The organism is Micromonospora sp. CB01531 (genome assembly GCF_001905095.1).
Classification (GTDB): Bacteria; Actinomycetota; Actinomycetes; order Mycobacteriales; family Micromonosporaceae; genus Micromonospora.
In genome coordinates this window covers 34,377-91,422 of sequence record NZ_LWLS01000035.1, presented here as the reverse complement: position 1 = coordinate 91,422, position 57,046 = coordinate 34,377, and the positions used below count along the sequence as shown (strand labels likewise).

General features: G+C 74.7%; 48 protein-coding genes. 19 read left to right on the top strand and 29 right to left on the bottom strand.

Features of this window, described 5'->3' with window-relative positions:
- The first annotated feature begins 38 nt into the window (after positions 1–38).
- The gene (locus A6A27_RS06865; protein ID WP_073833693.1) at positions 39–413 is read left to right on the top strand and encodes a VOC family protein; all 375 of its coding nucleotides are present in this window, start codon (positions 39–41) and stop codon (positions 411–413) included.
- Between the two features lie 127 nt (positions 414–540).
- On the opposite strand, the gene A6A27_RS06860 is transcribed toward A6A27_RS06865, so the two are convergent.
- Positions 541–1,017 (bottom strand): hypothetical protein, encoded by a 477-nt coding sequence (locus A6A27_RS06860; protein WP_073833692.1) that lies wholly within the window; start codon positions 1,015–1,017, stop codon positions 541–543.
- Between the two features lie 182 nt (positions 1,018–1,199).
- Here A6A27_RS06860 and A6A27_RS06855 point away from each other — a divergent pair, with 182 nt between their 5' ends.
- Positions 1,200–2,084 carry a Vgb family protein gene (locus A6A27_RS06855; protein ID WP_073833691.1) on the top strand — a complete coding sequence of 295 codons (885 nt, stop codon included), beginning with the start codon at positions 1,200–1,202 and terminating at the stop codon, positions 2,082–2,084.
- 14 nt (positions 2,085–2,098) lie between these two features.
- On the opposite strand, the gene A6A27_RS06850 is transcribed toward A6A27_RS06855, so the two are convergent.
- Positions 2,099–3,031 carry a S66 peptidase family protein gene (locus A6A27_RS06850; RefSeq protein WP_073833690.1) on the bottom strand — a complete coding sequence of 311 codons (933 nt, stop codon included), beginning with the start codon at positions 3,029–3,031 and terminating at the stop codon, positions 2,099–2,101.
- Between the two features lie 71 nt (positions 3,032–3,102).
- Between A6A27_RS06850 and A6A27_RS06845 the strand changes: the two genes are divergently transcribed.
- Both A6A27_RS06845 and A6A27_RS06840 read left to right on the top strand, forming a co-directional pair.
- Positions 3,103–3,870, top strand: coding sequence for a type 1 glutamine amidotransferase (locus tag A6A27_RS06845; RefSeq protein ID WP_073833689.1), 768 nt, complete (start codon positions 3,103–3,105; stop codon positions 3,868–3,870).
- A gap of 1 nt (position 3,871) precedes the next feature.
- Positions 3,872–6,904: a bifunctional [glutamine synthetase] adenylyltransferase/[glutamine synthetase]-adenylyl-L-tyrosine phosphorylase gene (locus A6A27_RS06840; RefSeq protein ID WP_073833688.1), complete on the top strand. Its 3,033-nt coding sequence runs from the start codon at positions 3,872–3,874 to the stop codon at positions 6,902–6,904.
- 356 nt (positions 6,905–7,260) lie between these two features.
- Here A6A27_RS06840 and A6A27_RS06835 read toward each other — a convergent pair whose 3' ends face one another.
- Complete coding sequence (locus A6A27_RS06835; protein ID WP_073833687.1) at positions 7,261–8,841, bottom strand: hypothetical protein; 1,581 nt, start codon at positions 8,839–8,841, stop codon at positions 7,261–7,263.
- Between the two features lie 45 nt (positions 8,842–8,886).
- Here A6A27_RS06835 and mptB (A6A27_RS06830) point away from each other — a divergent pair, with 45 nt between their 5' ends.
- The gene (gene mptB / locus A6A27_RS06830) at positions 8,887–10,290 is read left to right on the top strand and encodes a polyprenol phosphomannose-dependent alpha 1,6 mannosyltransferase MptB (protein ID WP_198940218.1); all 1,404 of its coding nucleotides are present in this window, start codon (positions 8,887–8,889) and stop codon (positions 10,288–10,290) included.
- 12 nt (positions 10,291–10,302) lie between these two features.
- Positions 10,303–11,802 carry a polyprenol phosphomannose-dependent alpha 1,6 mannosyltransferase MptB gene (gene mptB / locus A6A27_RS06825; RefSeq protein WP_073833767.1) on the top strand — a complete coding sequence of 500 codons (1,500 nt, stop codon included), beginning with the start codon at positions 10,303–10,305 and terminating at the stop codon, positions 11,800–11,802.
- Between the two features lie 72 nt (positions 11,803–11,874).
- On the opposite strand, the gene glnA is transcribed toward mptB (A6A27_RS06825), so the two are convergent.
- Positions 11,875–13,299: a type I glutamate--ammonia ligase gene (gene glnA / locus A6A27_RS06820; protein WP_073833685.1), complete on the bottom strand. Its 1,425-nt coding sequence runs from the start codon at positions 13,297–13,299 to the stop codon at positions 11,875–11,877.
- A gap of 301 nt (positions 13,300–13,600) precedes the next feature.
- Between glnA and A6A27_RS06815 the strand changes: the two genes are divergently transcribed.
- Positions 13,601–13,999 carry an RDD family protein gene (locus A6A27_RS06815; protein WP_073833684.1) on the top strand — a complete coding sequence of 133 codons (399 nt, stop codon included), beginning with the start codon at positions 13,601–13,603 and terminating at the stop codon, positions 13,997–13,999.
- A 68-nt stretch (positions 14,000–14,067) separates the two neighbouring features.
- Here A6A27_RS06815 and A6A27_RS06810 read toward each other — a convergent pair whose 3' ends face one another.
- Positions 14,068–14,757, bottom strand: a complete 690-nt coding sequence (locus A6A27_RS06810) for a DUF4191 domain-containing protein (protein WP_073833683.1) — start codon at positions 14,755–14,757, stop codon at positions 14,068–14,070.
- 211 nt (positions 14,758–14,968) lie between these two features.
- On the opposite strand from A6A27_RS06810, the gene A6A27_RS44870 reads away from it, so the two are divergent.
- Together A6A27_RS44870 and A6A27_RS06805 are read left to right on the top strand one after the other, a co-directional pair.
- Positions 14,969–15,139: a hypothetical protein gene (locus A6A27_RS44870; protein ID WP_187413366.1), complete on the top strand. Its 171-nt coding sequence runs from the start codon at positions 14,969–14,971 to the stop codon at positions 15,137–15,139.
- Positions 15,136–18,228 (top strand): ATP-binding protein, encoded by a 3,093-nt coding sequence (locus tag A6A27_RS06805; RefSeq protein WP_241825107.1) that lies wholly within the window; start codon positions 15,136–15,138, stop codon positions 18,226–18,228. Before A6A27_RS44870 ends, A6A27_RS06805 begins: the two co-directional genes overlap by 4 nt.
- Positions 18,229–18,238: 10 nt before the next feature.
- Here A6A27_RS06805 and A6A27_RS06800 read toward each other — a convergent pair whose 3' ends face one another.
- Complete coding sequence (locus A6A27_RS06800) at positions 18,239–20,017, bottom strand: hypothetical protein (RefSeq protein WP_073833682.1); 1,779 nt, start codon at positions 20,015–20,017, stop codon at positions 18,239–18,241.
- Between the two features lie 106 nt (positions 20,018–20,123).
- Positions 20,124–21,170: a lipoyl synthase gene (gene lipA, locus A6A27_RS06795; RefSeq protein ID WP_198940215.1), complete on the bottom strand. Its 1,047-nt coding sequence runs from the start codon at positions 21,168–21,170 to the stop codon at positions 20,124–20,126.
- 404 nt (positions 21,171–21,574) lie between these two features.
- Here lipA and aspS point away from each other — a divergent pair, with 404 nt between their 5' ends.
- Together aspS and A6A27_RS06785 are read left to right on the top strand one after the other, a co-directional pair.
- Positions 21,575–22,861: an aspartate--tRNA(Asn) ligase gene (gene aspS, locus A6A27_RS06790; protein ID WP_073833680.1), complete on the top strand. Its 1,287-nt coding sequence runs from the start codon at positions 21,575–21,577 to the stop codon at positions 22,859–22,861.
- A gap of 110 nt (positions 22,862–22,971) precedes the next feature.
- Positions 22,972–23,988, top strand: a complete 1,017-nt coding sequence (locus tag A6A27_RS06785; protein ID WP_073833679.1) for an FUSC family protein — start codon at positions 22,972–22,974, stop codon at positions 23,986–23,988.
- On the opposite strand, the gene nadE is transcribed toward A6A27_RS06785, so the two are convergent.
- The 4 genes from nadE to A6A27_RS06765 all read right to left on the bottom strand — a co-directional run bounded on the left by nadE (position 23,969) and on the right by A6A27_RS06765 (position 27,885).
- Positions 23,969–24,847 (bottom strand): ammonia-dependent NAD(+) synthetase, encoded by an 879-nt coding sequence (gene nadE / locus A6A27_RS06780; RefSeq protein WP_073833678.1) that lies wholly within the window; start codon positions 24,845–24,847, stop codon positions 23,969–23,971. The genes A6A27_RS06785 and nadE overlap by 20 nt on opposite strands.
- A 44-nt stretch (positions 24,848–24,891) precedes the next feature.
- Positions 24,892–25,284 (bottom strand): VOC family protein, encoded by a 393-nt coding sequence (locus A6A27_RS06775; protein WP_073833677.1) that lies wholly within the window; start codon positions 25,282–25,284, stop codon positions 24,892–24,894.
- A gap of 88 nt (positions 25,285–25,372) precedes the next feature.
- Positions 25,373–26,014, bottom strand: a complete 642-nt coding sequence (gene lipB / locus A6A27_RS06770) for a lipoyl(octanoyl) transferase LipB (protein WP_073833676.1) — start codon at positions 26,012–26,014, stop codon at positions 25,373–25,375.
- 53 nt (positions 26,015–26,067) lie between these two features.
- Positions 26,068–27,885: a DUF2079 domain-containing protein gene (locus A6A27_RS06765; RefSeq protein WP_073833675.1), complete on the bottom strand. Its 1,818-nt coding sequence runs from the start codon at positions 27,883–27,885 to the stop codon at positions 26,068–26,070.
- A gap of 195 nt (positions 27,886–28,080) precedes the next feature.
- On the opposite strand from A6A27_RS06765, the gene A6A27_RS06760 reads away from it, so the two are divergent.
- Positions 28,081–29,283 (top strand): extracellular catalytic domain type 1 short-chain-length polyhydroxyalkanoate depolymerase, encoded by a 1,203-nt coding sequence (locus A6A27_RS06760; RefSeq protein ID WP_073833674.1) that lies wholly within the window; start codon positions 28,081–28,083, stop codon positions 29,281–29,283.
- 24 nt (positions 29,284–29,307) lie between these two features.
- On the opposite strand, the gene A6A27_RS06755 is transcribed toward A6A27_RS06760, so the two are convergent.
- From A6A27_RS06755 to A6A27_RS06735, 5 genes are all read right to left on the bottom strand, one after another.
- Positions 29,308–30,207 carry a TIGR01777 family oxidoreductase gene (locus A6A27_RS06755; protein WP_073833765.1) on the bottom strand — a complete coding sequence of 300 codons (900 nt, stop codon included), beginning with the start codon at positions 30,205–30,207 and terminating at the stop codon, positions 29,308–29,310.
- 77 nt (positions 30,208–30,284) lie between these two features.
- Positions 30,285–31,286, bottom strand: a complete 1,002-nt coding sequence (locus A6A27_RS06750; RefSeq protein WP_073833673.1) for an aldo/keto reductase — start codon at positions 31,284–31,286, stop codon at positions 30,285–30,287.
- 97 nt (positions 31,287–31,383) lie between these two features.
- The gene (locus tag A6A27_RS06745) at positions 31,384–31,659 is read right to left on the bottom strand and encodes a hypothetical protein (protein WP_241825106.1); all 276 of its coding nucleotides are present in this window, start codon (positions 31,657–31,659) and stop codon (positions 31,384–31,386) included.
- Positions 31,656–31,916 carry a hypothetical protein gene (locus A6A27_RS06740; RefSeq protein WP_143193923.1) on the bottom strand — a complete coding sequence of 87 codons (261 nt, stop codon included), beginning with the start codon at positions 31,914–31,916 and terminating at the stop codon, positions 31,656–31,658. Before A6A27_RS06740 ends, A6A27_RS06745 begins: the two co-directional genes overlap by 4 nt.
- A gap of 2 nt (positions 31,917–31,918) precedes the next feature.
- Positions 31,919–32,206: a hypothetical protein gene (locus tag A6A27_RS06735; RefSeq protein WP_241825105.1), complete on the bottom strand. Its 288-nt coding sequence runs from the start codon at positions 32,204–32,206 to the stop codon at positions 31,919–31,921.
- A gap of 331 nt (positions 32,207–32,537) precedes the next feature.
- Between A6A27_RS06735 and A6A27_RS06730 the strand changes: the two genes are divergently transcribed.
- Positions 32,538–32,777 carry a winged helix-turn-helix domain-containing protein gene (locus tag A6A27_RS06730; RefSeq protein ID WP_073833762.1) on the top strand — a complete coding sequence of 80 codons (240 nt, stop codon included), beginning with the start codon at positions 32,538–32,540 and terminating at the stop codon, positions 32,775–32,777.
- Positions 32,778–32,790: 13 nt separating this feature from the next.
- Complete coding sequence (locus A6A27_RS06725; protein ID WP_073833671.1) at positions 32,791–33,246, top strand: YfbM family protein; 456 nt, start codon at positions 32,791–32,793, stop codon at positions 33,244–33,246.
- Here the strand turns inward: A6A27_RS06725 and A6A27_RS06720 are convergent.
- Complete coding sequence (locus tag A6A27_RS06720; RefSeq protein ID WP_073833670.1) at positions 33,236–34,021, bottom strand: aminoglycoside adenylyltransferase domain-containing protein; 786 nt, start codon at positions 34,019–34,021, stop codon at positions 33,236–33,238. The two genes, A6A27_RS06725 and A6A27_RS06720, sit on opposite strands and share 11 nt — an antisense overlap.
- Before the next feature lie 191 nt (positions 34,022–34,212).
- Between A6A27_RS06720 and A6A27_RS06715 the strand changes: the two genes are divergently transcribed.
- Positions 34,213–35,004, top strand: a complete 792-nt coding sequence (locus A6A27_RS06715) for an SGNH/GDSL hydrolase family protein (RefSeq protein ID WP_073833669.1) — start codon at positions 34,213–34,215, stop codon at positions 35,002–35,004.
- Positions 35,005–35,119: 115 nt separating this feature from the next.
- Here A6A27_RS06715 and A6A27_RS06710 read toward each other — a convergent pair whose 3' ends face one another.
- From A6A27_RS06710 to lpdA, 5 genes are all read right to left on the bottom strand, one after another.
- The gene (locus A6A27_RS06710) at positions 35,120–36,040 is read right to left on the bottom strand and encodes an LLM class flavin-dependent oxidoreductase (protein ID WP_073833668.1); all 921 of its coding nucleotides are present in this window, start codon (positions 36,038–36,040) and stop codon (positions 35,120–35,122) included.
- 169 nt (positions 36,041–36,209) lie between these two features.
- Complete coding sequence (locus A6A27_RS06705) at positions 36,210–36,704, bottom strand: hemerythrin domain-containing protein (protein ID WP_073833667.1); 495 nt, start codon at positions 36,702–36,704, stop codon at positions 36,210–36,212.
- 109 nt (positions 36,705–36,813) lie between these two features.
- Positions 36,814–38,145 (bottom strand): low temperature requirement protein A, encoded by a 1,332-nt coding sequence (locus A6A27_RS06700; RefSeq protein ID WP_073833666.1) that lies wholly within the window; start codon positions 38,143–38,145, stop codon positions 36,814–36,816.
- A gap of 94 nt (positions 38,146–38,239) precedes the next feature.
- Entirely contained in the window at positions 38,240–40,063 is a 1,824-nt protein-coding gene (gene sucB, locus A6A27_RS06695) for a 2-oxoglutarate dehydrogenase, E2 component, dihydrolipoamide succinyltransferase (protein WP_073833665.1), read from the bottom strand.
- Between the two features lie 67 nt (positions 40,064–40,130).
- Positions 40,131–41,522, bottom strand: a complete 1,392-nt coding sequence (gene lpdA, locus A6A27_RS06690; protein WP_073833664.1) for a dihydrolipoyl dehydrogenase — start codon at positions 41,520–41,522, stop codon at positions 40,131–40,133.
- A 177-nt stretch (positions 41,523–41,699) separates the two neighbouring features.
- Between lpdA and A6A27_RS06685 the strand changes: the two genes are divergently transcribed.
- Positions 41,700–42,029 carry a hypothetical protein gene (locus A6A27_RS06685; protein ID WP_073833761.1) on the top strand — a complete coding sequence of 110 codons (330 nt, stop codon included), beginning with the start codon at positions 41,700–41,702 and terminating at the stop codon, positions 42,027–42,029.
- Between the two features lie 71 nt (positions 42,030–42,100).
- Here the strand turns inward: A6A27_RS06685 and A6A27_RS06680 are convergent, their stop codons facing one another.
- Positions 42,101–43,669, bottom strand: a complete 1,569-nt coding sequence (locus tag A6A27_RS06680) for a leucyl aminopeptidase (protein ID WP_073833663.1) — start codon at positions 43,667–43,669, stop codon at positions 42,101–42,103.
- A gap of 162 nt (positions 43,670–43,831) precedes the next feature.
- On the opposite strand from A6A27_RS06680, the gene gcvT reads away from it, so the two are divergent.
- Positions 43,832–44,962 (top strand): glycine cleavage system aminomethyltransferase GcvT, encoded by a 1,131-nt coding sequence (gcvT, locus tag A6A27_RS06675; protein WP_073833662.1) that lies wholly within the window; start codon positions 43,832–43,834, stop codon positions 44,960–44,962.
- 82 nt (positions 44,963–45,044) lie between these two features.
- On the opposite strand, the gene A6A27_RS06670 is transcribed toward gcvT, so the two are convergent.
- The 4 genes from A6A27_RS06670 to A6A27_RS47380 form a co-directional block, all read right to left on the bottom strand.
- A complete protein-coding gene (locus tag A6A27_RS06670) occupies positions 45,045–46,337 on the bottom strand; it encodes a DUF2314 domain-containing protein (RefSeq protein WP_073833661.1) in 1,293 nt (430 codons plus the stop codon).
- A gap of 62 nt (positions 46,338–46,399) precedes the next feature.
- Positions 46,400–47,173, bottom strand: coding sequence for an adenosylcobinamide-GDP ribazoletransferase (locus A6A27_RS06665; protein WP_073833660.1), 774 nt, complete (start codon positions 47,171–47,173; stop codon positions 46,400–46,402).
- On the bottom strand, positions 47,163–49,097 hold the full coding sequence (locus A6A27_RS06660) for a bifunctional adenosylcobinamide kinase/adenosylcobinamide-phosphate guanylyltransferase (RefSeq protein ID WP_073833659.1): 1,935 nt from the start codon (positions 49,095–49,097) through the stop codon (positions 47,163–47,165). The genes A6A27_RS06665 and A6A27_RS06660 overlap by 11 nt, the downstream gene beginning before the upstream one ends.
- An 84-nt stretch (positions 49,098–49,181) precedes the next feature.
- Entirely contained in the window at positions 49,182–51,320 is a 2,139-nt protein-coding gene (locus tag A6A27_RS47380; RefSeq protein WP_198940214.1) for a serine/threonine-protein kinase, read from the bottom strand.
- A gap of 135 nt (positions 51,321–51,455) precedes the next feature.
- Between A6A27_RS47380 and A6A27_RS06650 the strand changes: the two genes are divergently transcribed.
- Together A6A27_RS06650 and A6A27_RS06645 are read left to right on the top strand one after the other, a co-directional pair.
- The gene (locus tag A6A27_RS06650) at positions 51,456–51,656 is read left to right on the top strand and encodes a hypothetical protein (protein WP_073833657.1); all 201 of its coding nucleotides are present in this window, start codon (positions 51,456–51,458) and stop codon (positions 51,654–51,656) included.
- Positions 51,656–52,450: a site-2 protease family protein gene (locus A6A27_RS06645; protein ID WP_073833656.1), complete on the top strand. Its 795-nt coding sequence runs from the start codon at positions 51,656–51,658 to the stop codon at positions 52,448–52,450. Before A6A27_RS06650 ends, A6A27_RS06645 begins: the two co-directional genes overlap by 1 nt.
- Positions 52,451–52,553: 103 nt before the next feature.
- Here A6A27_RS06645 and A6A27_RS06640 read toward each other — a convergent pair whose 3' ends face one another.
- Both A6A27_RS06640 and A6A27_RS06635 read right to left on the bottom strand, forming a co-directional pair.
- A complete protein-coding gene (locus A6A27_RS06640; protein ID WP_073833655.1) occupies positions 52,554–53,552 on the bottom strand; it encodes an aldo/keto reductase family protein in 999 nt (332 codons plus the stop codon).
- A gap of 88 nt (positions 53,553–53,640) precedes the next feature.
- Positions 53,641–55,938 carry a WG repeat-containing protein gene (locus A6A27_RS06635; protein WP_083672479.1) on the bottom strand — a complete coding sequence of 766 codons (2,298 nt, stop codon included), beginning with the start codon at positions 55,936–55,938 and terminating at the stop codon, positions 53,641–53,643.
- Positions 55,939–57,046 lie beyond the last annotated feature (1,108 nt).

The following is a 57,046-nucleotide window of genomic DNA, read 5'->3' as shown; positions in this document are numbered from 1 at the left end:
ACACCGGCCGACCGGCCGGCACGACGACGGGAGGCAGCATGTCCAGCACGCCCATCACCTGGTTCGAGATCGGTTCCGACCGCCCCGACGAGGTCCAGCGCTTCTATGCGGATTTGTTCGGCTGGAGCTTCGAGGAGCAGGGGGCGCCGGACGCGTCGTACCGGGTGACGACAGCCGGTGGGGAGCAGGGGATCGGTGGCGCGATCCGGGCCACCGGCGGCGACTCGCCGAACTACGCGATCTTCTACGCCGAGGTGGCGGACGTGGCGGAGACCTGCCGCCGGGCCGAGGCGGCCGGCGGGAAGGTGGTGGTGCCGCTGCGCACCGCGCCGAGCGGGCTGACCCTCGCGCACCTGCTCGACCCGTCCGGGAACCACCTCGGCGTCTTCACCCCGCCGCCCGCCACGGCGTGACCTCCGGGCCGGCGGCGCAGGTAGCGCCGCCGGCGCCTTGACGAGATGCGGCGTGGCCCCGCCGTGGATTTGATCCGGCCGGGAGGGAGAATCGGCCGACGAGGGGACGGCGGGGCCACCCGGTCACTTAGCGGCCGTGCCCCCAGCCGCCGCGGTGGCCGCCGCCGCCCGGGCCCGGGAAGACACCGGCCTCGACCGCCTTCAGCACCGCGTCGGCCTGCTCCTGGGTGAGCTTGCCGTCCTTGACGGCCTGGTCCAGCCGCTCCTTCAGCTGCGCCTGCCGCTCCTGCTGCCACGCCTGCCGGTCCTCGGTCGACGGCCGCTCCGGGCGGTCGCCCTGGTGCTGCTCGCGGATCTTCTCCAGCGCCGCGGTGACCTTGTCGGTCGACACGCCCAGCTCCTTGGCGAGGGCGTCGGCGAACTCGGCCTGCCGGTCGGCCCGCTGCTGCTTGCGGTCGGTGCCCTGATCGGCGTTGGCGCTGGCGCTCGGGCTCGGGCTCTTGTCGTCGGCGAGTGCCACCGTGGGGGCGGCGATCCCGACGCCGAGCACCCCGGCGGCGGCCAGGCCGGCCAGTACGTGCTTCCTCGACATCTTGCGGATCATGCGGTTCTCCAGTTCCGGTGGTGGTGCGTTGACGTGACCGACAGTGACGGGTGGAGCTGGGGAGAACCCGTGGCGAACCTGTCAACGCGCTGGAAATCCGGTTTCGAAGTGCGGGCAAACCGGTTGCGACGGGCACGGTAAGGCCGGAAGGGTAGGTCCGCCCGCGACGAGAGGTGACCCGCATGACTAGCCCCGCAATCCGCGAGATCGCCCGCACCGGGCCGGGCTCCGGGCCGTACGCCATCACGACCGGCCCCGACGGCGCGCTCTGGCTGACGCTGGCCGGGACGGGCGGGGTGGCTCGGCTCGGGCGGGACGGCTCGGTCTGTACCTACCGGACCGACCCGGCGGAGAGCCGGCCGTTGATCATCACCACCGGGCCCGACGGCGCTCTCTGGTACACCCGCTCCGGCGATCATCGGCTCGGCCGGATCACCGTCGAGGGCGACGTCAGCTCCGTGGCGCTACCGCCGGGGACCGGCCCCTGCGGCCTCGCCGTCGGCCCCGATGACGCCCTCTGGTACGCGGGCATGGGCAACGACACGATCGGCCGGGTCACCGTCGACGGGACGGTGACGACGTTTCCGCTGCCGGTGACCGGCGGCTTTCCGTCGATGCTGGCCACCGGCCCCGACGACGCCCTCTGGTTCACCCTCAACCAGGCGAACGCGATCGGCCGGATCGGCCTCGACGACGACGTGACCCTGCACGGGCTGCCCACCGAGGCGGCGGGGCCGGTGGGCATCACTCTCGGCGGCGACGGGGCGCTCTGGTTCGTCGAGATCGCCGCCGGTCAGCTCGGCCGGATCACCCCCGACGGCCGGGTCGAGGAACACCCGCTGCCGGACCGGGCCGCCCGGCCCCACGCGATTGTCGCCGACCCGGCCGGCGGCTGCTGGTTCACCGAGTGGGGCGCGAACCGGATCGGCCACGTCGACGCCGCCGGCCGGATCACCGGCCACCACCTACCTACCCCGGGATCGGAACCTCACGGCCTCACGGTCACCCGAGACGGCACGGTCTGGGTCGCGCTGGAGATCGGCGCGGTAGCCCACTTGACCCCCTGACCGGGTGGGGGTGGTCAGCGGACGGCGGGGGAGGTGGTGAGGGTGCCGGCGGTGGCGTCGAGGACGGCGGGGGTGCCGACGGGGACGGTGAGCTGGCCGACGCCGTGACCGATCGGGAGACCGCCGAGGACGGGCACGCCGAGGTCGCCCAGGCGTTCGGCGAGCACGTCGACGATCGTGGTGTCCCAGCCGTCCGCGCACTCGGTGAACTGGCCGACCGCGACGCCGGCGACCCCGGCCAGGGCGCCGCAGCGGCGCAGGTGGGTGAGCATCCGGTCGACCTTGTACGGCGGCTCCTGCACCTCCTCGATCAGCAGCACCGCCCCGGTCAGGTCCGGCATGTCCGGGGTGCCGATCGACGCGGTGATCAGGCAGAGGTTGCCGCCGAGCAGCCGGCCCTCCGCCCGGCCGGGCACCCGGACCGGGTACGTCTCCTCCTCCCGCACCGCCTCGACGGTCACCGGCCCGGTGGTCATCAGCGCGGCGTGCAGCGACTCCGCCGAGCGGAGCGGAGTGCGGTCGTCCAGCCACGCCGCCCCCGGGCCGTGCACGCCGGCCAGCCGGGCGCCCCGCCAGAGCGCGAACTGCAGCGCGGTGATGTCGGAGAAGCCGGCCACCACCTTCGGGTCCCGGCGTACCGCGGCCATGTCGATCAGGTCGACCACCCGCTGCGCGCCGTAGCCGCCCCGGGTGCAGATCACCCCGCGCACCTCCGGGTCGGCGAAGGCGGTGTTCAGGTCGGCGGCCCGCAGCTCGTCGCCGCCGGCCAGGTAGCCCTGCCGGGCGTACGCGTTGGGTGCCAGCACCGGGCGCAGCCCCCAGCCGGTCAGCAGTTCGATGCCGCGGGCCACCCGTTCCGGGCGGGTCGGGCCCGAGGGCGACACCAGCATCACGGTGTCGCCGGCACGCAGGACCGGTGGGCGCAGGCAGTGTTCGTCGGTGGGCACGACGGCAGCCTAGTGAGCGCCCCGCCGAGCCGCGCCGGCCCTGGTCGGTAGCACCGGCTAGCCTCGACGTCGTGGCGACCGCGCTGGTGATCGAGAACGACCCGACCGACGACCTCCGCCGACTGGGGGAGTGGCTCCTTGAGGGGGGCCTCGACCTGCGGGTGCTGCGCCCGCACGCGGGCGACGAGCTCCCCGCCGACCTCGACGGATACGCCGCGCTGGTGGTGCTCGGAGGGGAGCAGCAGGCGTACCCGCTGCCCGACGGCAGCCCCGGCGCGCCCTGGTTCCCGGCGCTCGAGGGGCTGCTGCGCAAGGCGGTCCGGCAGCGCGTACCCACCCTCGGTGTCTGCCTCGGCGCGCAACTGCTGGCCGCCGCGCACGCCGGGCAGGTCGAGCGGAGCCCGTCCGGGCCGGAGGTCGGGCCGGCCGTAGTCGGCAAGCGGGACGCCGCCGACACCGACCCGCTCTTCCGGTACGTGCCGCTGATGCCGGACGTGTTCCAGTGGCACTCCGACGAGATCACCGAGCTGCCGCACGGGGCCACCCTGCTCGCCGCCTCCACCCGCTACCCGCACCAGGCGTTCCGGCTCGGTGACCGGGCCTGGGGGCTGCAGTTCCACATCGAGTGCGACACCGCGATGATCGCCGACTGGGCCCGCGACTCGACGCTCCTCGCCGAGCTGGGCTACGACCCGGAGCTGGTGGTGGCCGCCTGCGACCGGGTGATGGCCGACGTCGAGGAGGTCTGGCAGCCGTTCGCCATCCGGTTCGCCGCCCTCGCCCTCGGCGAGTTGGACGACAGCGCGTCGCGCCGCAGCCTGCCGCTGCTCGGGCACTGACATGACCCGACCGACCAGGGGGCGCCTCGCCCGGTACGGCTTCGCCGAGGGCGACGGCCGGGCGCGGGCGGCCGACCTGCTCGGTCCGGACGGCCTGGGACTATGGCGGCCGGACACCCAGGAGCCCACCGACGAGCGGGCCGCCGAGCTGCTGGCCGGCCTCTCCCGGGCGGCCGACCCGGACCTCGCCCTGCGCCAGCTGCACCGCCTCGTCGAGGCGGAGTGGCGGGCGAGCGGAAAGCCGGCCGTGCTCGACGCCCTGTACGCCGACCCGGGGCTGCGCCGTCGGCTGACCGCCGTGCTGGGGGCCTCGTCGGCGCTCGGCGACCACCTGGTGGCCAATCCGGAGCAGTGGACCGTGCTGGCCACCGAGCCGGACGGGCTCGCACCCACCGCCGAGGGGCGGCTCGACCTGGCCACCGCCGCCCGGCTGACCGCCGCCACCGGCCCGGTGCCGGTGCTGCGGCAGGCGTACCGGCTGGCGCTGCTGCGGATCGCGGCGGCCGACCTGACCGGCGGACGCGGCCTGGAGCAGACCATGGCGGCGCTCTCCGCGCTCGCCGACGCCACCCTCGCGGCTGCCTACCAGATCGCCGTGGACGAGCTGCCGGGCGGGACGCCCCGGCCCCGGCTGGCCGTGGTGGCGATGGGCAAGGCCGGCGGCGACGAGCTGAACTACGTCTCGGATGTGGACGTCATCTTCGTGGCGGCCGAGGACGACGACCTGACCGCCGCGACCCAGGTCGCCACCCGGCTGATCCAGGTCTGCGGGCTGGTCGCCTGGCCGGTTGACGCCGCGCTGCGCCCAGAGGGCAACCGGGGCCCGCTGGTGCGTACCCTCGCCAGCCACCTGGCCTACTACCGGCGCTGGGCCCGGACCTGGGAGTTCCAGGCACTGCTCAAGGCCCGGCCGGCGGCCGGCGACCTGGCGCTCGCCGGGGAGTGGATCGACCAGCTCGCGCCGCTGGTGTGGACCGCGGCGGAACGCCCCGAGGCGGTCGAGGACGTCCGCGCGATGCGCCGCCGGATCATCGAGAACGTCCCGCCGAAGGAGTTGGAACGCGAGATCAAGCGGGGGCCGGGCGGCCTGCGCGACATCGAGTTCGCGGTCCAGCTGCTCCAGCTCGTGCACGGCCGGGGCGACGAGTCGCTGCGGGCGCCGGGCACCATCCCGGCGTTGCGCGCCCTGGTCGCCGGCGGCTACGTCGGCCGGGCCGACGGGGAGGCGCTGCTGCGCGGCTACCGCTTCCTGCGCGGCGTCGAGCACCGGCTCCAGCTCCAGCACCTGCGCCGCACCCACACCGTGCCTACCGAGCCCGCCGCGCTGCGCTGGCTGGCCGCTGCGCTCGGCTACCAGGCCACGCCGGGCCGCAGCGCCGTCGAGGAGTTCCGCGCCGAGTGGGTCACCCACGCCACCGAGGTGCGCCGGCTGCACGCGAAGCTGCTGTACCGACCGCTGCTGGAGTCGGTGGCCCGGGTGCCGGCCGACGGGCTGCGGCTGACCCCGGAGGCGGCCCGGCACCGACTGGAGATCCTCGGGTTCGCCGACCCGGCCGGGGCGCTGCGCCACCTCCAGGCCCTCACCGGCGGGGTGAGCCGCACCGCTGCCATCCAGCGCACCCTGCTGCCGGTGCTGCTCAGCGAGTTCGCCGACGCGCCGGAGCCCGACCGGGGGCTGCTGAACTACCGGCAGGTCTCCGACAAGCTCGGCAGCACGCCCTGGTACCTGCGGCTGCTGCGCGACGAGGGGCCGGTGGCCCGCCGCCTGGCCCGGGTCCTCGCGCTGTCCCGGTACGCCGCCGACCTGCTGGCCCGCGAGCCGGAGGCGCTGCGGCTGCTGGCCGAGGACAGCGAGCTGACGCCACGGCCCCGGGAGGTGCTATGCGAGGGCTTCGCCGCGGCGGCGGGGCGGCACGACGACCCGGTCGAGGCCGTCCGGGCGGTCCGTGCGCTGCGCCGCCGGGAGCTGCTCCGGCTCGCCTGCGCCGACGTGCTCAGCCGGGCCGGCGCGCTCACCCCACGCCCGCCGCGTGCCGCCGAGCCCGGGGTACGCCCCGACCCGGCATCCACCCTGGCTGACGTCTGCACGGTCGGCACCGCGCTCGCCGACGTCACCGACGCCACCCTGGCCGCCGCGCTGCGGGCCGCCCGGGCCGGCCAGCCGGCGCCGCCCGGGCTGCGTTTCGCCGTGGTCGGCATGGGCCGGCTCGGCGGGTACGAGTCGAACTACCTCTCCGACGCCGACGTCCTCTTCGTCTACGACCCGCCGCCCGGCGTGGACGAGGGCGCGGCCAGGGCCGCCGCCCACGCCATCGCCGAGGAGCTGCGCCGGCTGCTCTCCGCGCCGGCTCCCGACCCGCCGCTCGGGGTCGACGCCGACCTGCGCCCCGAGGGCCGGCAGGGACCGCTGGTCCGCAGCCTCGCCGCGTACGCCCAGTACTACGCCCGCTGGTCGAAGGTGTGGGAGGCGCAGGCGCTGCTGCGGGCCCGGTTCGTCTGCGGCGACGCCGACCTCGGCGCCGAGTTCGAGGCGATGATCGACCCGGTGCGGTACCCGGCCGACGGGCTGACCCGCGAGCAGGTGGTGGAGATCTGCCGGATCAAGGCCCGGGTGGAGACCGAGCGGCTGCCCAGGGGCGCCGACCCGGCCACCCACACCAAGCTGGGCCGGGGCGGGCTCGCCGACGTCGAGTGGGCGGTACAGCTGCTTCAGCTCCGGCACGCCGGCCAGCTGCCCGCGCTGCGCGGCACCCGTACCCTCGATGCCCTGGCCGCCGCCCGGGCCGCGGGGCTGGTCGACCCGGACGACGCGGCGGAGCTGGTCGCCGGCTGGACGCTCGCGGCGCAGGTCCGCAACGCGCTGATGCTGGTTCGCGGCCGGGCCGGGGACCAGCTCCCGCGGCACGGGCTGGAGCTGGCCGGGGTCGTGCGCCTGCTCGGCCGGGACGACCCCGGCGAGTTCCTCGACGAGTACCTGCGCGTCGGCCGCCGCTCGCGGGCCGCCATGCAGCGGGTGCTGGACGCCCCGGCCTGACGGCTCCGGTCGGCAGCCCGGCGATGGGCTGGACCGGCCGGGAGGGCTGCCCTTGGCACGCCTCGGGCTGGGCGGGCGCTGAGCCGTCAGCGACATCAGCACCAAAGGAGTCCCGACTTCGTGCTTCTTCGCGGCGGCCACCCGGTCCGGCAGCCCGCTCTGCGGCCGGTGCCGGTGCCGTCGGCTGGGGGCCGGGGTCGACCGACCTTCTGCGCGCCTACGAACCTGATGACGTGAATGAATCGCCCAGCCGGGCACAGACGCGTACGCCGATGCCGCCGGAAGCCACGTTCGAGGCGGACCCGGAGACCGATGCCGGGGCAGTGCGACACGGTCGCGGGCCAGGTCGGCCGGGGTCAGCCGCCGAGGGTGTAGGTGCCGGCGCGCGGCACCGTCACCGCCGTCCACTCGCCGTCGGCGGTGAGCGTGGCGCCTCCGCTGACGGTCAGCCAGCGGTCGTGCCGGACCCGGACCGGCACCCGGCCGGGGCCCGGGACGCGGAAGGTGACCGTGGCGGCGTCCTGCCGGACCAGCTCGCCGGGGGCGCCCACCAGCGGGGTGGGGTCGGCCACGGCGTACAGGCGCCAGTGCGCGGCCGACCAGACCTCGGTGAGGTACGGCAGGCCGGCCTCGACCAGCTCGGCCTCCGGGCGGCCCACCCAGGACAGTTCGGCGTCGGCGACGGCGACGTACTGCACCGCGTTGTCGGCCAGCCAGGCCTGGTAGCTCGCCGGGGTGAGCGGGACGCCGGTGCCGGCGGCGCCGGGGACGGTGGTGAAGAAGAGCGGGTTCCGGGCGATGTCGGCCTGGCGCAGCCAGCCCCGGGCCAGCGGCACCTCGCCGAGGTGGGCCGCCTCCCAGTAGTTGCGGGTCGGCGGCACCTCCACCCGGCCGGTCAGCCCGCGCCGCGCCAGCTCCGCCCGCAGCGGCGCGAAGTACGCCGGATCGGCGGTGGGGTCGTCCGCGCGCAGGTCGGCGGCGACCACCGGCGGCTGCCACCAGCACCCGGCGGCGAGGAGCGCGGCCAACGCCACCCCACCGGCCACCCGCCGCCGAGCCACCCACCCCGGCAGGCGGTCGGCCAGCCACCGGGGGAGCCCGGCGGTGGCCGCCAGCACGGGCAGCGCGAACATCACCACCAGCCGGGTGGCGTTCAACCCGACCGGGGTGTGCAGCAGCGCCGCGGCCAGCACCCCGACCGCCGACAGCAGGGCGCCCACCCGGACCGGCCGGTACGCCACCAGCGCGGCCACCAGCAGGCTGGTCAACACCGCGTGCACGGTGTCGCTGCGACTGATGTTCATCCAGCCGCCCTCGCCGAAGAGCAGCCCGGTCACCGCCAGCGGCACGGCGGCCGGGACGGCCAGCAGCAGGCCGTCGGCGTACCGGCGGGTGAGCAGCAGCGCGACGCCGGCCAGGCCGACGAAGAGCCCGGCGACCGGGCTGGCCGCCGAGGCGAGCAGGGCCGCCAGGCCGGCCAGCACGCCGCGCGCCCACCGGGGGTGCCGGGCGGCCGGCCGGGTGAGGGCGAGCAGCGCGGCCAGGCCGAAGGCGACCCCGAGGGCGTACGTCACCCGGCCGGAGACCAGGTTGCCGGCGATAGTGAGCATTCCGACCAGGCTGCCCAGCAGGGGCCGGGGCACCCCGGTCCGGACCAGCAGCGCGGCGAACGCGGTCGCCGAGGCGAGCAGCGCGAGCGCGCCGGTGGGGCGGACCCCGAGCAGGGCCATCAGTGGCGGTGAGACCAGGCTGTAGCCCCACGGGTGGACGCCGCCGTACCAGCGCAGGTCGACCAGCGCCGGCCCGTGGGCGGCGAAGAAGCCGGCGCGGGCCACCTGGGCCGACAGGTCCGACCCCAGCGGGGGAAGGGCGACATACAGCACGCCCAGGACGAGCGCGGACGCCGCGGACACCGCCACCACCCGACCGCCCCGCATGCCCACCTCCTGATCGCGACCCACCGTACTGGCAGCATGTCCGATGTGCCTCACCACCTCTCGCGCTGGATCGGGCTGGTCGGCTCCGTGCTGCTCGCCGTGGCCGCCTTCCTCGGCGGCGCGCTGCCGTACGGCGACCTGCGCCCCACCCCCGTCAGCATCTGGCAGGGCCCGCACGGGCCGTTGATCATCAGCACCTGGTTGGCCGGCACGGCGCTGCTGGGCTGGGCCTGGTGGTCGCTGCGCGATCGGGTGCCGTCGACCCGCTGGGTGCTCGTCACGATCGGGCTCTGGCTGCTGCCGATGCTGGTCACGCCGCCGCTCGGCAGCCGGGACGCGTACGCGTACGCCTGCCAGGGCGCCAGCTATTCCGCCGGGATCAACCCGTACGAACAGGGCGTCTCCGCCCTGCCCTGCCCGTGGCTGGACACCATCTCGTACATCTGGCGGGACACCCCGGCCCCGTACGGACCGCTGTTCGTGATGATCTCTGGGGCGGTGGTGACCGCCGCCGGCTCGCTGGCCGCTAGCGTCGCGCTGTTCCGGGTGCTCGCCGTGGCGGGGGTGGCGCTGGCCGCCGTGTCCCTGCCGGTGCTGGCCCGCCGCTGCGGGGTGCCGCCGCAGCGGGCGCTCTGGCTGGCGCTGGCCGGCCCGCTGGTGCCCGTGCATCTGATCTCCGGCGCGCACAACGACGCGATTATGGTGGGCCTGCTCGCCGCCGGGCTGGCGGTGGTGGCCGCCCGGCCGGGCCGCCCGCTGCCGCTGCTGGCCGGTGGGGTGCTGCTGGGGCTGGCCGGCGCGATCAAGGTCACCGCGCTGGTCGTGGTGCCGTTCGCGGCGCTGGCCGCGATCGTCGGGCCGTACGGGCTCCGCGCGCTGGTCCGCCAGGGCGGGTGGGTGGCCGGCGGGGCGCTGGCCGCGGTGGTCGGGCCGACCCTGGCCGCGGGTCTGGGCCTCGGCTTCATCAGCGGTTTGGAGCAGGGCGGGCTGGTGGTCGCCTGGACCTCTCCGCCGACCGCGGTGGGGCAGACCATCGGCTACCTGGCGGTGCCGTTCGGCGCGCACATCGACGCGCTGCCGGTCACCCGGGGCCTGGCCGTGGTGGTGCTCGGTGCGGTGTTGGTCTGGCTCTGGTTCCGCGCGTTCCGCCGCCATGATCCGTTCTGGCACGCCGCCCTGGCGCTGGTCGCGACCGTGGCGCTCTCCCCGCTGTTCCACCCCTGGTACTGGACCTGGCCGCTGGCCGTGCTCGCCGCGACCGCCCGCCGGACCACCTGGTTCGTGATTGTCGCCCTGGTGTCGTCTTTCCTGGTGCTGGCCGACGGCACCGGTTTACCTCGGTACACCAAGATGCCGGGTGCCCCCCTGATGACGCTGTTCGTGATCGTGGTGGCCGTCCGGTTGGTACGGTCGGCTCGGGCGGAACGGCAGCCGGTTCCCGCAGACTGAGGAGTAGTGCCGGTGAGCGAGCCCGGCTCGGTGCCCGGCGGGCCGGTCCGCCCGGTCGCCGCCGGGCTCGCCCGGTACGCCGGGCTCGCCGGCGCGGTGCTGCTGACCGTCGCCGCCTGGCTGGGCGGGGCGCTGCCCGACGCCCCGCTGCGCACCACCCTCTCCGGTCTCTGGCACGCCAGCTATGGGCCGTCGACCCTCGGCTGCTGGCTGGTCGGCACGGCGCTGCTGGTGGGCGCCTGGTGGTCGCTGCGCTGGGGCGCCCCGTCGACCCGGTGGGCGTACGTGACCGCCGGCCTGTGGGTGCTGCCGCTGCTGGCCGCGCCGCCGATGGGCAGCCGGGACGTCTACTCGTACGTCTGCCAGGGCTGGTCGTGGACGCACGGCGCCGATCCGTACCGGATCGGGGTGGCAGCGGCCGGGTGCCCCTGGACCGACACCGTGACGCCGATCTGGCGGGCCACCCCGGCGCCGTACGGGCCGTTCTTCGTCCTGCTGGCCGGCCTCGTGGTGCTGCTCGCGGGCGGCCTGGTCGGGGCGATCGTGCTGCTGCGGGTGATCGCGGTGGCCGGGGTGCTGCTGGCCGCGCTCTGCCTGCCCGGCCTGGCCCGCGCGGCCGGCGTGCCGACCCGGCGCGCGGCCTGGCTGGCGCTGGCCTGCCCGCTGGTCGGGGTGCACCTGGTCGCCGGCGCGCACAACGACGCGCTCGGGCTGGGGCTGCTCCTGTTCGGCCTGCTGGTGCTGGTCCGTCGGCCCGGCAAGCCCCGGGCGCTGGTGGTGGCCGGGGTGCTGCTGGGGCTGGCCGTGTCGGTGAAGGCGGTTGCCGTGGTGGTGCTCCCGTTCGCCGCGCTCGCCGCGGTGCTGGGCCGGTACACGCTGCGCGTGCTGCTGCGCGACGCGGGCTGGCTGGCCGCGGGCGTGCTGGCGGTGTTGCTGGTCACCTCCCTGGCCACCGGGCTGGGCCTGGGCTGGGTGGGCGGTCTCGCGCACAGCGGCGACTCGAAGCAGTGGACCTCGCCGCCGACGGCGGTGGGGTTCGTGGTCGACTACGTGGGCGGCCTGTTCGGGCAGGAGCCGGACGCCGTGCCGGTGGTCCGGCTCGTCGCGCTGGCGCTGCTCGCGGTGCTGCTGGTGGCGCTCTGGTGGTGGGCCTGGACCGGGCTGCGCCGGCTCAACGACGTCCGGCAGCGGGCGGTCCGGCTGGCCGCCGCCCGCCCCCGGGTGGCGCTGCTCGGGGCCGGCCTGGCGCTGGCCGCCACCGTGCTGCTCGCCCCGGTCTTCCACCCCTGGTACGCGACCTGGCCGCTGGCGCTGCTCGCGGTGGCGACGGTGTCGTTGGCCCGGACCGTCTGGTTCGTGGCGCCCTGCGCGGTGGCCTCCTGCCTCACCCTGCCGGACGGCACCAACCTGGCCCGGTTCACCAAGGCCCCGGGGGCGCTCCTGATGACCGCCGTGATCGTGCTGCTGGCGATCCGGGGCGTCCGGGCGGTCCGGGCCCGGCGCGCCGGCTGACGAGGTACGCAGACGGCCGGGCCGGCCCCGCGGTCGCGGAGCCGGCCCGGCCGGTGCTGATGGTGTGCCTGGTCAGCAGTCGAAGTACATGGCGAACTCGTGCGGGGTCGGGCGCAGCCGCACCGGGTCGACCTCGTTGGCCCGCTTCCACGACACCCAGGTGGAGATCAGGTCTGGCGTGAAGACGCCGCCGTCGAGCAGGTAGTCGTGGTCGGCCTCGAGCGCGTCGAGCACCTCCGGCAGCGAGCCCGGCACCTGCTTGACGTCGCCCCACTCCTCCGGCGGCAGGTCGTACAGGTCCTTGTCGATCGGCGCCGGGGGCTCGATCTTGTTCTTGACGCCGTCCAGGCCGGCCATCATCATCGCCGAGAAGGCGAGGTACGGGTTGCTGGACGGGTCCGGCACCCGGAACTCGACCCGCTTGGCCTTCGGGTTGCTGCCGGTGACCGGGATACGGGTGCAGGCGGAGCGGTTGCGCTGCGAGTAGACCAGGTTGACCGGTGCCTCGAAGCCCGGCACCAGCCGGCGGTACGAGTTGACCGTCGGGTTGGTGAAGGCGAGCAGCGACGGCGCGTGGTGCAGCAGGCCGCCGATGTACCAGCGGGCCATGTCGGACAGGCCGGCGTAGCCGGTCTCGTCGTAGAACAGCGGCTCGCCGTTCAGCCAGAGGCTCTGGTGGGTGTGCATGCCGGAGCCGTTGTCGCCGAAGAGCGGCTTCGGCATGAAGGTGGCGGTCTTGCCGTTCGCCCAGACCTCGTTCTTCACGATGTACTTGAAGAGCTGGAGCTGATCGGCCGCGTGCAGCAGGGTGGAGAACTTGTAGTTGATCTCCGACTGGCCGGCGGTGCCCACCTCGTGGTGCGACCGCTCGACCGTGAAGCCGTTGTCGACCAGGCGGCGGACGATCTTGTCGCGCAGGTCGGCGAAGTGGTCAACCGGCGGCACCGGGAAGTAGCCGCCCTTGTACGCGGTCTTGTAGCCGCGGTTGCCACCGTCCTCCTCGCGGCCCGTGTTCCAGGCGCCCTCGATGGAGTCGATGTAGTAGAACGACCGGTGCGCGGAGGTCTCGTGGCGGATCGAGTCGAAGATGTAGAACTCCGCCTCGGCGCCGAAGTACGCGGTGTCGGCGATCCCGCTGGCCGCCAGGTACGCCTCGGCCTTCTTCGCCACGTTCCGCGGGTCCCGGGAGTACGCCTCCCGGGTGAACGGGTCGTGGATGAAGAAGTTCAGCGCGAGGGTCTTCTGCGCGCGGAACGGGTCGATGAAGGCGGTCGCGACGTCGGGGAGCAGAAGCATGTCCGACTCGTGGATCGCCTGGAAGCCGCGGATCGACGAACCGTCGAACGCGAGGCCGTCGGTGAAGAGCGCGTCGTCGACGGACTCGACCGGCAGGTTGAAGTGCTGCATCACGCCGGGCAGGTCACAGAAACGTACGTCGACGAACTTCACGTCCTCGTTCTTGAGGTATCGCAGGAGTTCCTCGGGATTGGCGAACACACGTCCTCCTGGCAGGTCCACTCCGGTGGCTGGCTCCTGGCGACGGTATGGCCGTGGAGTTGCCCGGCCGTGTCTCCCCTGTTTCCGCCGTGTTACGTCCCTCGCGGAGCGTCATCTCGGCCACTCAGATGCCGGTCAGTCTCCGTTCGGACGATACTCGCGGTGATGGTGTGGCACCAATTGGCGGCTTTGGTCCGATTCCCCGCTCCGAGCCGAACCGGCGTACCCGGGCAGTGACCGACACCCCTGGTCACCGCGCCCGTCCCGGCCCCGGCGGGGCGCCTGGCTACCCTTGACCGCTGTGACCGATACCGCCGCCGTGCCGGTGCCGCCCGCCGCGGACCCGACCTTCACGCCCCCGAGCCTCGGCCGCCGCTTCGGCGCGCTGGTCATCGACTGGGTGCTCTGCCTGCTGATCTCCAATCTCTTCGCCGACCCGGTCCGGGACGGCTGGGCCCCGGTCCTGGTGCTGGTCCTGGAATACGCCCTCTTCCTCGGCCTCTTCGCCCAGACCCCCGGCATGTACGTCACGAGGATCCGCTGCCTGGCCTGGGCCGACGGCGGACGGATCGGGCTGGTCCGGGCCCTGCTCCGCGGCGTGCTGCTCGCCCTCGTGGTGCCCGCCGTGATCATGGACGAGCACCGCCGCGGGCTGCACGACCGCCTCACCGGCTCGGTGATCGTCGCCGCCCCCCGCTGACCCGGGCGCCCCGACGACGAAGGAGCCGGCCCCGCACGGGGCCGGCTCCTTCACGCGTACGGCGGGGGTCAGCGACCCCGGGTCTGGCGGAACGCGCCGCGCGGCGGCCGCATGTTCTTGGGGATCGCGCCCTTGGGCATCTGCGGGCGGGCGGTGAGCGCCTTGAGCCGCTTGTCGAGGGCGTTGACGTCCTTGGGGGAGAGGGAGCGGGGCAGCCGCATCAGGGTGGTGCGCAGCTTGCGGATCGGCAGCTCGTCCTCGCCCTGCCCGATCACGTAGTCGTGCAGGGGGGCGGTGCCGATCACCTTGGCCAGCCGGCGCTTCTCCTGGCCCAGCAGGCCCCGGACGCGCTGCGGGTTGCCCTCGGCCAGCAGGATCACGCCGGGACGGCCGAGCACCAGGTGGACCATGTCCATCTGGGTGGTGGAGCTGACGGCCGGGGTGACCCGCCAGTCGCCCCGCATGCTCTCCATGATCTGCGCCGCCGCGCCGGGCTGCCCCTCGGCGGCGCTCATCATCGCCGTGTTGGACCGCAGGTTGAGCACGATCAGCACGGCGAGCAGGGCGAGCAGGATGCCGATCGGCAGCCAGAGCCAGCCATAGAGAATGACCGCGACCACGGTGAGCGCGAGCGGGATCAGCACCGCCGCGGCGACCAGCGGCGCGAACCACCGGTCCTGCTTGGCGGTGAACCGGAACACCATCCCGATCTGCTTCAGCCGCTGGCCGAACGAGACCTTCTCCTGGGGCTTTGCCATGCCTGAGAGTCTAGTGGGCGCCCCGCCACCCGTTGATTCCCGGCCGGCCCTCCGCGGCTGAGTACCTTACGCCGCCGTCCGCCCCCTGAGCCGTCCCGGTAAGGAGGGGGCGACGCCGAAGATCAGGCAGGGGACTCATGCCCCGGGGGCACCTTCGCGCGGAAAGTCAGTGTCGACCGCGAAACGACACCGCACGACAGGGGAAACCGAGATGTTCGGCAACGACGCAGAGCTTCTGCTCACCATCCACCGCAGCCACGCCGCCGAGCTCCAGGCCGACGCGGCCCGCGACCGGCTCGCCCGATCGCTGCCCCGCCGCCACCCGCGCAGCTGGCTCAGCCGCCGGCACCAGGCCGCCCGTACCGTCGACGGCCGCCGGTGACCACCCTCGCCGTGCCGGCCGTCGCGGCGACCGCCCCGGGCGGCCGGGACGCGACCGCGATGCCCGGTCCGGCGACGTCCCCGGCCGCCACGGGGGCGGCCGGACCGGCGGCCGGCGGCAGCCCGGACCGGCCGGTCGGCCGGGTGGGTGTCGGCGCCCGCCATGGCATGCTCGATGCCGTGACAGTACGCGCCGCCAGCACCGTCCTCGTCGGCCGCCAGCCGGAGCTGACCGGGCTGCGCGACGCGTTCGGCCGGGCCCGGGCCGGGGAGCCCGCCACCGTCCTGGTGGGCGGCGAGGCCGGCGTCGGCAAGACCCGGCTACTGGAGGAGTTCGGCACCCAGGCCGGCGCCGCCGGGGCGCGGGTGCTGGTCGGCCAGTGCCTGGAGCTGGGCGAGGCCGGCCTGCCCTTCGCGCCGTTCGGCGCCGCGCTGCGCGAGGTGCTGCGCCGCGACGGCCCGGCCGCCTTCGCCGGGTACGAGGCGGAGTTCGCCCGGCTGCTGCCCGAGCTGGCCCGGGTGCCGGCCGGCGTGGCCGCGCCCACCGGCCTGCCCGTCTCGGACACCCCGCGCGGCTACCTGTTCGACCTGGTCGCCGACCTGTTCCGGCGGATCGCCGAGGAACGGCCGCTGGTGCTGGTCATCGAGGACCTGCACTGGGCCGACCGGTCCACCCGTGACCTGATCGGTTTCCTGGTGCGGGCCGCCCGCGCCGCCCGCCTGCTGCTGGTCTGCACCTTCCGCACCGACGAGCTGCACCGCGGCCACCCGCTGCGGCCGTTCCTCGCCGAGCTGGACCGGGCGCGTGGGGTGGACCGGGTCGAGCTGAGCCGGCTCGACCGGGAGGGCACCGCCGCCATCCTCACCGACCTTCTCGGTGCCGAGCCACCCCCGCGGGCCGTCGACGACGTGCACCGCCGTACCCAGGGCAACCCGTTCTTCATCGAGGAGCTGGCCGCCGCCGGCGACCCCGTCGGCTGCGCGGTGCTGCCGGAGACCCTGCGCGACTTGCTGCTGGCCCGCGTGGATCGGCTGCCCGAGCCCGCCCAGCGGGTGCTGCGGATCGCCGCCGCCGGTGGCACCCGCTTCGCCCACGAGCTGCTCGCCGAGGTCGCCGGCCTGCCCGAGCCCGAGCTGGAGGACGCACTGCGCGCCGCCGTGGCCGCCCAGCTCGTGGTGGCCGACCCGGACGGCGACTACGAGTTCCGGCACGCCCTGGTCCGGGAGGCCGTGCACGACGAACTGCTCCCCGGCGAGCACGCCCGGCTGCACGCCCGGTACGCCGCCGCGATCGAGGCACAGCCGCACCTGGTGGCCGCCGGTCGCGCCCCGGCCGAGATCGCCCACCACTGGTACGCGGCACACGACCACCCGCGCGCCCTGATCGCCGCCCGCGTCGCCGCCTGCGCCGCCGCCGACCGGTACGCGTACGCCGAGCAGAGCCGGCTGCTGGAACGGGTCCTCGAACTGTGGGAGCTGGTGCCCGACGCCGCCGAGCGGCTCGGCATGGACCACCTGCGGGTGCTGGAGGAGACCCTGGGCGCGGCCACCACGGCCGGCGACTACAGCCGCGGGTTGACCCTCACCCGGGCCGCGCTGGCCGAGGTGGACACCGAGGCCGAGCCGCTGCGTGCGGCCCGCCTGCTCGACCAGCGCGGCCGGCTGCTGGCGCTGCTCGGCAAGAGCGACGGTGCGGCCGAGCTGGGTGCGGCGTACCGGCTGGCGGCCGGGGTGCCGGACGGGCCGGAGCGGGTGGGCGTGCTCGCCGACATCGCGGCGCACCTGGTGAAGATCGATCCCGAGCAGGCCGCGTCGGTGGCCGCCGAGGCGATGGCCGCGGCCGAGGCGATCGGCGAGGACCTGGCGCTGTTGCCCACCCGGATCGCCATGCTCTGTCGGACCGACAAGGCCCCCGATCTGGGGCTGGCCGAGCTGCGCCGGGCGGAGGCCCGGGCCCGGGCCACCAACAACGCGCCGGCGCTGGTCAGTGCCCTGGTCTACCTCTCCGACGTGCTCTACGAGCTGGGCAGCTACGAGGAGTCGGCGGAGGCAGCCGCGGCCGGGGTGAGCGAGGCGCGCCGGGTCGGGATCAGCCGCTCCACGGGGGCGTACCTGCTGTCGAACCGGGCCGAGGCGCTGATCGCCCTGGGGCGCTGGGACGAGGCCGACGCGGCCTGCGCGGAGGCGGCCCGGATCGACCCGCCGGGCGTCTCCGGGCTGCACTGGCTGCAGCTCCGCGCCGGGCTTCGGCTGGCCCGGGCGCACCCCGCCGCCGACGAGCTGGTCGGGCGGGCGCTGGCCTTCCTGGCCCGGCCGTACCTCTGGCCGAACCACCGGCTGCCGCTGCGCGAGCTGCGGATCGAGGCCGCCCTCGCGGCCGACGACAAGACAGCGGCGCTCGAGGCGAGCCGTGCCGCCCTGGCCGACGAGCGCCTGGTCGACCTGCCCCGCGAGGGGTGGCCGGTGCTCAGCGCCGCGGCGCGGACCGCCGTGCTGGCCGGTGACGCCGAACTGGCCGGTGAGGTGTCCGCCGTGGCCGCCGCCCTGCCCGTCCGCTATCCGGCGGAACGGGCACACGCCGCCCAGGTCACCGCGATCCTGGCTGGTGCCGGCGCTCCTGCCGTCGGTGGTGGCGGCGTGGCGCTGGCGGCCTGGCGGGCGGCGGTGGCGGAGTGGCGGGCGGTCGGGCAGCCGTACCCGCTGGGCCGGGCGTTGCTCGGGCTGGCCGAGGCGGCCGCCTCCGCCGGCGAACGGGACACCTGCGCCGCCGGTGTACGCGAGGCCGGCGACATCGCCGCCCGGCTCGGCGCCACGCCGCTGGGCGAGCAGGCTGCCGTCCTGGCCCGCCGGGTCGGGCTGCGCGGCGGCGGCCGTCCCGGGCCGGACCTGCTCACCAGCCGCGAGCAGGAGGTGCTGCGGCTGGTCGCCGAGGGACACAGCAACAGCCGGATCGCCGAGCGGCTCTTCATCTCGCCGAAGACAGCCAGCGTCCACGTGTCCCGGATCATCGCCAAGCTGGACGTGAGCAATCGGGTGGAGGCGGCTGCGCTGGCCCACCGCCTCGGTCTGCTCGACCCCACCCCCCGCTGACCCGCCCGGGTCAGGGGCGGGGGAGGTAGATCCGCCAGTCCGCGACGGTGACCACGTCGAGGGCGCCCGGGTCGGGGCCGAGCCGCTGGTCGAGCCGGGCGGCCACCGGGGAGCCGGCCGGCGCGACCCAGGCCGCGCCCGGGTCGGCCGCCACCGCCCGCCGGTAGCTCGGCAGCCGGTCGAAGCCCGGGCGCAGTTCGTCGTCGACCACCGCGCAGACCACGTCCTCCCCGGTGGCAAAGGTGAGCCGGTTGCAGGTCCAGTAGCCGCCGCGCACGTGCCGTACGCCCAGTCCGCCGAGGGTGTCGACGAGCGCGCGGTGCCGCTCGGCCTCGGCGTGGATGTCCGGGACCCGGGCCATCGCCCCGGCGGTGGCGGCCCCCGCGGTACCGAACATGGTGGCCAGCACGGCGACCGCCGCCAGGGCCGCCACCCGGGAGAGCGGGCCGCCCTCCGCCGGCCCGCCTCCGCCGGCCGGCTCGGCGCCGGTGGACTCCACGTCGCCGAGGCGGTGCTGTCCGACCGACCCGGACACCGCCAGATCGCCGACCTGGCGTGGAGCGGGGAGCACGGCACGCCACAGCGGCCAGATCAGGGCGGGGGTGGCGACCGCCAGGCAGGAGAGGTAGCGGGCGCTCTCCACCGGTGTCTGTCCGGCCGCGCTGCTCACCGTGTACGCCGCCAGCACGGCCGCCGCTCCGGCGAGCAGCGCCAGCCGCACCGCCGCCGAGTCCCGCCGCTCGTCCAGGCCGCCCGAATCGTCGTCGGACCCCGTACCGCCGGCCGGCGCCACCGGCGTGCGGAGGGTGCGCCAGGCGGCCACCGCCCCGAGGAGTAGCAGCACCGGGAACGCGACGGCCCACCAGAGGTGCCAGCCGGCGCAGTGGCTCGGCGAGCAGAAGCCCATGCCGAGCGGCGGCCCGAGCACCAGGCCGCCGTACAGCCGCTCGCTCCAGCCCGCCGCCGCGTCTCCGCCGCCGGCGGCCAGGACCGCGGCCAGCGGGTTGCGGCCGTGCCGGAGGCTGTCCAGCAGCATCGGCGCCGCGCCGAGCAGCAGCGTGCCGGCCACCACCAGCCCGGCCCGGCCGGCCAGCTCCCGTCGGCGGCGGGCCACCAGCACCGCGCCGGTCCCGAGGATGTACGGCAGCAGCAGCGGGTCGACCCAGAGCATCAGCCCGGACACCAGCCCCCAGGCCGCCCACCGGAGCAGTCGCGCCCCGCCGGCGCGCAGCCCCGACCCGCTGGCAGGTCGGGCCGAGCCGCCGGCGCACAACCCGACGGTGAGCAGGGCGAGCGCGACTCCGGCCGGGTTCAGCTCGGGGTAGCCGCCCCCGGCGATGAGCTGGTTCTTGACGACGCGGTCCGATCCGAGCGCGAGGAAGCCGACGACCAGCAGGGCGAACCAGGCATCTCCGCCGAGCCGGCGGGTGAGTCGCCAGGACAGGGCGAGGAAGAGTGCGTAGAGCGCGAGGGTGGGCAGCCGCAGCGCGAGCATCGACGGGCCGGCGAGGGCGACGAGCGGCGCGGCCAGGTACGCCTCCAGCGTCCCCATGTACGCCTGCCCGTAGAACCAGACCGGGAGGTCCTGCCCGCGGGCGATGTGCAGGGCGGCCAGGCCCATCGTCGCCTCGTCGCTGTTGGTGGGCGGAGCGTCGGCGAGCAGCAGCGCCAGCCGGTACCCGACCCCGGCCAGCCCGACGAGCAGCGCGAGCAGCACCGGCAGCCGGGGCCGCAGGGGCGGGCGCGGGCGGGCGCCCTCGCGTGGCTCCTGGCGTACCCCGGCGGTCATGCCTGCGATCATGGCATCCGGTCGGTGGCCGGCGGCGGGTGACGCGGCCGGCGCCCCCGCCCGGACTCAGCCGGCGGGTGGCCCGGTCCGCGCCGGCGGCCGGGCCTCAGCCGGCGGCGCGGACGCCCTCGCGGGCGGCGAGCGCCTGCTGGTAGAGACGCCCGGCCCGGTACGACGAGCGGACCAGCGGGCCGCTCATCACGCCGGCGAAGCCGATCTCCTCGGCCTCCTCGCGCAGCTCGACGAACTCCTCCGGCTTGACCCAGCGGGTGACCGGGTGGTGCCGGGGGGAGGGGCGCAGGTATTGCGTGATGGTGATCAGCTCGCAGCCGGCCTCGTGCAGGTCGCGCAGCGCCTGGGACACCTCGGCCCGCTCCTCGCCCATGCCGAGGATCAGGTTGCTCTTGGTGACCAGGCCGGCGGCCCGGGCCTGGCGGATCACGTCGAGGGAGCGCTCGTAGCGGAACGCCGGCCGGATCCGCTTGAAGATCCGCGGCACGGTCTCCACGTTGTGCGCCAGCACCTCGGGCCGCGACCCGAAGACCTCGGCGAGCTGCTCCGGGACCGCGTTGAAGTCGGGGATCAGCAGCTCGACGCCGCACCCGGACTGGAGGGCGTGGATCTGCCGGACCGTCTCGGCGTAGAGCCAGGCGCCGCCGTCGGGCAGGTCGTCGCGGGCGACGCCGGTGATGGTCGCGTAGCGCAGGCCCATCGCGGCCACCGACTCGGCGACCCGGCGCGGCTCGTCGGCGTCGAACTCGGCCGGCTTGCCGGTGTCGATCTGGCAGAAGTCGCAGCGCCGGGTGCACTGGTCGCCACCGATGAGGAAGGTGGCTTCCCGGTCCTCCCAGCACTCGTAGATGTTGGGACAGCCGGCCTCCTGGCAGACGGTGTGCAGCCCCTCGCGCGAGACCAGCCCGCGCAGCTGGGTGTACTCCGGCCCCATCTTGGCCTTGACCTTGATCCACGGCGGCTTGCGCTCGATCGGCGTCTCGGCGTTGCGCGCCTCGATCCGCAGCAGCCGCCGCCCCTCGGGTGCCGCGGTCGCGGTGCGGCCGGCCTGCGGGGTCGTCGGCGTGGAGTGCTCGATCGTCACGAATCCGAGCCTACGCCGGACGGTGGCCGTCGATGAACGTCGGGCGACCGGCGTCACGCCGCAGATGTTGTGACACCGGACACCGGCGGTGAAAAAAGGCCGTCACAGGGGCCGGTGCGGGGTGCTAGCGTGCCGGCAAAGCTGCGACGGAGCCGAGTAGCGCGCCGACCCGCCAGCGCAGAGAGCCGCCGGTTGCTGGAAGGCGGTCTGGCGCCGGCGCGTGAAGACCCTCCCGAGCTGCGGGAAGAACGGCGCTTGTGCCCGGCAGGACCCCCTCTCCACGCCTCCGGTGGAGCGGGTGACCCTGCTCACCGCGCCCAGTAGAGCCCGCCGGCTGGCCCCCGTCACGGGCGACGAACGAGGCTCCCGCTCCGGCGGGGGCGAAGGTGTGGTGGCACCGCGAGGATCCCGCTCGCCCACACCTCCCGGGGATCGCGTTGCGATTGATCGAGGAGGTAACCGTGCAACGCATCCTGTCCACCCAACTGTCCGCCCACGTCGGCGAGTCCGTCCGGATCGCCGGCTGGGTGCACCGCCGCCGGCTGCTCAAGTCGGTGGCCTTCCTGATCGTCCGCGACGCCGCCGGCCTGGCCCAGGTGGTGGTCGCCGACCCGGCGGTGCGCGCGGCCGTCGAGAAGCTCACCGAGGAGACCGTCGTCGAGGTCGTCGGCACGGTGGTCGCGAACGACACGGCACCCGCCGGGGTCGAGCTCACCACGCCGACGGTACGACCGCTCGGCCCACCCGCCGTCCCGCCGCCGTTCGACCTGTACCGGCCGGCGCTCACCGCCACCCTGCCCACCCAGCTGGACCACGCGCCGACCGCGCTGCGCCACCCGACCCGCTCGGCGGCGCTGCGGATCTCGGCGGCAGCGGTGGCCGGCTTCCGGGCCGCCCTGGACACCCGTGACTTCGTGGAGATCCACACCCCGAAGGTGGTGGCGTCGTCGACCGAGAGCGGGGCGAACGTGTTCGCGCTGGACTGGTTCGGCCGGCCCGCCTACCTGGCCCAGTCGCCGCAGTTCTACAAGCAGCTCATGGTCGGCGTCTTCGAGCGGGTGTACGAGGTGGGGCCGGTGTTCCGGGCCGAGCCGCACGACACCGTGCGGCACCTGGCCCAGTACACCTCGCTCGACGTCGAGCTGGGCTTCGTCGCCGACCACCGGGACGTGATGGCCGTGCTGCGGGACACCCTCGCCGGCATGCTGGGGGCGGTCGCCGACCGGGCCGGCGCCGCGCTGGCCACGCTCGGGGTGGCGGCGCCCGAGGTGCCGGCCGAGATCCCCGCCGTGCACTTCACCGAGGCGCTGAAGATCGCCGGGGCGCCCGCCGACGAGCCGGACCTCGCCCCCGCCCACGAGCGGGCGCTGGGGAAGTGGGCCCTGCGCGTGCACGGTTCGGACTTCCTCTTCGTCACCGGGTACCCGATGGCGAAGCGCCCCTTCTACACCCATCCGGACCCGGCCCGGCCGGCCTACTCCAACGGCTTCGACCTGCTGTTCCGGGGGCTGGAGCTGGTCACCGGCGGGCAGCGGCTGCACCGGTACGAGGACTACCTGGCCGCCCTCGCCGCGCGCGGCGAGCCGGTCGAGCCGTACGCGGGCTACGTGGACGCCTTCCGGCACGGCATGCCGCCGCACGGCGGCTTCGCGATCGGCCTGGAACGCTTCGTGGCCCGACTCACCGGCGCGGCCAACGTCCGGGAGGTGACCGCCTTCCCCCGCGACCTGCACCGGCTCACCCCGTGAGGACAGGGGTACCCGGTTGACCGCCCGTCAACCGGGGACCTCTCCTTTCCGGCCGCTCCGGCCCCGAGCCGAGCGGCGCGGTATGAAGGACGGACGGGCGAAGGAGCGGGATGGGCGAGCAGGCGCGGGCGACGCTGCGGGGCCTGCTGCACCTCCGTCCGGCCCGGGGCACACACCGGATCGCGCTGCGTGCCGGGATCAGCGTGCTGCTCCCGCTGCTCGCGGTGCTCGCCCTGGGCCGCCCCGCCTGGTCGGTGTACGCGGTCTTCGGGGCGTTCACCTCGCTCTACGGCCGGAACCACGTGCACCTGTCCCGGGCGGCCATGCAGGCGAGCGCGGGGGCCGTGCTCACCGGGTCGGTCGTCCTCGGGGTGCTCGTCGGGTCGCTGGCGTCGCGGGCGTGGGTCGCGGTGGCGGTCACCGCGGCCCTCGCGGCGCTGGGTGCGGTGCTCGCCGCCGCGCAGGACTGGCACCCGCCGGGGCCGCTGTTCCTCGTCTTCGCGTTCGGTGCGGTCGCCTCGGCCCCGCACCGGGTCGCGGACGTGCCGGTCGCCGCGGCCGTGGCCGGGCTGAGCAGCCTGTTCGCGCTGCTGGTCGGCAACGTGGGCAGCCTGCTGCGGCGGCAGCGGAGCCGGCCACCCCGGCTGGCGCACGTGTGGACCTGGGAGCCGCTGCGCTACGCCCTCGCCGTGGTGCTGGCCGGCGGCACGGCTACCGCCGTCGGGATCGGTCACCCGTACTGGGCGATGGTCGCGGCGGTCGCTCCGCTGAGCGCCCAGGGTGTCACCGCCCAACTGGTCCGCGCCGCGCACCGGATCCTCGGCACGCTGCTCGGGCTGCTGACCAGCGCGCTGCTGCTGGCGCCGCACCTGTCGCCGTACGCCACCGTGCTCGTGGTGGCGGGCCTGCAGATCGTCACCGAGCTGCTGGTGGGGCGCAACTACGGCCTGGCGCTGCTGTTCATCACCCCGATGGCGCTGTTGATGGGGCAGCTCGCGGCGGCCCGCCCGATCGGGCAGCTCCTCTTCGACCGGGGGGTGGAGACGGTCATCGGCGCCCTCATCGGCGGCGTGATCGTGCTCTGCGAACCGGGGGTTCGGGCGCGGATCAGCCCTGTTGGGCGGTGACCCGGTCGTCCGCCTCCCGGCCCATTCGCGCCTCCGGGGGCGCGATCGGGAGGCGGCGCTTGTGGTCGGTGGCCCGGTAGCGGGCCACCAGCGCCTCGGTCACCTCCGGCGGGACCGGCCGGCCCTCCAGGAAGTCGTCGATCTGCTCATACGTCAGGCCGAGCGCGTCCTCGTCCAGCTTGCCCGGGGCCAGGCTCTCCAGGTCGGCGGTGGGCGCCTTGCCGACCAGTTCGGCCGGGGCGCCGAGCGCCGCGGCGAGCGCGCGGACCCGCCGCTTGGTCAGCCCGGTCAGCGGCACCACGTCCGCCGCCCCGTCGCCGTGCTTGGTGAAGAAGCCGGTGACCGCCTCGGCCGCGTGGTCGGTGCCGACGACCAGGCCACCCGTCGCCCCGGCGACCGCGTACTGGGCGATCATGCGCTGCCGGGCCTTGACGTTGCCGTGCACGAAGTCCCGCTGGGCGGCGTCGGTGAAGGCCAGCCCGGCCGCCACCAGCGCGTCCAGGGCGGCGTCGCTGGCCGGCTTGACGTCGACCGTGAGCACCCGGTCGGGCCGGATGAACGTCAGGGCCGCCTGGGCGTGGTGCTCGTCGGCCTGCACCCCATACGGCAGGCGCATCGCCACGAAGACCGCCGGGTGGCCGGCGGCGCGGGCCCGCTCGACGGCGAGCTGGCACAGCCGGCCCGCGGTGGTCGAGTCCACCCCGCCGCTGATGCCGAGGACCAGCGTCGTCAGCCCCGTGTCGACGAGGCGGTCGGCGAGGAAGACGACCCGGCGCTCGATCTCCACGGCGGCGTCGAAGGTCGACGCCAGCTGGAGTTCCTCGGCGATCTGCCGCTGCGTCGAGATCAGGTCGGTCATCGGGTCCTTCCGGTTCAGGCGGGGCCGAGTTCAGGCGGGCGGGTTCAGGCGGGGCCGAGGAGGTCCCAGGGGTTGCCCTCCAGGTCGCGGAAGACGGCGACCCGGCCGTACGGCTCGGTGCGCGGCGGCTTGACGAACTCGACGTTCGCCTCGCGCATCCGGCGGTAGATGGCGTCGAAGTCGTCGACCTGGAGGAAGAAGCCGACCCGGCCGGCGGTCTGGTCGCCGACCACCGACTCCTGCCGCTCGCCGTCGGCGCGGGCCAGCAGCAGCCCGGTCCCGCCGCCGGGCGGGCGGACCACCACCCAGCGCTTCGGGCGGCCGTCGTTGGTCAGCGACGGCTTGTCCTCGGCCAGCTCGAAGCCGAGCACCTCGGTGAAGAATGTGATCGCCGGGTCGTAGTCGGCGACGACCAGGGTGACGAGATCGATCCGCACCGGACGAGAGTACGCGATCAGCCCGGCAGCTCGGCCCGGCGCCGCCGCACCGGGCTGCACCGACGTCACCGTCGGAACTGGTTGTGTCTCAGACCTGCACGAGGGTCGGCAGATGGCGTTCGACCACCGGGAGCACGTCGGCGACGGTGACCGGGCGGCCCAGCTCGGCGGTGAGCGAGGTGGTCCCCGCGTCGCGGATGCCGCACGGCACGATCCGGTCGTAGTACGTCAGGTCGCAGTCGCAGTTGATCGAGAAGCCGTGCAGGGTCACGCCCCGGGCCACCCGGATGCCGATCGCGGCCACCTTGCGGGCCGGGCCGCGGTCGTCCTCGGGCACCCAGACGCCGCTGCGCCCCTCGATTCGGCCGGCGGTCAGCCCGAACTCGGCGCAGACGTCGATCAGCAGCTGCTCGGTGCGCCGGACGTACGCCACCACGTCCACCGGGTCGGGCAGCTTGACGATCGGGTAGCCGACCAGCTGCCCCGGCCCGTGCCAGGTGATCTTGCCGCCGCGGTCCACGTCGATCACCGGGGTGCCGTCCATCGGCCGGTCCCACGGCTCGGTCCGCTTGCCGGCGGTGTAGACGCTGGGGTGCTCCAGCAGCAGCACCGTGTCGCCCTGCTCGCCGGCCACCACGGCCTCGTGCAGCCGGCGCTGCTCGTCCCAGGCGGCCTGGTAGTCGAGCACACCGGCACGGACGGGGGTCAGCCCGGAAGTCGTCACGCTCACCCGTCCAGCCTAGTCCCGCCACCTGCCGGTGCGCCCCTGTGAGCCTCGTCGCGTCAGGCCGGCGGGACCTTCCAGACCCACACGTCGTCCACCCGCTGGGGCGGGCCGAGCAGGCCGGTGGCGGTGCGCAGCAGGGCCTCCTCGTTGATGTCGTACTTGGCGCCGTGCACCCGGTCGGCCAGGACCACCGTCTCGACGTGCCAGTAGCGCAGGTCCTCCCGGCTCTGCCGGATGCTGCCCTCGGTGATGATCGGCACGAGCCCGGTCCGCCCGGCCTGGTCCATCAACGAGTCGAAGGTCCGCGGCACCGGCCCGATCCGCCCCCGGCCCTCCGGGCCGCCCGGGCCGAGGAAGAAGCCGGCCGGGATGCGGAACTCGCCCTGCCGGTGCGCCAGGGCGTACGCCTGCCAGCGCTGGCCGTCCGGGGTGACGTCGACGGTCAGCGGCAGCGGGGTGAGCACCCCGCCGGGCGAGACGTACTGCTGCCAGGTGCCGTTGGTGATGAACCGCGGGACGGGCTCCCGCACGCTGGTCAGCAGCGGGGTCGGCAGCAGCGGCACCAGCGCGACGGCGAAGCCGAGCGCCCAGGCCGCCGTGGTCACCCGGTGCCGGGGTGGCCGGGCGCGGAGCCGGTCCACCGTGTGCGCCAGCAGCAGCCCGATCACCGGCGCGACCACCAGCGCCAGCCGCGAGGGCAGCGCCGCGTTGATCACCGGCAGGTTGTCCAGCACCCCGAACGGGAGGAGTTGGCCGGTGCGCCGGCCGTTCCACTTGGCCGTCGGCCCCCAGGAGAGCACCGCGAAGACCACGGCGGTGACGCCGAGCGCGGTGAGGGTGGCCCGGAACGCCCGGTCGGCGCGCCGCCAGAGCAGCCCGAAGCAGACCACCGTGAGCAGCAGCAGCGGGATGCCGAAGAAGGAGTTCTCCTCCGTCGGGTTCGGCGCCAGCGAGGTGCCCAGCCCGGCCCAGCCGGCCAGGGACCGGCGCGGATACGACCCGTACGCGGCGATGTCCTCGGAGTGGATGAGCGGGTCGAAGCCGGTGCCGTGGAAGCGCTGCGGCCCGGCGAAGTGCAGCCACAGCGGGTACGCGAGCAGCGCCCCGGCCACCAGCGCGGTTACCCCGAGCCCGGTCGCGAAGCGGGGCAGCGCGGCGCGGACCTCGGCCCGACGGGCCGGGTGCAGCGCCCACACCAGCAGGAACAGGGCGAGCGCCAGGGCGGTGAAGAAGAGCCCTTCGGCGGCGATCGAGAAGGCGACCGCCACCAGCAGGCCGAGCACGATCCCGCCGCGGACCGCCCGGCCGGGGCGGCGCAGCCGGAACACGCCCCAGATCAGCAGCGGCACCAGCCAACCGGCGGTCCAGTTCAGGTGCGCGTTGGCGTGCGAGACCATCGCCGGGCAGTAGGCGATGAAGAGCGCGCCGACGGCGGCGGCCAGCCGGCTGCCCACCAGGTATCGGCTGAGCAGCCAGTACCAGGCCACCCCGGTGGCGGCAAGGTTGAGGGTGAGGATCACCAGGAACGTCGCGGGCGGCCCGACCAGGTACGTCAGCGGCGCGAAGAGCACCGCGTACACGGTGATCGAGGTGTTGACCGCGAGGTTCACCCCGTCCGGATTGTTGATCAGATGGGTGAAGAACGGGTTCTCCCCGTGGCTGACGGCGTGCCCGCCGAAGGCCAGCAGCCACTCGAAGAGCGCCTGGTCGCTGGAGTTGACGGTGATGGCCCGGGCATCCGGGTTCCACCACAGGCCGCTGGTCACCCAGAAGGCCAAGGCCACCGCGGCGAGCACCACGACCAGGTCGGCCCGCCAGCTCCGGGTGGCGGGCTCGGGCGACCGGTCGGTGACCAGGGACGGGGAGGTTGGCACGCAGCGGACGTTACCAACCGGAACTGGACACGCCGGTCAGACACGAAACCTCGCGGCCGCTTCCGTCGCCCACGGCGACACACTTCGATCTCGGTGAATGTGTGAGCGGCGGCCATGTCGGGCCGCGCAACCCGGACGTAACGTCTCGGCAACTTCAGCGTGACTCAGTTCACAATTCGCCGTCGGGAGGTCGCCGTGCGCCGATCCTCATCCATCCTCACCCGCCTCGCCGGGGCGGCGGCCGGGATCGTGCTGGCCGCAGCCGCGGCGCTCACCGTCGCTCTCCCCGCCCAGGCCGCTTCGCTCACCCAGGTCACCGGCTTCGGCTCCAACCCGGGCAACCTCGCCATGTACGCGTACCGGCCGGACGGCCTGCCGGCCAACGCGCCGGCCGTGGTGCTGCTGCACGGCTGCACCCAGAACGCCTCCGGCTACTTCGCCAACTCCGGCTGGCAGAAGTACGCCGACCTGTGGAAGTTCGCGCTGATCGTGCCGCAGCAGCCGGCTGCCAACAACTCCAGTTCCTGCTTCAACTGGTTCGAGACCGGGGACACCGCGCGCGGCCAGGGCGAGGCCCTGTCGATCAAGCAGATGGTCGACTACGCGAGGACCAACTACGGCACCGACGCCGCCCGGGTGTACGTGAGCGGCCTGTCCGCCGGCGGGGCGATGAGCGCGGTCATGCTCGCCACCTACCCGGACGTCTTCGCCGCCGGCTCGGTCATCGCCGGCCTGCCATACCGCTGCGCCACCAGCAGCACCAGCGCGTACTCCTGCATGAACCCCGGCGTCGACAAGACCCCGGCCCAGTGGGGTGACCTGGTCCGCAACGCCTACCCCGGGTACGCCGGGAAGCGGCCGCGGGTGGCGATCTGGCACGGGACCGGCGACTACACCGTCGCGGTGGCGAACGCCGTCGAGTCCCGGGACCAGTGGACCAACGTGCTCGGGGTGTCGCAGACCCCCACCAGCACCGCCACGCTGCCCGCCGGCACCAGCCTGGAGGTGTACGGCAGCGACCAGGTCCGGCTCTACCGGGTCGCCGGGATGGGCCACGGCACCCCGGTCGACCCGGGCTCGGCCACCGACCAGTGCGGGACCGCCGCCGCGTACTTCCTGGACACCATCTGCTCGACCTACCGGGACGCGCTCTTCTTCGGCCTCGACGGTGGGGTGACGCCCAGCCCGACGCCGACCGCGTCCCCGTCGCCGACCCCGACGCCGCCGCCGGCCTGCGTGACCGCCAGCAACTACGCCCACGTGAGCGCCGGCCGGGCCTACCAGTCCGGCGGCTACGCCTACGCCCTGGGCAGCAACCAGAAGATGGGCCTCTACAACACCTTCTACACGACCACCCTCAAGCAGACCGGCCCCAACTACTGGGTCATCGGCTGCTGACCGCCCGCCGCCGCCCTCGCCGGGTCACTCGGTGAGGGCGGCGTGCAGCGCGCTCGGCAGGTCGCGGTGGGTCCAGGTGAAGCCGGCCTTGGTCAGCACGCCGGGCAGGACCCGCGCGCTGGTCAGGGCTTCGTGGGCGAAGCCGCCGAGGGCGATCTTCAGGGCCAGCGCGGGGACCGGCATGATCGCCGGCCGGTGCAGCTGGCGGGCCAGTTCCCGGGCGAACTCGGCGTTGGTGACCGGGTTCGGGCCGGCCACGTTGACCGGGCCGGCGAGGTCGTCGCGGGCCAGCAGGAAGGCCACCGCGTCCAGCCAGTCCCGCATCGAGATCCAGGGCAGCCACTGCCGGCCGCTGCCCAGCTTCCCCCCGACGCCCAGCCGGAACGGCAGCAGCTGCGGTTTGAGCATCCCGCCGGCGCGGTCCAGCGGCAGGCCGGTGCGCAGCCGCACCACCCGTACGCCGGCGTCCTCGGCCGGCCGGGTCGCGGCCTCCCAGACCCGGCACACGTCGGCCAGGAAGCCCTCGCCGGCCGGGGAGTCCTCCTCCACCACCCGGTCGCCCGTGTTGCCGTACCAGCCGACCGCCGACGCGTTCAGCATCGCCGCGGGCCGGTCGGCGGCGGCCAGGCCGGCGATGGTGATCGCCAGCGTGGTGGTGGTGTCCACCCGGCTGGTCCGGATCAGCCGCTTGTAGTCGTCGTTCCAGCGCCGGTCACCCACCCCGGCGCCGGCCAGGTTGATCACCGCGTCGGCGTCGGTGACCACCGCCGGGTCGAGCTGCGCGGCGGACGGATTCCACTGCCGCTCGTCCGGCTTGCGCGGCGGGTGGCGGACGAGACGGGTGAGCTGGTGCCCGTCCGCGGTAAGCCGGTTGACCAGTCGAGTGCCTAGGAAGCCGGACACTCCGGCCATGAGGATCCGCATGCTCATATCTTCGGGTACGGACCCGGCGCCGGATGCGTTGAGCGGCATGCGTCACTCGCCGGTCCCGCCGCCCGGAGTCAACGCACCGCGGCCGCCGGGCGCAGGTCGGCCAGGAGTCGCTCCACCTCGGCGAACGCCTCGGCGGGCAGCGGGCCGAGCGCGAGCGTCGCGAAGTTCTCCTCGGCCTGGGCCACCGTCCGGCATCCCGGGATGGGCACCGTCCGCGGGCTGCGGGCCAGCAGCCAGCCCAGCGCGCCCTGGGCGGGCGTACGACCGTCGGCGGTCAGCGCCTCCCGGATCTGCGTGACCCGGGCCGACCACTGCGGGGTCGGCCGCCCGTCGGTGAACCAGACCAGCCACTCCGGGGCCACCCCCCGCACGTCGTCCCCGCCGACCGCCCGGGTCGAGCCGGTGAGCAGGCCCATCGCGAGCGGGCCCCGGTCGAGGCTGGCCAGGTCGAGCGAATCGCAGACCGTCAGCATGTCGGGGTTGTCGTGGAGCACCGACTCGTCGTGCTGAATCGCGGTGCAGTGCGGGCCCGCCTCGGCGAACGCCCGCGCCGACGACGGATTGTCCGTGCTCCAGCCGTACGCCCGGATCTTGCCCTGGGTGACCAGGCCCTCCAGGGTGTCGATCAGATCGAGCGCGGCGGACGCCGGCAGGTCGTTGATGTGCAACTGGTAGAGGTCGACATGGTCGGTGCCGAGCCGGCGCAGCGACTCGTCCAGGCTCGCCACCGCGTACGCCGGGCTGGCGTCGGTGCCGGTCCAGCGCCGGCTGGCCTCGTCGGAGCGGTTGCCGAACTTGGTGGCGATCACCGCGCCGTCGCGCCGCCCGGCGAGGGCGCGGCCGAGGACCCGCTCGCTGTGGCCGGCGCCGTAGTTGCTGGCCGTGTCGAAGAGGGTGACGCCCAGGTCGAGCGCCCGGTGGATGGTGCGGACAGACTCGTCGTCGTCGACCTCGCCCCAGCCGAACGGCTGCCCGCCGTCGCCCCACAGTGGCCCGCCGATCGCCCAGCACCCCATGCCGACCGCGCTGACCGTGATGCCGCTGCGGCCGAGTGTCCGTGTCATCGTCATGCGGTCCAGTGTTCGACTTCGAGCGCTCTCCAAGTCAAGGCATGCGCTGCCCCTCCTGTCGCCCCTCCTGACGAAGGCGGAGTGAACTGTTCGGCCGCTACGAACTTGATGACGTGAATGGATCGCGGCGAGAGCCGACTGCCCAGCCGAGGAAGCGGGCGTAGAGGTGCCCCGGCGTCGGCCCGTCCTGCGGGTGCAGGAGGTGCAGCTCGCCGGCCGCGTCGTGCAGCATCCCGCCCAGGTAGACCAGCAGCGCCACCCGGTCGTCGACGTACTCGCGGAGCAGGGTGAGCCGCGCGATCGGGCACGGCCAGGGCGCGGCGCAGGCCCGGCAGAGCCAGAGCGGCCGGAGCGGCGTGTGCGGCCGACTCACCACCGGCCGCCGTTGGCCCGCCAGGTCTGCGCCGGGGTCAGCCAGCCGGCGCGCCCGACCTGCGGGTTCGCCCGGGTCACCTCGTCCCACCACCGGCTGTTCGGCGGTGCTGTGGGCGGCTCGGTGGGGATCGGCGCGTGCCGGTCCGGGCAGGCGGTCCAGCGCAGGCCGCACGAGCACCAGCGCCGTCCGCGTCGCCAGGTCCGCCGGTGCCGGGGCGCGAGCGGCACCGGCGCCGCGTTCCGTCGCGGCCACATCGTCAGCACCCCCCATCGGGTACGCGGACCAGCAGCTCACCGCGGCCCCTCAGGTCGTCGATCACGTCGTCGGGCAAGCCACGCGAGCGCAGCACCCGCCGCCCCCACCGGTGCAGCAGGCAGGGGTGCGGGGTCCGGTCGCTGCGGCACAGCGGCCCGGTGGGCCACTCCTCGGGCGCGTGCACCAGCACCGCCCGGATGGCGAGCCGGACGTCCTCCACCGTCACCACCCACGGCATCGGCAACTCGCCGAGCACCTTCTCCATCGCGTCCACCGGTTGGTCGACCACTGACCGCACGCTGCTCCGCCTCTCTGGGGGCGGCGCCGAGACGGGCGGGGACGACCGTGCGCGCGCATGGCCGGCCGGAGCCCGGCACCCGCCCCGGGCCTGCTCACGAGCCCGTCGACACCGGATCGCGGGCATGGGGTGGCACCCGGCCGGCTACCGGGGGAGCAGCCGGCCAGGTGGTCCTACGGGACGACCAGCTCGCGGTTGCAGACCTGGGAGCCGGTCATTGAGAGCTTTGCACAGCATGTTGTGCAAAGCAAGGACGAACTTCCCCTTACTTGTTGTGGCTGGTAGTTCATGGTCGAATGGCGGTGCAGACCTGGGAGTGTGGATGCCCGCCAAGGCGAAGTGGGCGCAGCTTGCCGACTACCTCCGCGAGCGGATCGAGTCGGGTGAGCTTGCGCCGGGAGAGAAGCTGCCGTCGACCGCGCAGCTCAAGGAAGAGCACCGCGTGTCGCAAACCGTTGTGCGACAGGCGATTCTCGTGCTTCAGATGCAGGGCTGGGTGGAGGGCGTCCACGGCGTCGGCGTGTTCGTCGCCGAGGAGTTGCCGAACGCGCCCGACCGGTGAGCGCGGTGGGTTCATGGGCATGACCCTGTGGTTCACCCGGGTGACCACGCAGGAACTGGACCGGGCGATCGCGGACCCGGAGTGGGCGGCGGAGTACCTGGGCGGCGAGAACCTGCCGATCTGCTACCTCGAGAAGTCCTGGGCCGGCATCCAGTTCCTGCTCGACGCGGCCGAGGTGGACGTCGACCTGTACGAGGACGGCTTCCTCATCGACAACGAGTGCACCCTCCTGGGCTGGGACGACGGCATGGTCGCCGACGCCGCCCGGGCACTGGGCGCGACGCCGTTCGAGGCGTTGGCCGGCCACTACGACCCGGCGAAGCTGAGCGCGGAGGAGATCTACCCGTATCAGCGGGTGTGGGACGACGACGACCTCGACTACCTGCGGGAGCACCACGAGGAACTGGTCCGGTTCTTCGTGGCGACCGCCGCCTCGGGCGGCGCGGCGATCCGGAGTTTCAGCTTCTGACCGAGCGCGTGTTCACCGTGCCGGGGGTGGTTTCGCGCAGCACGGTGTCGAGCACCTGTGCGACGCCGTCCGCGTCGATCGGCGCCGCCGGATTCACCTCGTACTGCTGAAGTGCCTGCCGGACGGCGGTCAGCGACGGGTCGCGGTCGAGTGCCCACCCGGCGGCCTCGGCCTTGGCGCAGTGCCGACCCTCGACCGCGAAGCGCCAGATCCGGCAGGCGGTGAGGACCATGAGGGCGACGTCCTCCGCGTCGTCGGTGCGCGACTGCCAGGTCGTCAGCCAGTACCGGCCGCGCTCGTGGAGCCACTCGTCCGGCACCGGCGCGAGCACCTCGCCCGGCTGAGCGCCGCGGAGCGCGTGCCCGTCGGCCCGCGCCATCGACAGTTCGGCCGGCAGGTCGGGGGCGGCCGGCACCCGGCGGTCGACCTCGAACCCGACGGACGAGCCGTCGTACCGGCCGACGTGCAGCTCCAGCGGTGGCGCCGGCGTTGGCGCGTCGGCCACCGCGCCGGTCACGACGTGCAGGTCGATGCCGGAGGCATCATCGAGCCGGGCGTGGCGCACCCGGTCCGCCAGGGCGTCGAGCTGCGGGTCGGACAGTCCACCGTCGACGACGACGAGCAGGTCGATGTCACTGCGACCGGGGCGGAAGCCGCCCGCCGCCAGTGATCCGTGAAGGATCACCGACCGGAGCGCCCCGTCGACGATGTCCACAACGGACCCGGCCAGTTCCTCCGCAGCGGTCCGGGCGGAGATCTCGTCAACGCGTGCCACCTGGAGTTCTAGCAGACGTCCCCATACCGGCCTGGCTGTGTGCCCTCCCGCCGTGGCAACCCCGGCCAGCCGAGGTGCCGTTGCCCCGCCGGCGGGCTTGCCCGAATTTCCCGGCAGGTCTTCCGGGGCAGATGTATCCAGTGATATCTATATAGATCCGAATCGTTCCTTCGCCCCCCTCGGAGGATCCCGTGCTCAGATCCCGCCTCGTAACCCTCACCATGAGCCTGGCGACGGCATTTGCCAGCGTGATCGCGCTGGCCGCGCCGGCCCAAGCGGCCTCCACCGTCCGATACGTCGCCCTTGGTGACTCGTACGCCTCCGGCGTGGGTGCCGGCAGCGAGAGCGGCTCCTGCCGGCGCAGCCCCAACGCCTACCCGTCGCTGTGGGCCACGGCCAACGCTCCCGCGTCGTACACCTTCGTGGCCTGCTCGGGTGCGACCACGACGAGCGTGCGCGACACCCAGCTGAGCTACCTGTCGACCAGCACCACGCTGGTGAGCGTCACCGTCGGTGGTAACGACGTCGGGTTCAGCGACGTCATGATCACCTGTGTTGTGCAGGGCGAGTCGGCGTGCGTAGCGGCCGTCAACGCGGCCGAGGACAAGGCTCGCAGGGAGTTGCCGCCGAAGCTGGACAACCTGTACCAGGCGATCCGCGCGCGTGCGCCCTCTGCCCGCGTGGTGGTTATCGCCTACCCGGTCTTCTACAAGCTCGACACCTACTGCGCCGGTCTCAGCGACACGTCCCGCGCGAAGATCAACGAAGGCATCAACCTGCTGGATGACCTCACCAAGGGTGTCGCCGTCCAGAACAGTTTCGTCTTCGCCGATGTTCGCCCGATCTTCCGGGGCAACGAGCTCTGCGCCTACGGCCAGAAGTGGCTGCACGCGTTGAACTGGACCGACACGAGCATCTCTTACCACCCGACGGCCGCTGGGCAGTCCGGCGGTTACTACCCGACCCTCGCCCAGGCCGTGTGACGGGTCCGGCTTCTCGTGGTCAGCGGTCCCGCCGCTGACCACGGGACAGTCGGCGAATCGGGTCGTTTGGCTAGGCGGGACGGTTCAGCGCGTACCGCGAGTGCGCTACGAGGTGCTACAGGGTTGCCAGGCGGGGGAGGAGCGGGGCCAGGGCGTCGACGGCATCGGCGCGTACCACGAAGCGGGTGATCCCCCAGCGGCGCTGGTGCTGCGCGACCGCCGCGACGATCTCCTCGGCCGTGCCGATCAGCACGAACGGCGTGGCGAGCAGCTCGGCGGTGGTGAGGCCGGCGTGCTCGGCGAACCGCACGGCGGCGGCCTCGGCGTCGTCGGTCACGGTGAACTGCTGGATCAGCGCCTCCAGCACGGGCGGCGTGTCGCGGCCGGCGGCACCGGCCGCCACGTGGGCGAGCTGCGATTCGATCTGGTCGGCCCGCCACCGCGCCTCGTGCGTGTGGCCGTCGGCCAGCGTACGCCCGAAGCCGGCCAACCCGACCACGTCGGCGTGCGCGCCGGCCCAGCTCAACAGCGTCGAGTTGGACGTGCCGATGGTGAGCGGGATCCGGTCCTGCACGGGGAGCAATTCGGTGAGCTGGGCGGCGTAGGCGGCCAGTTCCGGGGTGTCCACGGTGACCTCCTTGCCGGCCAGCAGGTCGCGCACGGCCTCGGCCACGGCGATGCAGCGGCGCACCCGGCCGGGCACGTCGGGGCGCTCGCGGCCGACGGCCCGCCACTCGGCCGGGGTGTGGCCGGCGCCGACGCCGAGCCGGGCCCGCCCGCCGGAGACCACGTCGAGGGTGGCCACGTCGGTGGCCAGCAGGATGGGCTCCCGGACCCCGGCGTTGGAGACGTACGAGCCGAGGCCCAGCGTCGACGTCACCGCCGCCGCGGCGGCGAGGGCCACGAACGGCGACGCGCCGTGGCCCGGGTGGTCGGCGGCGAACAGGGCGTCGAAGCCGGCCGCCTCGACCCGGCGGGCCAGGTCGAGCCAGCTCGCGGCGTCGGTCGGTCGGGCCTGGACGGAGAAGGTCACCATCGCCCCAGCATGATGCGCCCCCACCTGCCCCGGCCAGCCCACGCCGACCGATTCTGCCAACGGACGAATCCGCCGCCCGGCGCCCTGCCCCTTCGGGGAGCAACTTCGGGGAAAGCGCTGCCTGCCGGCGCCCGGAGGCAGCAACCTCCCGGAAGTTGCGCCGCCGAGGTCAATCCGCGACCGTCGGGACGTCCATGCCGAACAATTCGTGGGGCGTGCCGTCGGTCAGCGCGTCGAGGGCGGCGACCAGCTTCCGTTCCTCGTAACTGAAGTGCGACTCGAGCAGCGCGGCGAGGCCGTCCAGCTCGGCCCGGATCGCCGGCCCGTCGGCCGCCCCGGTGAGCAGGGCGTCGACGCGGCGCAGCAGGTCCGCCACGATCCGGTGGTCCTCGCTCAGTTGGGCGAGGACGGGGCGCAGCTCGGGCACCTGCTCGGCCAGGACGCGGAACGCGCCGGCGTCCTCGCCGGTGTGGTGCCGGTCCAGGGCCGCACAGAAGCCGACGCAGTGGGCGCGTAGCTCGCGGGACAGGCCGGCGCCGTCGCCGTCGGGGGAGTCGAGGCTCGCGCGGAGCCGGGCCAGCTCCGCGCGGAGCCAGTGATGGATCTCGATCAACTGGGTGCCGAGGGCGGTCAGCCGCCCGGCCGGTGAGTGGGATGGGTGCACATGGTCCCCTGCTCTCCCGCGCCTCCATGCCCTCGGCGGCCTTCGTGCCGGATGCACCGCGACGCTACGCCGCACCCTACGCGACCCGGCTGCCGTACGCCGCCCCGCGTCACTCGCCCTCGTCCCGTTCGTCCGGCTCGTGCCAGCGGGCCCGGTAGGCTGCCTCGTGCGCCTCGTGAGCGGTCCGTTCCTCGAAGATCAACTTGCGCAGCGCCTTCCGGCCCTCTTCGAAGATGACCACCTCGGCGGCCACCATGCCCACGCAGATCGCGGTCAGCAGTGCCATGGTTCCCAGCGCCGGCAACTGGTCGACCAGCGGGGGGCAGATGGCAAGCAGCCCGAGGGTGCCGACCCGGGTCCAGCTCAGGGTGTGCAGGGTCCGCAGCTGGAACAGCATGTCGCCGCAGAGGTACAGGAACACTCCGCCGAAGAGCAGCGGCTCGGCCGGGCCGCGGGCCGGCGCCCAGTCGGAGATGTTCGGATTGGTGATCTGGTGCACGATCTGCTCGGCGCCGAGCGCGAAGAGGATGATCCCGGCGATCATCGGCAGATAGCAGTACGCGTACGCGTCCCGGGCCATGGTGAGCCGGGGTTTGCCCTGTGCCGAGTGCAGGGCGATCCGGGCGGCCGGCCCGATCATGTCGTAGTGCGCCCACCAGAGCGCGGCGGTGAAGAAGATGCTGAGCACCGCCGCACCCACCGCTGGCAGGGTGGGTGGCTGCCCGATCAGGTTGCTCCCGACGCCGACCGAGATGACCGACTCGCCCAGGGCGATGATCAGGATCAGGTCGTACCGCTCGGTCCAGTGCTCGGCCGAGGCGATGCCCCAGCCGGAGGCGTTGGCGAGTTGGCCGGTGATGTACTGGAGCAGCACGGCCAAGCCCCACAGCCCGTCCCGGACGACTGGCGCCGCAGCGGAGTCGTGTATCGCCCCAGGGATGAGCGCTGCGGCGAGCAACAGCAGGGTGCTGCCGACCAACTCCGGGGCCAACTTCGTCAACTGCCGGCGTTCGTCCGGGCTGCCCCGTGTTGCCTGCAAAAGGAGCAGCACGTGGACCAGGCGGAACACGATGTAGCTGGCCGCCGCCACGACCGGCCCGGCGGCGTTGCCCCGCACGTCGTGGAACGCCTGCGGCAGCGACAGGGCGAAGGTGAACAGCGCCGCCATGCCGACCGTCATCAGCACCGGCACGAAGCCCTCGCCGAGCCGGACCCGGGTGGCGACCACGCTGTGCAACACCCACGACCACCAGAGCACCGCGAGGACCAGCAGGGCGTGCAGCAGCGCCCCGCCGCTGACATCCCGCGCGGTGGACCGGGTGATGATGAAGAACGAGAAGACGAAAACCAGGTCGAAGAAGACCTCGAACCGGTCCACCCGAGCCGCAGGGGCCATGGGCACGGCGGGCCCCAGGCGCCCCCGCCACCCGAAGCCGCTCACCCGACGAGTCTCTCAGCGGCCGGGCGCTTCCGCGCCGATTCCGGTACAACGAAGGGCGCGCGGCTCAAGCCGCGCGCCCTTCGTCGTCAGGGCGTCAGAGCCCCAGCTCGGCCTCGAAGTTGCCGGCCTCCAGCCGCTCCTTGACCGCGACCAGGAAGCGGGCCGCGTCCGCGCCGTCGATCAGCCGGTGGTCGTACGACATGGCCAGGTAGACCATCGAGCGGACCGCGATGACCTCGCCCAGCTCCGGGTCGTTGACCACGACCGGACGCTTCACCACGGCACCCGTGCCGAGCATCGCCGACTGCGGCGACGGCACGATCGGGGTGTCGAAGAGGGCGCCCCGGCTGCCGGTGTTGGTCAGCGTGAAGGTCGCCCCGGCGATCTCGTCCGGGCTGATCTTGTTGGTCCGGGTGCGCTCGGCCAGGTCGGCGACCCGCTTGGCGATCCCGCCCAGGTTCAGGTCGCCGGCGTTGTGGATGACCGGCACCAGGAGGCCCCGCTCGGTGTCCACGGCGATGCCGAGGTGCTCCGCGTCCGGGTAGGTGATCGTCCCGGCCTCCAGGTCCATCCTGGCGTTGACGATCGGGTAGGTCTGCAGCGCCTCGACGGCCGCCAGGGCGAAGAACGGCAGGAAGGACAGCTTCACGCCGTGCCGCTGCTGGAAGGAGTCCTTCGCCTGCGCCCGCAGCTTGGCGATCTTGGTGACGTCCACCTCGATCACCGTGGTGAGCTGCGCCATCTCGTGCAGCGACTGCTGCATCCGCTTGGCGATGGCCGCGCGGATCCGGGGCAGCTTCTCGGTGGTGCCGCGCTTCGCGCTCGGCTGCGGCTTTGCGGCCGGCTTCGCCGGAGCAGCCGCAGCGGCCGGAGCGGCCGGAGCGGCGGCCTGCGGTGCCGGCGCGGCCTTGGCGGCCTTCGCCTTCTCGGCCGCCTCCAGGACATCCTGCTTGCGGATCCGCCCGCCGACGCCGCTGCCGTTCACCGAGGACAGGTTCACCCCGTGCTCGGCGGCCAGCTTGCGTACCAGCGGGGTCACGTAGCCGGCGGCCTCCTCGCCGCCACCCTGGACGGGGGCGGTCGGACGCTGCGGGGCGGGAGCCGGCGCGGCGGGCTGCGCGGCCTGCTCGGCCCGCATCGGCTGGGCGGCGGTCTCCGCCTCCGGGGCCGGCTGGTTGTACGACACGCCCGGGGTCGGCTCCTCGGCCTTCGGCGCCGGCTGGGCCGGGGCCGGCGGCGCGGGCTTGGCCTCGGCCTGCGGGGCGGGCTTGGCCTCAGGCTGCGGCGCAGCCGGGGCGGCGCCGGCCGCACCGATGATCGCCAGGTCGGCGCCGACCTCGGCGGTCTCGTCCTCGGCGACCTTGATCTCCAGCAGCGTGCCGGCGACCGGCGACGGGATCTCCGTGTCGACCTTGTCGGTGGACACCTCCAGCAGCGGCTCGTCCACCTCGACGCTGTCGCCCACCTGCTTGAGCCAGCGGGTGACCGTACCCTCGGTGACGCTCTCCCCGAGGGCCGGCATCTTGACCGGGGTGCCCGCGCCCGACGGCGCCGGGGCCGCCTGGGCCGCCGGCTGCTCGACGGCCGGCTGCTCCGCCTCGGCCTGGGGCTCGGCGGCGGCCTCCTCGGCCTCCTCCGCCGGGGCCGCCTGCGGCGCGACCGCCCCGCCGGCCTGCTCGCCCTCGCCGGCGATGACCGCCAGCTCGCTGCCGACCTCGGCGGTCTCGTCCTCGCCGACCACGATCCGGCTCAGCACGCCCGCCGCGGGCGACGGGATCTCGGTGTCCACCTTGTCCGTGGACACCTCCAGCAGCGGCTCGTCGACCTCGACGGTATCGCCCTCCTGCTTGAGCCAGCGCGTGACGGTGCCCTCGGTGACGCTCTCACCGAGCCGGGGCATGGTGACCGATACCGGCATGTTCTCCAGACTCCTTCATTCCCCTGGTGGGATCATCGCCCGTCGCCGGACGCCGCGGTTGTCGTGGTCAGTTGTGCGCGTGCAGCGGCTTGCCGGCGAGGGCCAGGTGCGCCTCGCCCAGGGCCTCGTTCTGCGTCGGGTGGGCGTGCACGAGCTGCGCCACCTCGGCCGGGTACGCCTCCCAGTTGTAGATGAGCTGCGCCTCGCCGATCAGCTCGCCGACCCGCGCGCCGACCATGTGCACGCCGACCACCGGGCCGTCCTCGACCCGGAGCAGCTTCACGTGGCCGGTGGTCTTGAGGATCTGGCTCTTGCCGTTGCCACCCAGCGGGTAGTTGTAGGTCTTGATCTTGTCGGCGCCGTACTGCTCCTTGGCCTTCGTCTCGGTCAGGCCGACCGACGCCAGCTCCGGGTCGCAGTAGGTGACCCGCGGGATGCCGGCCTCGTCGATCACGGCCGGGTTCTGGCCAGCGATCTCCTCGGCGACGAAGATGCCCTGCTGGAAGCCGCGGTGCGCGAGCTGCAGGCCGGGCACGATGTCGCCGACCGCGTAGACGTTCGGCACGCTGGTGCGCAGCCGCTCGTCGGTCAGCACGTAGCCGCGGTCCATCTTGACGCCCTGCTCCTCGTAGCCGAGGTTGGCGGTGTTCGGCCCGCGCCCAACGGCGACCAGCAGCAGCTCGGCCTCGACGGTGTCGCCACCCTGGATGGTCAGCCGGACGCCGTTCTCGGTCTTCTCGACCTTCTCGAACGGCTTGCCGACCTTGAAGTTGATCTTCCGCTTGCGGAACGCCCGCTCCAGCGCCTTGGACGACTCCTCGTCCTCGGCGGCGACCAGACGGGGCAGCGCCTCGACGATGGTCACGTCGACGCCGAAGGACTTCCACACGCTGGCGAACTCGACGCCGATCACGCCGCCGCCGAGCACGATCGCCGAGGCCGGGACCCGGTCCATGACCAGGGCGTGGTCGCTGGTGATGATCCGCTCGCCGTCGATCTCCAGGCCGGGCAGGCTCTTTGCGTACGAGCCGGAGGCCAGGACGACGTTGCGGCCGGTGTAGCGCTTGCCGTCGACCTCGACGGTGTTCGGCGCGACCAGCTTGCCGGCGCCCGCCACGAAGGTGATGTTCTTTGCGCCGCCCACCAGGCCCTGGAGGCCCTTGTAGAGCCGCGAGATCACCCCGTCCTTGTACGAGTTGACGGCGGCCATGTCGATGCCGACCAGCTCGGCCTTGACGCCGAACTGCTCCGACTCGCGGGTCTGGTCGGCGATCTCGGCGGCGTGCAGCAGGGCCTTGGTCGGGATGCAGCCGTTGTGCAGGCAGGTGCCCCCGAGCTTGCCCTTCTCGATCAGGGCCACCGACAGGTTCAGCTGGGCGGCGCGCAGCGCGGTCGCGTAGCCGCCGCTACCACCTCCGAGGATCACGATGTCGAAGGTTGCGTCGTTCGGCTCGCTCACGTCCAACTCCCAGGTCGCGTCACTGCTTCGGGGGTTACGGTGGAGTAACAGGCACACCCCACCTCGGTCATCTTGTCACCACCGCCGACGAAGCGCGTAGTGAGGTGCCCAACGACACGTCCCCGCCACGTACGCTTGGCACCGTCTTCGATGACGTACGGGGAGGGGTTGGGCGCGGTGGGGCTGTTCCGACGACGCAAGCGGACGGACGCGGTGAGTCGCGACCGGGTCGCTCAGCGCGCCGATCTGGACCACCTTGAGAGTTTTGTCCGCACTCGGCGTGGCGTCGAGGCGTACATCGAGCCCCGGACCACGGTCACCGAGACCACGGTCATGCTGATCGCCGGCGACGGCGAGTGGACCCGGCGGCGGGTCGGCAGCCCGGAGGAGGCGCGCCGCTTCGCCCACAAGCTCGCCATCCCGATCTACGACGTCCGGCTGATGGGCTATCCGCAGCGCATGCGCGACTACAACGAACGCCGCAAGCGCCGCCCCGAACTCTTCTGACACCCGTTCGAGCGGGCAGACGCGCGGACGGGGTGCCCCCGGAAGGGACACCCCGTCGACCAGAGGTGAGGTCAGCCGTTGGCGGCGACGTCCTCGACCAGGTGGACCAGGGTGCGGACCGGGACGCCGGTGCCGCCCTTGGTCCAGTAGCCCGTCGCCTCGCCCGAGTGGTAGCCGGGGCCGGCGATGTCGATGTGCGCCCAGGCCACGTCCTCGGTGACGAACTCGCGCAGGAAGACGCCGCCCTGGAGCATGTGACCGGCCCGGTCCATGCCGGCGTTGACCTGCGAGATGTCCGCCACGTCGGAGTCCATGCCCTTGCGCACGTCGTCCGGCAGCGGCATCGGCCAGGCCGGCTCGCCGGTGGCCTCACCAGCCGCCTTCACCCGATCGCACAGCTCCGGGGTGCCCATCACGCCGGCGATCTTCTTGCCCAGCGAGATCACCTGACCGCCGGTCAGGGTCGAGGTCTCGAACAGGTAGTCGGCGCCGTCCTCGCAGGCCCGGGCGATGCCGTCGGCGAGAATCATCCGGCCCTCGGCGTCGGTGTTGAGCACCTCCACCTTCTTGCCGCTGTACATGGTGATCACGTCGCCCGGCCGGTAGCTGGTGCCCGAGGGCATGTTCTCCGCCATCGGCAGGTAGCCGGTCACCGCCACCGACGGCTTGAGCGCCGCGACCGCCAGCATGGCCGCGCCGACCGCCGCCGCGCCGGCCATGTCGGACTTCATCTCCCACATGCCCTGGGCCGGCTTGATCGAGATGCCGCCGGTGTCGAAGGTGATGCCCTTGCCGACCAGCGCCACCCGCTTGCCGTTGCCGCCACCGGACGGGGTGTAGGTCAACTTCACCAGCCGCGGCGGCGCCTCCGAGCCCTGCCCGACGGCGAGGATGCCGCCGTACCCGCCGGACTTCAGGGCCGCCTCGTCGAGCACCTCGACGCCGAGCCCGGCCTCCCGGGCGGCGGCGGCCACGGCCTCGGCGAACGCCGGCGGGCGCAGCTCGTTCGGGGCGGTGTTGACCCAGTCCCGGCTGGTCAGCACCGCGCCGGCGACCGCCTGGGCCCGGGTGATCTCCGCCTGCGCGGTCGCGTCGGCGGCGTCCGGCACCGCGATCAGCACGTCGGCAACCGGCTCGCGCCGTCCCGGCTGCGGCTTGGTCTTGTAGCCGGCGAACCGGTACCCGCCGAGCAGCGCGCCCTCGGCGACCGCGCGCAGCGCCGCCGGGGCGTCGGCGTCGTCGGGCAGCGGCAGGGCGAGCGCCACGCGCGGCGCGCCGGCCAGGGCGCGTACCGCCGCGCCGGCCGCCCGGCGCAGGGTCTCCGGCGCCGGGGCCGCGCCGGACGGCTCGGGGCCGAGGCCGACGGCGGTGACCAGCGGGGCGGTGACGGTGCCAAGCGTGGCCAGCTTGATCACCTCGCCGGGGCCGCCGGTCGCGCCGAGCAGCGCCAGCGTCTCGGTCAGCTTGCCGTCGAACGCGGCGGCGATGCTCTCCGCGCCGCTGGCCAGCAGCAGGGCGCCGGCGGGTGAACCCGAGCCCTGTTCCGCGGTCTGGCTGTGCACGCCGATCACGATCGCGTCGACGGCGAGTTCGGCGGGGTCGGTGTCGACCAGGCTGAGGGTGGTGCGGGACGATGTCACTGAAGCTACTCCGGGCGGGCCGGGCCGGTCGCGTGGTCGCGTACCGGCGATGAAGGTCTCCGGCGGCAACCTACCCGCCGGACGCGTGGCTGTCCCGCCGATGGGCCTCGACGGGTCCCGCCGATGCTAACCAGGCGTTCAGGTGGCGGTAAGTTGCCACCCATGACCGAGGTGACCTCCGACGCCGCCGCGACCCGGCTGCGCCGTTCCCCGCTGCACGAGCGGCACGCCGCCGCCGGCGCCAAGTTCGCCCCCTTCGGGGGTTGGGAGATGCCGCTGGAGTACGCCGGTGGCGGCGTGCTCAAGGAGCACACCGCGGTGCGTACCGGGGTGGGCGTCTTCGACGTCTCGCATCTCGGCAAGGCGCGGATCACCGGGCCGGGAGCCGCGGACTTCGTCAACGCCTGCCTCACCAACGACCTCGGCCGGATCGCCCCCGGCAAGGCGCAGTACACCCTCTGCTGCGACGACGCGACCGGTGGCGTGGTGGACGACATCATCGCCTACCTGCACGCCGACGACCACGTCTTCCTGATTCCGAACGCGGCGAACACGGCCGAGGTGGTCCGTCGCCTGCGTGCCGCCGCGCCGGCCGGGGTGGTCATCACCGACGAGCACGAGGCGTACGCCGTCCTCGCCGTGCAGGGGCCGCGTTCGGCGGAGCTGCTCGGCGCGCTGGGCCTGCCCACCGAGCACGACTACATGAGCTTCTCCACCGCGACGCTGGACAGTGTCGCGCTGACCGTGTGCCGCACCGGCTACACCGGCGAGCTCGGCTACGAGCTGGTGATCCCGGCCGAGCACGCGCTCGCCGTCTGGGACGCGCTGTTCGCCGCCGGAGCGGCGTACGAGCTGCGGGCCTGCGGGCTGGCCGCGCGGGACACCCTGCGCACCGAGATGGGGTACCCGCTGCACGGGCAGGACCTCTCGCTGGAGATCACCCCGGTGCAGGCCCGCTCCGGCTGGGCGGTGGGCTGGGACAAGCCGGCCTTCTGGGGCCGGGACGTGCTGCTCGCCGAGAAGGCCGCCAGCCCCCGGCGTACGCTGCGCGGGCTCGAGGCGGTCGACCGGGCGATTCCGCGCCCGGGGATGGCCGTGTACGCCGGCGACACCCGGGTCGGCACGGTCACCAGCGGCACGTTCAGCCCGACGAAGAAGCAGGGCATCGCGCTCGCCCTGATCGACACCGAGCCCAAGTTCGCCGACGGCGAGGTCCTCGAGGTCGACATCCGCGGCCGCCGCGCCCAGCTGCGCCTCCACCGCCCACCGTTCGTCAAGCCCTCGGTCCGCTGACCTGTTGCGTTGATCATGAGGTTGGCGGCGATGTCGATCTCCGTCGACGCCGCCAACCTCATGATCGACGGAGAAACGGGCGTCAGTCGACGGTGGGGGGTTCGCCGGCGTCCAGGACCGCCTGGGTCCAGCCGCCCTCGATGACGCCGGTGCCGTCGAGCAGGGCCCAGTCGACGACATCCGTCGCCTCCACGACCACCGGGGCGCCGATCCGGACGCTCGGGTCGCTGTTGGCGTCGCTGGCGCTGGCCCCGACGATCCGCTCCGGACTGTCCCAGGACGTCACCCCGGCCCAGACGAACTCGGGACCCTCGTCGCCGGGCAGGCCGTACTTGACCACGAGCTGGGTCTCGGCGGGCAACTGACCGGAGAGGAAGCGGACCCGGATGTCGCCCAGGCCGGCCCGGGCGGTGGCGATCGCCCGGCTCATCGCGTCACCCGGCCGGGCGTACCGGACGTCCGGCTGGATGCCGTTGAACAGGGTGGCGCAGGCGGCGGCGAAGTAGCGGCCGGCCGGACCGGGATGCCCCGGCGGCGGGTTGAGGCTGAGGAACGAGTCGGCGTCCGGGTCGGTGGCCGGGTCCAGCTCCAGCCTCAGCAGCACCGGCGCGGTCGCACCGTGCTGCTCCGGATTGCCGTACGCCACGGCGATGTCGTGCCCGGTCACCGTGGCCAGCACCGGGAGCTGTACGAACGCGGGCACCTCCTCGCCGGCCAGCCCCTCGGTCCAGTCCCGCAGCAACCGCCGGGCGGCACCGGTCATCACCGCGCCCCAGGCCCGGGTCAGGTGGTCCGGCACCCCCTGGGCCTGCAGCTCCAGCAGCCCGAACCGGCGCAGCCCCTTGGTGGTGAACCACAGCCCGTCCGCGTCCGACGAGTACGGCACCAGCACCCAGTCGACCAGCCGGATCCGGCCCTGCTCGTCGGGGAGCGAGCGCAGCGCGGCCGCCGGGTCGAGGAACTGGAGGCCGAAGACGTCCACCACGTCCCCGTCGACCGTCTCGGCGATCGCCGCGGCCACCGCCCGGGCCGCCCACTCGTGCGCCGGCGGCCAGCCCGGCCGGTACTCGGCCTGGACCACCACGAGGTGGGTGGCGGCGGCCAGCCGGGCCAGCTGGGCCTCGGTGGCGCCGAACGCGGTGAGCAGATCCGGCGGCAGCTCGGGGAACTCGCCGATCGGCCGGGTGTCGACGCTCATCAGCGGGCTGTCCAGCATCTGCCGCGCCAGCCCGTGCACCGGCTCGGCGAGCCGCCCGGCCAGGCGCTCCACCGCCGTCTTCGGGCTGACCTTCGGCAGCCCCGCGATGGGCACCAGATAGGTCGCGTCCAGCGACTCCGGCACCGGTACGGGCAGGAAGTCGTCCGTGATGAGCATGTCGTCCCCCTCGACCGTGCCGGTGCCTCGTCCCGAACGCTACCTGCCCGGACGGGTGACGCTCAGCCGGACAGCGCCAGTCCCAGGTAGACCAGCGTGGTGACGATCTCCACGGTGGCCCCGAGCACGTCCCCGGTGATCCCGCCGAGCCGGCGTACCACGTGGGTGAGGAGCCCGGCCGCGACGGCGAGCGCCGCGACGACGGCGAGTGGCCCCTGCCACGGCCGGCCCGGCACCGCCGGCACGGCCAGCAGCGCGACGGCGGCCGTGCCGACCACCAGGGCGACCGGCCCCACCGTGCCGGCCACCAGCGCGCCCAGCCCCTCCGGCCGGGCCGCCGGCACCCCGCGCCGGCAGGCCAGGGCCACCCCGAGCCGACCGGCGGCGGTGGCGGCGGCCACCGCGGCGAGCGCCGCCGGCCACGACCGCCCGGCCAGCTCCGCGAGCACCGCCGCCTGCAGCAGCAGTACGACCACCAGCGCGACCACCCCGAACGGGCCGACGTCCGGCTTCTTCATGATCTCCAGCGCCGCCGCACCCCGCCGGTACGACCCCAGCGCGTCCACGGTGTCGGCCAGCCCGTCCAGGTGCAGGCCCCGGGTGAGCAGGGCGCCGAGCCCGACGGTGACCCCGGCGGCGACCAGCGGGGGAGCGAGGGCGGCGGTCAACAGCAGCACCGCCGCGAGGAACGCGCCGAGCAGTGCCCCGACCGCCGGGGCGAGCGCCATCGCGGTGCCGGCCGCGGCCCGGTCGACCCGACCGGTGCGCACCGGCAGTGTGGTGAAGGTGGTGACCGCCAGCCGGATCCCGTCCGCGAGCCGGGGCTCAGTCGGCACGCCGGTCGGGGGACTCCGGCACCGCGACCGGCTCGTCCGGCTCGTCGGTAACGGGCCTGCTGGGTCCCGGCCCGGCGGGCTCCGGCTCGGCGAACTCCGGCTCGTAGGGGGGCGGAACGGGCTCCGGCTCGGTGGTGGTGGGCCCGGGGCCGGCCGGCTCCGGCTCGGCGAACTCCTCCTCGTCCGCGCCGCCCCGCAGTGACGGGTGCACCGGCAGGCCGGCGGCGAGCGCCAGCATCGAGTTCAACAGCGGCAGGGTGGCCAGCGCGGTAGCCCCCTCGCCCAGGTTGAGCCGCAGGTCCACCAGCGGGGTCAGGCCGAGCACGTCGGCGGCGAGCCGCACGGCGGGCTGCCCGCCGTGGTCGGGCAGCAGGCACCAGTGCCGGGCCTGCCCGGCCAGGTCGCGGCTGACCAGGCCGGCGGCCACCCCGACCGGCCCGTCCAGCAGCACCGGTATGCGGCGGGCGGTCGCCCCGAGCAGCACGCCGGTGGCCATCGCGATGTCGCCGCCGCCCAGCTCGGCCAGCACCTCCTTGGCGTCACGCGAGCTGCGGCGGGTGCGGTGCAGGGCGTCCCGGACCGCCGCGCAGCGGGCCATCCAGGCCGCGTCGTCGATCAGACCCTGCTCGCTGATCACCCGGCCCAGCACCGCCGGGGGCTCCGCGCCGGCCGTCGCCGCCAGCACCGCCGCGGCCGCCGCCTCGGTGCCCGCGCCGCACGCCGCCAGCACCAGGACGTGTACGCCCGCGTCGGCGGCCTGCTCGGCCAGCCGCCAGCCGTACCGCAGGGCCGACTCGACCTGCTCCGCGGAGAGCGCCGGCCCGTCCTCCATTGCGGCGGAGGCGGGCGCCTCGACCACCTGGAGGCTGGCCCCGCACTCGGCGGCGAGCCGGGCGAGCGCCCCCTGGCCGGCCCGGGCCTGCCGGGCGCGGCGGGCCGACTCGCCGGAAGCCACCCCGGCCGACGCCCCGCCGGCGTGGTCACCGTGCAGCAGCAGGACGCGCAACGAGCTCCACGGCGCAGGGGTCGGGGTGCCCTGGGTGGCGGCGGCGAAGCCGACCACCCGGTCCAGCACGCCGAGGCCGGCGCCGGGGAGGTCCAGGGTGGCGAGCCGGTCGATCGCCTGCGGGCCCGCGTACTCGTCGGGCATCGGCAGTTCCATGCCGGGCTGGATGACCAGGCCGGTGGCGATCATCGGCAGCGCCATGGTGGGGGCGGCCCAGGCGGTGGGCTCCCCCGCGGGAGCGCGGCTCGGTGCGGGCGCCACGGCCGGGGTGAGCACCTCGGGCAGCGCCTCGTCCGGCTGCGCCGGCGCGGCGGGGGCGCCCGCCTGGCCGGGGCCGGCCGGCGCCGGCACGGTGGGGCGCGGCGGCGCGCCGGCCGGCTTCAGCCACGCGGCCTGACCGGCCACCACCAGCACCACGGCGTCGCAGGCGTCGGCGACCGCCCGGTTCGTCGCGCCGAGCGCGTCGGTGAACGCCCGGCCCAGCGGGGTGGTCGGCACCAGGGAGAGCCCCACCTCCGGGCTGACCAGCAGCAACCGGGCGGCGCTGGCCCGGACCGCCGCCGCCAGTTCGGCGATGGTGGCGGAGTCGTCGGCGGGTTGGTGGGCCGGGTCGAGCAGCACGGTCACCCAGCCGCCCAGGTCGTCCACGAGCAGCGTCTCGTTCGGCCCGGCCGCCGCGATCACCTCGGCCAGCCGGCCCGGGTCGGCGGCGGTCTCCTCGGTGGTCCAGCTCCCCGGCCGGCGGGCCCGGTGCGCCGCCAGGCGAGTCGCCCACTCGGTGTCCTCCGGGTCCCCCTCGGGGGCGGTGGCCACGTACCGGACCGTGGGCGCGTCGGCGACCAGCGATTCCGCGAACTCGGACTTGCCGGACCGGATACCGCCGAGCACCAGGAGTGTGTTCCACCCGTCAACGGACATGCCCGTACCTTACGGCCGCCCGGCCGGTCACCGCCTGCCGGCCCGGACGGTGACCGGCGGGCCGCCCCGGGCGGCCGGGCGGGCTCAGTCGCAGTGCTCGAAGGCGCTGCCGTAGCTGGCCCCGCCGAGCGACCCGCCCCACTTCACGCAGGCTCCGGCGGCACCGGCCCGGACCGGCCCGGCGTAGTACTCGAACGCCCCGCTGTCGGTCACGCGGGTCTTCCCCTGCACCTCCAGGTACGCCGACACCGTGGTGGCCCGGCCGACGTCGGTGTCCTTGAGCGTGACCACGCAGTTGGCCCCGCTGGCCGTGTTGTAGAGCAGGTAGACCCGACCCTTGCGGACGCCGTTCGCGGTCAGCGTCGCCGAGTCGATCACCTGGTACCCGCTGCCGCACGCCTGTCCGGCCGTGTACGGGTTGGGCTTCTGCGGGGCGGTCGTGGTCTTCGTCGGCTTCGGTGCACCGGTGGCGCCGGCGGTCGGTGCCGCCGACGTGCCGGCCGACGGAACCGTGGCACCGGGCGCGGAGCGGCTCGGCGTGGCCGAGGGCGACCGGCCGGGCCGCCCGGTGGGGCTCGCCGGCGACTCGGGGGCCGCCCCGGTGGCCGGCGGCTCCGGCTGCCCGGAGTCGGCCGGGGCCGACTCGCCGGTCAGCGCCGTCCGGCCGGCCGACGGGGCCTGGTCCTCGGGACGCAGCGCCGCCACCGCCCCGGCGGTCGCCAGCGCGACGAGGACGACGCCGGCCGCGCCGGCCAGGGCGAGGACCCGCCCCCGCCTGCGGCGCCCCGTCGGCTCCTCCAGCGTCGGCGGCACGCCCGAGCCGGCGTGCTGGTCCTGCTCCGGGTTGTAGCCGCCGGGGCGCGGACCGGGGTGCGCGACCCCGACGGACCAGGCCGGTGCCGGGGCCGGACTTGCGGGCCCGGGGCCGCCGGGCTGTCCGGCGGTGTGGTGGGCGCTCGGCCCGGGCCGAGCGCCCGCGCCGGCACCGGCGGCCGGGCTGGCACCGGCGGCCGGGCTGGCACCGGCGGCCGGGCCGGGATATGTCGGCCCCGCGGTGACCCCTGCGGCCGGGCCGGCATGTCCAGGGGCGGCACCCGGAGCGGCCGGCCCGACGCCACGCGCCGGACCAGCGGCGGGGCGCTCCGTCTCGCCCGGGCCGCCCGGACCGGCGGGGGCGGCTGACGCCGGGCCCGGGCCGGCCGGGAATCCGGCGTGGGCCGATCCGCCCGGCGGGGTACCACCGGCGAGGCCCGAGGCTGTCACACCGGGACCGGCCGTGGCGGGCGAACCGGGAGCGGCCGGGGCGTCCGGCGTCGGGAGCACGGCGGGCCCCGGCACGGCCGGGCCGGCCACCGCCCACGGCGGGCGGCTCGGGACGGGCACGCTGGCCAGCGTGGCGTCCCGGACGTCCTGGGCGGCCTCGGCCAGGGCGAGCGCGGTCGGGTACCGGTCGGCGGGGCGCTTCGCCAGCGCCCGGCGGACCACCTCGACCACCGCCGGGGGCGTGCCCACCGGCAGCGGTGGCGGCTCGTCCTGGGCGTGCCGCAGCGCCACCTGGAGCGGGTTGTCGCCGTCGAACGGCGGCCGGCCGGCCAGGCAGAAGTAGGCGACCGCGCCGAGCGCGTACACGTCGGTGGCGGCCGACACCGCCTGGCCGGTGGCCTGTTCCGGCGACATGTACGAGGCGGTGCCGAGCACCATGTGCGCGGCGGTGATGCCCGCCATGGTGCTGGCCCGGGCGATCCCGAAGTCGACCAGCACCACCGTACCGTCCCGTTTGACCAGCAGGTTCCCCGGCTTGACGTCCCGGTGCACGATTCCGGCGAGGTGGGCGGCGTGCAGCGCGTGGGAGGCCTGCGCCACCACCGACATGGTGGACGCCGGGTCGAGCCGGCCGGCGTGGCGGATCCAGGTCACCAGCGGATCGCCGTCGACGTACTCCATCACCAGGTAGCTGACCTGGCTGCCGTCGGCGAGCGTGGCGGAGCCGGCGTCGTGCACCTGCACGATGCCGGGGTGCCGCAGCGCGGCCAGCATCCGGGCCTCGGCCTGGAAGCGGGTGGTGAACTCGGGGTCGGCGACCAGCGACGGCAGCAGCACCTTCACCGCGACCTCGCGACCCAGCAGGGTGTCGGTGCACTTCCAGACGGCCCCCATGCCGCCGGTCGCGATGCGTTCGTTCAGCCGGTAGCGGTCGCGGAGCACGACTCCTTCAGTCAGCACCGGGCCACCGTACCGGCCGGCCGGCGCGCGCCATGATCCAGCGGCGGCCCCGTCCGGAACGTGGTGCCCGCGTGCGGCCGACTACGCTTGCGGGGGTTCCGTCCCAGGAACGACGGCGGCGAGGGGAGACGCGGCATGGCGTGGAGCTGGCGGTACGAGGGCGCGAACGGCGAGTCGGTCGACGGGCCGACCGAGTCGTTCAGCAGCCAGGCGGACGCCGAGTCGTGGATCGGCCAGACCTGGCGGGAGCTCGCGGCGTCCGGCGTCACTTCCGTCGCGCTCGTCGAGGACGACCGGGTGGAATACCGGATGAGCCTGCTGCCCCCGGCCCAGTGATGGGCTACGACCGCCCGGGCGAACCGCTGGTGCTCGGGGTGCCCCGCGCGGCGTTCCGGCCCAGCCCGATCTTCCTCGCCCTGGTCGCGCTCTTCGTGGTCAGCGGGGTGATGACCTGGCACGGCTACGGCAACGTCCGGTTCGACGTCTTCCTCTTCGCGGTCTCGGGCTGGCTGGTCTCGCTCTGCCTGCACGAGTACGCCCACGCGGTGGTCGCCTACCGCGCCGGCGACCGGGACATCGCCCACCGCGGCTACCTGACACTCAACCCGCTGAAGTACACCAACCCGCTGCTGTCGATCGTGCTGCCCGTGGTGGTGGTGCTGCTCGGCGGCATCGGCCTGCCCGGCGGGGCGGTCTGGGTCGACCGGCACGCCATCCCCGGCCGGCTGCGGCACACCCTGGTCAGCCTGGCCGGTCCGGCCACCAACGTGCTGTTCACCCTGGTCCTGGTGGCGGCGCTGTGGCTCGGGTACGGCAACGTCGGTCCGCTGCAGTTCTGGGCCGGCGTGGGGCTGCTGGCGTTCCTCCAGCTCACCGCCAGCGTGCTCAACCTGCTGCCGGTGCCCGGGCTGGACGGCGGCAACATGATCCAGCCGTGGCTCAGCCCGCAGTACCGCCGGATGTACGACCTGTTCGCCCCGTACGGCTTCATCCTGCTGTTCGCGCTGCTGTGGAGCCCGCGGATCAACGGCTGGTTCTTCGGCGCGCTCTTCAGCGTGGCGGATTTCCTCGGGCTGCCGCCCCAGCTCTACGCACTCGGGTTCGAGCTGATCCGCTTCTGGCGGGGCTGACCGGGCGGCGGGAGCCGCCGCGCAGCGGCGGGGCGACCATGCCTCGGCGTACCCGGGAAGAGGCCCGGGCCGGCGCGGTGGCCGCGCCGGCCCGGGGAGAGCGTCACGGGCGCTGCGCCGGGCTCTCGGTCTTCGCCGGGTCCCGCTCGGTGACCGGCTCGACGATCTCGTCGATCGCCTTGAGCAGGTCGGCGTCGAGCTTCACACCCGCCGCCTTGACGTTGTCGTGCACCTGCTCGGGCCGGGACGCCCCGATGATCGCCGAGGAGACGTTCGGGTTCTGCAGCACCCAGGCGATGGCGAGCTGCGGCATGGTCAGCCCGGCCTGCTCGGCCAGCGGCTTGAGACGCTGCACCCGGGTGAGCACCTCGTCGCCGAGCCACTTGGCGATGAACCCGGCACCCGACTTCTCGTCGGTGGCCCGGGAGCCGACCGGCGGCGGCTGGCCCGGCAGGTACTTGCCGGACAGGACGCCCTGCGCCATCGGCGACCAGACGATCTGGCCGACGCCCAGCTCCTCGCAGGTGGGGATCACCTCGGTCTCGATGACCCGCCACAGCATCGAGTACTGCGGCTGGCTGGAGACCAGCGGGATGCGCAGCTCGCGGGCGAGCTGGTGGGCCTCGCGGATCTGCGACGCCTTCCACTCCGAGACGCCGATGTAGTGCGCCTTGCCGGAGTGCACGACGTCGGCGAACGCCTCCATCGTCTCCTCCAGCGGGGTGCTGTAGTCGTACCGGTGGGCCTGGTAGAGGTCCACGTAGTCGGTCTGCAGGCGGCGCAGCGAGCCGTTGATCGACTCCATGATGTGCTTGCGGGACAGGCCGCGGTCGTTGCGCCCCGGGCCGGTCGGCCAGAAGACCTTGGTGAAGATCTCCAGCCCCTCGCGGCGCTCGCCGTTGAGCGCGCGGCCGAGCACCTCCTCGGCCTTGGTGCCGGCGTATACGTCGGCGGTGTCGAAGGTGGTGATGCCGGTGTCCAGGGCGGCCCGCACACAGGCGGCCGCGGCCTGCTCCTCGACCTGCGAGCCGTGAGTGATCCAGTTGCCGTACGAGATCTCGCTGACCATCAGGCCCGAGCGGCCTAGGTGTCGGAATTCCATACCTCGACCCTAGCCCCGCCGGATCATTGCCGCGCCGAGGCGCGACGCGGGTGTGATGCGCAGCGGGGCAGGCGGCGTGATCCGGGGGTCAGAGCACCGGTGTCGTGTCGGCGAGCAGCCGGTCGATCTCGGCGATCACCGCCGCGCGGCCGGGGTGCACCGGGTCGATCAGCGGCTCGCCCCGGCGGTCCAGCGCGCCCCAGCGGCCCGACCCGTCGCCGACCAGGAAGGCGACCGGGTGTATGACCAGCGCCGGGTACGCCGGCGGGACCAGCACCCGGCCGCTGCGGTCCACCACCCCCCGACGACCGGCCAGCTCCACCACAGCCAGCCCCTCCTCGGTGAAGCCGTCCACCTGGCGGCCGTCGGCCAGGGCGGTGGTGAAGCCGTGGTAGCGGGTCGGCACGACGACCTGACCGGTAGGGTCGACCGCGCCCCAGCCGCCGTTCTGGCGGACCGCCGCCAGGCCCCCCCGGAACGGTCGCACGTCCTCGAACCCTGGCGGGATCTTCACGATGTTGGTGGGGTCGACCGCCATCCACCGGCCCTTGCCGTCCATCGACACCCAGGCCAGACCCTCGGCGAACGAGCTGACCGCCCGGTAGCCGTTGTTCGCCTCGATCAGCGCCGCGCCCGTGGTGTCGATCAGCGCCCAGCGGGACGCCTCCGGCCGGCGTACCCAGGCCACACCCTCGCGGAACGGCTGCACCTCGGCGTACCGGTGCTCGACCACCAGCTCGCCCGCCTCGTCCGCGTACCCCCACAGCTCCTGCTGCTCGTCGAAGGTCGGCACCGGGTACCGCTCGCAGCCCAGGATCGCCTCCCGGCTCCGCGGCTTCGGCCCGAAGCCGTCCGTCGCGGCCCGCGCGGCGACCGCGTCCAGCGCCATCGCCGTACGCGCGTTCAGTTCGGCGTCCTCGGCCTGGCGCAGGTCCAGGGCACGCTCGAAGTGCAGGCACGCCTCGGTCAGCCGGCCCTGGTCGTAGCAGGACCGGCCGGCGTGCTCGTGCAGCGCCGCGCGCAGCCGGTCGGGCAGCTCCGGCGAGTTGGCCTCGGCGAAGAGCCGGTCGGCCTCCGCGTGCTCGCCCCGCCAGCGCAGCACCTCGGCCAGCCGCGCGCGGGCCAGCGCGGTCCGCCGCAGCTCGCCGGTGGCGTCCGCGTACGTGAGGGCGAGCCGGGCGTCGGCGACGGCGTCGTCCAGCTCGCCGAGGATCCGGGACGCCACCGACCGCAGGCTCAGCAGCCGCGCCCGGCTGCGGTTGTCCAGCGCGCTGCCGAGCTTCGTGGTGAGCCCCTCCCGGACCTCGCGCAGCGCCTCCGGATCAGGAGCCTCCTCACGCAGCGTCTCCGGGTGCAGCCGCCACCGGAACGCGGCCAGCGCCTGCTCCGGGTCCGCCGGACGTACCTCCTGCGGTTCGGTCTCCGCCGTCGGCCGCTCCGCCGACGCCGAAGCCTGCGCGGGTGGTGCGGAGACCTGCGCGGGTGGTGCGGAGACCTGGGCCGGTGGTGCGGACACCTGCATCGGTGGTGCGGAGACCTGGGCCGGTGGTGCGGAGACCTGGGCCGGTGGTGCGGACACCTGCGCCGGTGGTGCGGAGACCTGGGCCGGTGGTGCGGACACCTGCGCCGGTGGTGCCGACACGGGTGGCGTTGCCGGTGGGGGCTCGTCGGTCGGACCTGCCGCCGCCGAGGGCGTGGCGGCCGGGACCGGAGGCGCCGACACCGGCGGTGTGCCGGGCTCGGCAGGCGGGCCCGACCCGGGCCGCAGCGAGGCCGCCGCGCCCTCCGAACCGGTCGGGGCGGAAGCGTCGGCGGCCGCGGCGGACGGTGCGTGGTGGTCCGGTCGGGGCTGGACGGCAGCGTCCGGAGCGGCTGGCGCCGACACGGGCGGAGCGGCGGCTACGGGGGCTTCCGGCTCCGTCTGCGGGGCGGCCTCCGAAGCCGTTGGTTCCAAAGTGGTGGGCGCAGCGTACTCCAGCGGCGCAGGGGCGGCCGGTGCTCCGGACTCGGGCTCCGCGGCGGCCTCCCGGGCGGGCCGCGCGACGGCCGGTGCCGGGTCGCGGTCGACCGGCGGCAGCTGCCCGGCGGCGGACTGGGCGGCGACCGGGGAGCGGTCCGGGGACTCCTCGCCGGGCCCGGCCGGCACCGCGGGCGGTGGCGCGCTGACCGGCCGTGCGGCCTCCGGGTCCCCCTGCTGGATCGGCGGTACGGACTCGGGTGCGACCGGGCGCGCCGGGGCAGCCTCGTCCACCGGGGCGGCCGGCGGCGGTACGGGGTGGCTCGGCCGGAACCAGGTCTCCACCTCCTCGACCACCCGGGTGGCCCCGTCGTGGCCCGGCCGGTCCGGCCCCGCCGCCTCGGGGCGGTCGCCGCCGTCCTGCACCATCGGGGTCACACCGTCGGCCGCCTCCCCGGACGTCGAGGTGCCCGGCATGACCGGCCGCGCCTCGGCGGTGGGTGCCGGCCGCCGGGGCATGTCGGTGGCCGGTGCCGGCGGCGCGGCAGTGGACGGGGTCGGGCCGGCCGCCGGAGGCGTGGCCGTGCCGGGTCCGGTTGGTGCCGGGGACACGGGTGGCGCCGGTACGGGCGGGGGTGCCGCCGCGCTCCTGGTCTCGGTCGGAGCAGCCGGTCCGGTGGCCGGAGTGCCGACGGGCGGGCTGGAGACCGGAGCCTCGGCGGGAGGGGTCGCGGCGGTGGGCGGCGTGGCCGCCGGGGGCGGTGAGGCCGGGTGTGCCGGCACGCCGGAGACCGGCCGGGGCTGGGCGGGTGCCGACCGGTCGCGTACCCCGTCGGGCGGGGTCGGCGCGGACGGCGTCCCGGCGCGTACCTCGTCGGGGCGTCCCGGCGTCGGTCGTTCCCGCACGGCGTCGGGGCGGGCCCGGGCGGCCGGGTCGGCGGGCGGACGCCAGCCGTCGCGGGGGCGTGCCGGACCGGGCTCGGCCGGGCGGCCCTGCCACGGCTCCGGGCGGAACGCCGGCCCGTCCTCGGCCCGTGGGCCGACCGGCTCGGGGTGCGGACGGTGCGCGGCCGGGTCGGGACGGCGGGGGTCGTACCGGGCCTCGTCGCCGGGGCGCGGCGGCGGCCCGTCCGGGCGGGGGCGGTCGGGGACGGCCGGCGGGCGGTGCCGCTCGTCGGGCCGGTACGCGGCCGGCTCGGTCCGGGGCCGGCGCTCGCCGACCGGCCACTCCTCGGCCCGTGGGCGCGCGGGGTCGCCCGGGGGGCGCCGGCCGTCCCACCGGTCGTCCGGCCCGAAAGTGGCGGGCTGCGGTTCGCCGTACCGGCCGGGCTCCGGCCGGTACGGATCCACCGGTCGGCGCGGGCCGTCCGGCGCGTCCCGGTACGTCTCGGCCCGCGCGGCGGCCTCCCGGCGCGGGTCGGGCTGGCGGCGTGGCCCGTCGAGGCCGGGGTCCCGTTCGCGGCGGGGCGGACCGTCGAAGCCCGGGTCGGGCCGGTCCGCCGGCGGCCCGAAGGCGGTGCCGCGCCGGTCGGTGGGG

What these genes read in the sequence shown, in the direction of transcription:
- A6A27_RS06810 (WP_073833683.1), bottom strand. Translation starts at nt 14,757, where the DNA reads ATGGCAAAGCCCCAGGAGAAGGTCTCGTTCGGCCAGCGGCTGAAGCAG.
- A6A27_RS06860 (WP_073833692.1), bottom strand. Translation starts at nt 1,017, where the DNA reads ATGATCCGCAAGATGTCGAGGAAGCACGTACTGGCCGGCCTGGCCGCC.
- gcvT (WP_073833662.1), top strand. Translation starts at nt 43,832, where the DNA reads ATGACCGAGGTGACCTCCGACGCCGCCGCGACCCGGCTGCGCCGTTCC.
- A6A27_RS06710 (WP_073833668.1), bottom strand. Translation starts at nt 36,040, where the DNA reads ATGGTGACCTTCTCCGTCCAGGCCCGACCGACCGACGCCGCGAGCTGG.
- A6A27_RS06725 (WP_073833671.1), top strand. Translation starts at nt 32,791, where the DNA reads ATGGGCATGACCCTGTGGTTCACCCGGGTGACCACGCAGGAACTGGAC.
- A6A27_RS06635 (WP_083672479.1), bottom strand. Translation starts at nt 55,938, where the DNA reads ATGGTGCAGGACGGCGGCGACCGCCCCGAGGCGGCGGGGCCGGACCGG.
- A6A27_RS06835 (WP_073833687.1), bottom strand. Translation starts at nt 8,841, where the DNA reads ATGCGGGGCGGTCGGGTGGTGGCGGTGTCCGCGGCGTCCGCGCTCGTC.
- nadE (WP_073833678.1), bottom strand. Translation starts at nt 24,847, where the DNA reads ATGACCGACCTGATCTCGACGCAGCGGCAGATCGCCGAGGAACTCCAG.
- A6A27_RS06670 (WP_073833661.1), bottom strand. Translation starts at nt 46,337, where the DNA reads ATGCTCATCACGGACGACTTCCTGCCCGTACCGGTGCCGGAGTCGCTG.
- A6A27_RS06755 (WP_073833765.1), bottom strand. Translation starts at nt 30,207, where the DNA reads ATGCGGATCCTCATGGCCGGAGTGTCCGGCTTCCTAGGCACTCGACTG.
- A6A27_RS06645 (WP_073833656.1), top strand. Translation starts at nt 51,656, where the DNA reads ATGGGCTACGACCGCCCGGGCGAACCGCTGGTGCTCGGGGTGCCCCGC.
- sucB (WP_073833665.1), bottom strand. Translation starts at nt 40,063, where the DNA reads ATGCCGGTATCGGTCACCATGCCCCGGCTCGGTGAGAGCGTCACCGAG.
- A6A27_RS06800 (WP_073833682.1), bottom strand. Translation starts at nt 20,017, where the DNA reads ATGACCGCCGGGGTACGCCAGGAGCCACGCGAGGGCGCCCGCCCGCGC.
- A6A27_RS44870 (WP_187413366.1), top strand. Translation starts at nt 14,969, where the DNA reads ATGTTCGGCAACGACGCAGAGCTTCTGCTCACCATCCACCGCAGCCAC.
- A6A27_RS06640 (WP_073833655.1), bottom strand. Translation starts at nt 53,552, where the DNA reads ATGGAATTCCGACACCTAGGCCGCTCGGGCCTGATGGTCAGCGAGATC.
- A6A27_RS06660 (WP_073833659.1), bottom strand. Translation starts at nt 49,097, where the DNA reads ATGTCCGTTGACGGGTGGAACACACTCCTGGTGCTCGGCGGTATCCGG.
- A6A27_RS06865 (WP_073833693.1), top strand. Translation starts at nt 39, where the DNA reads ATGTCCAGCACGCCCATCACCTGGTTCGAGATCGGTTCCGACCGCCCC.
- A6A27_RS06840 (WP_073833688.1), top strand. Translation starts at nt 3,872, where the DNA reads ATGACCCGACCGACCAGGGGGCGCCTCGCCCGGTACGGCTTCGCCGAG.
- A6A27_RS06650 (WP_073833657.1), top strand. Translation starts at nt 51,456, where the DNA reads ATGGCGTGGAGCTGGCGGTACGAGGGCGCGAACGGCGAGTCGGTCGAC.
- A6A27_RS06785 (WP_073833679.1), top strand. Translation starts at nt 22,972, where the DNA reads ATGGGCGAGCAGGCGCGGGCGACGCTGCGGGGCCTGCTGCACCTCCGT.
- A6A27_RS06740 (WP_143193923.1), bottom strand. Translation starts at nt 31,916, where the DNA reads ATGTGGCCGCGACGGAACGCGGCGCCGGTGCCGCTCGCGCCCCGGCAC.
- A6A27_RS06730 (WP_073833762.1), top strand. Translation starts at nt 32,538, where the DNA reads ATGCCCGCCAAGGCGAAGTGGGCGCAGCTTGCCGACTACCTCCGCGAG.
- A6A27_RS06855 (WP_073833691.1), top strand. Translation starts at nt 1,200, where the DNA reads ATGACTAGCCCCGCAATCCGCGAGATCGCCCGCACCGGGCCGGGCTCC.
- A6A27_RS06750 (WP_073833673.1), bottom strand. Translation starts at nt 31,286, where the DNA reads ATGACGATGACACGGACACTCGGCCGCAGCGGCATCACGGTCAGCGCG.